The sequence below is a fragment of the Actinomadura chokoriensis genome (genome assembly GCF_039529475.1).
Lineage (GTDB): Bacteria > Actinomycetota > Actinomycetes > Streptosporangiales > Streptosporangiaceae > Spirillospora > Spirillospora bangladeshensis.
The window spans coordinates 111,525-160,439 of record NZ_BAAAMW010000019.1 but is presented as its reverse complement, the minus strand read 5'-3'; the positions used below and the strand labels follow the sequence as shown (position 1 = coordinate 160,439).

Annotated in this window: 45 protein-coding genes and 1 riboswitch (1 of these 46 cut by a window edge); of the genes, 14 read left to right on the top strand and 31 right to left on the bottom strand. The window is 74.4% G+C overall.

The window, feature by feature from the left end; translation table 11 throughout:
* The 7 genes from ABFX46_RS32060 to ABFX46_RS32030 all read right to left on the bottom strand — a co-directional run.
* Positions 1-178: maltotransferase domain-containing protein (locus ABFX46_RS32060; protein ID WP_346047662.1), on the bottom strand; the 178-nt coding region annotated here is incomplete at its 3' end.
* A gap of 203 nt (positions 179-381) precedes the next feature.
* Complete coding sequence (locus ABFX46_RS32055) at positions 382-1,125, bottom strand: copper homeostasis protein CutC (protein ID WP_346047655.1); 744 nt, start codon at positions 1,123-1,125, stop codon at positions 382-384.
* On the bottom strand, positions 1,122-2,063 hold the full coding sequence (locus ABFX46_RS32050) for an asparaginase (protein ID WP_346047654.1): 942 nt from the start codon (positions 2,061-2,063) through the stop codon (positions 1,122-1,124). The genes ABFX46_RS32055 and ABFX46_RS32050 overlap by 4 nt, the downstream gene beginning before the upstream one ends.
* A 9-nt stretch (positions 2,064-2,072) precedes the next feature.
* Positions 2,073-2,927 carry an amino acid ABC transporter permease gene (locus ABFX46_RS32045; protein WP_346047653.1) on the bottom strand — a complete coding sequence of 285 codons (855 nt, stop codon included), beginning with the start codon at positions 2,925-2,927 and terminating at the stop codon, positions 2,073-2,075.
* Positions 2,924-3,568 (bottom strand): amino acid ABC transporter permease, encoded by a 645-nt coding sequence (locus ABFX46_RS32040; protein ID WP_346047652.1) that lies wholly within the window; start codon positions 3,566-3,568, stop codon positions 2,924-2,926. The genes ABFX46_RS32045 and ABFX46_RS32040 overlap by 4 nt, the downstream gene beginning before the upstream one ends.
* An 11-nt stretch (positions 3,569-3,579) precedes the next feature.
* Positions 3,580-4,515, bottom strand: a complete 936-nt coding sequence (locus tag ABFX46_RS32035; protein WP_346047651.1) for a glutamate ABC transporter substrate-binding protein — start codon at positions 4,513-4,515, stop codon at positions 3,580-3,582.
* 53 nt (positions 4,516-4,568) lie between these two features.
* Entirely contained in the window at positions 4,569-5,297 is a 729-nt protein-coding gene (locus ABFX46_RS32030) for an amino acid ABC transporter ATP-binding protein (RefSeq protein WP_346047650.1), read from the bottom strand.
* 116 nt (positions 5,298-5,413) lie between these two features.
* Between ABFX46_RS32030 and ABFX46_RS32025 the strand changes: the two genes are divergently transcribed.
* Positions 5,414-6,571, top strand: coding sequence for an ROK family protein (locus ABFX46_RS32025; protein WP_346047649.1), 1,158 nt, complete (start codon positions 5,414-5,416; stop codon positions 6,569-6,571).
* A 31-nt stretch (positions 6,572-6,602) separates the two neighbouring features.
* On the opposite strand, the gene ABFX46_RS32020 is transcribed toward ABFX46_RS32025, so the two are convergent.
* Positions 6,603-6,971 (bottom strand): STAS domain-containing protein, encoded by a 369-nt coding sequence (locus tag ABFX46_RS32020; protein WP_346047648.1) that lies wholly within the window; start codon positions 6,969-6,971, stop codon positions 6,603-6,605.
* A 312-nt stretch (positions 6,972-7,283) separates the two neighbouring features.
* Between ABFX46_RS32020 and ABFX46_RS32015 the strand changes: the two genes are divergently transcribed.
* The 3 genes from ABFX46_RS32015 (at position 7,284) to ABFX46_RS32005 (ending at position 10,168) form a co-directional block, all read left to right on the top strand.
* Positions 7,284-7,580: a sulfurtransferase TusA family protein gene (locus ABFX46_RS32015; protein WP_346047647.1), complete on the top strand. Its 297-nt coding sequence runs from the start codon at positions 7,284-7,286 to the stop codon at positions 7,578-7,580.
* A 112-nt stretch (positions 7,581-7,692) separates the two neighbouring features.
* Entirely contained in the window at positions 7,693-9,162 is a 1,470-nt protein-coding gene (locus ABFX46_RS32010; protein WP_346047646.1) for a flavin-containing monooxygenase, read from the top strand.
* 1 nt (position 9,163) lies between these two features.
* Positions 9,164-10,168, top strand: a complete 1,005-nt coding sequence (locus tag ABFX46_RS32005) for a transglutaminase-like domain-containing protein (RefSeq protein ID WP_346047645.1) — start codon at positions 9,164-9,166, stop codon at positions 10,166-10,168.
* 26 nt (positions 10,169-10,194) lie between these two features.
* On the opposite strand, the gene ABFX46_RS32000 is transcribed toward ABFX46_RS32005, so the two are convergent.
* The gene (locus ABFX46_RS32000; protein WP_346047644.1) at positions 10,195-10,809 is read right to left on the bottom strand and encodes an FMN-binding negative transcriptional regulator; all 615 of its coding nucleotides are present in this window, start codon (positions 10,807-10,809) and stop codon (positions 10,195-10,197) included.
* Between the two features lie 51 nt (positions 10,810-10,860).
* On the opposite strand from ABFX46_RS32000, the gene ABFX46_RS31995 reads away from it, so the two are divergent.
* Entirely contained in the window at positions 10,861-11,817 is a 957-nt protein-coding gene (locus ABFX46_RS31995) for a DNA polymerase domain-containing protein (RefSeq protein WP_346047643.1), read from the top strand.
* Between the two features lie 37 nt (positions 11,818-11,854).
* On the opposite strand, the gene ABFX46_RS31990 is transcribed toward ABFX46_RS31995, so the two are convergent.
* The 3 genes from ABFX46_RS31990 to ABFX46_RS31980 form a co-directional block, all read right to left on the bottom strand.
* Complete coding sequence (locus tag ABFX46_RS31990) at positions 11,855-13,069, bottom strand: cytochrome P450 family protein (RefSeq protein WP_346047642.1); 1,215 nt, start codon at positions 13,067-13,069, stop codon at positions 11,855-11,857.
* Between the two features lie 184 nt (positions 13,070-13,253).
* Positions 13,254-14,546 carry a pyridoxal phosphate-dependent aminotransferase gene (locus ABFX46_RS31985; RefSeq protein ID WP_346047641.1) on the bottom strand — a complete coding sequence of 431 codons (1,293 nt, stop codon included), beginning with the start codon at positions 14,544-14,546 and terminating at the stop codon, positions 13,254-13,256.
* Between the two features lie 32 nt (positions 14,547-14,578).
* Positions 14,579-15,466, bottom strand: coding sequence for a PaaX family transcriptional regulator (locus ABFX46_RS31980; protein WP_346047640.1), 888 nt, complete (start codon positions 15,464-15,466; stop codon positions 14,579-14,581).
* A gap of 114 nt (positions 15,467-15,580) precedes the next feature.
* Between ABFX46_RS31980 and ABFX46_RS31975 the strand changes: the two genes are divergently transcribed.
* The 4 genes from ABFX46_RS31975 to ABFX46_RS31960 all read left to right on the top strand — a co-directional run bounded on the left by ABFX46_RS31975 (position 15,581) and on the right by ABFX46_RS31960 (position 18,778).
* Positions 15,581-16,489 (top strand): SDR family NAD(P)-dependent oxidoreductase, encoded by a 909-nt coding sequence (locus ABFX46_RS31975; RefSeq protein WP_346047639.1) that lies wholly within the window; start codon positions 15,581-15,583, stop codon positions 16,487-16,489.
* On the top strand, positions 16,486-17,382 hold the full coding sequence (locus ABFX46_RS31970) for an amidohydrolase family protein (protein WP_346047638.1): 897 nt from the start codon (positions 16,486-16,488) through the stop codon (positions 17,380-17,382). Before ABFX46_RS31975 ends, ABFX46_RS31970 begins: the two co-directional genes overlap by 4 nt.
* Complete coding sequence (locus ABFX46_RS31965; protein WP_346047637.1) at positions 17,379-17,831, top strand: MaoC family dehydratase; 453 nt, start codon at positions 17,379-17,381, stop codon at positions 17,829-17,831. The genes ABFX46_RS31970 and ABFX46_RS31965 overlap by 4 nt, the downstream gene beginning before the upstream one ends.
* A 146-nt stretch (positions 17,832-17,977) precedes the next feature.
* The gene (locus ABFX46_RS31960; RefSeq protein ID WP_346047636.1) at positions 17,978-18,778 is read left to right on the top strand and encodes an IclR family transcriptional regulator domain-containing protein; all 801 of its coding nucleotides are present in this window, start codon (positions 17,978-17,980) and stop codon (positions 18,776-18,778) included.
* Here ABFX46_RS31960 and ABFX46_RS31955 read toward each other — a convergent pair.
* From ABFX46_RS31955 to ABFX46_RS31935, 5 genes are read right to left on the bottom strand one after another with little or no spacing between them, the layout of a single operon-like run.
* Complete coding sequence (locus ABFX46_RS31955; RefSeq protein ID WP_346047635.1) at positions 18,765-19,721, bottom strand: quinone oxidoreductase family protein; 957 nt, start codon at positions 19,719-19,721, stop codon at positions 18,765-18,767. The genes ABFX46_RS31960 and ABFX46_RS31955 overlap by 14 nt on opposite strands.
* A gap of 4 nt (positions 19,722-19,725) precedes the next feature.
* Complete coding sequence (locus ABFX46_RS31950; RefSeq protein WP_346047634.1) at positions 19,726-20,088, bottom strand: hypothetical protein; 363 nt, start codon at positions 20,086-20,088, stop codon at positions 19,726-19,728.
* Positions 20,085-20,948 (bottom strand): DODA-type extradiol aromatic ring-opening family dioxygenase, encoded by an 864-nt coding sequence (locus ABFX46_RS31945; RefSeq protein WP_346047633.1) that lies wholly within the window; start codon positions 20,946-20,948, stop codon positions 20,085-20,087. The genes ABFX46_RS31950 and ABFX46_RS31945 overlap by 4 nt, the downstream gene beginning before the upstream one ends.
* Positions 20,941-21,759, bottom strand: a complete 819-nt coding sequence (locus tag ABFX46_RS31940) for a citryl-CoA lyase (RefSeq protein WP_346047632.1) — start codon at positions 21,757-21,759, stop codon at positions 20,941-20,943. Before ABFX46_RS31940 ends, ABFX46_RS31945 begins: the two co-directional genes overlap by 8 nt.
* Entirely contained in the window at positions 21,752-22,927 is a 1,176-nt protein-coding gene (locus ABFX46_RS31935) for a CaiB/BaiF CoA transferase family protein (RefSeq protein WP_346047631.1), read from the bottom strand. Before ABFX46_RS31935 ends, ABFX46_RS31940 begins: the two co-directional genes overlap by 8 nt.
* A gap of 213 nt (positions 22,928-23,140) precedes the next feature.
* Here ABFX46_RS31935 and ABFX46_RS31930 point away from each other — a divergent pair, with 213 nt between their 5' ends.
* Complete coding sequence (locus ABFX46_RS31930; RefSeq protein WP_346047661.1) at positions 23,141-24,574, top strand: amidohydrolase family protein; 1,434 nt, start codon at positions 23,141-23,143, stop codon at positions 24,572-24,574.
* 66 nt (positions 24,575-24,640) lie between these two features.
* Here ABFX46_RS31930 and ABFX46_RS31925 read toward each other — a convergent pair whose 3' ends face one another.
* The 8 genes from ABFX46_RS31925 to cobF form a co-directional block, all read right to left on the bottom strand.
* Complete coding sequence (locus ABFX46_RS31925; RefSeq protein ID WP_346047630.1) at positions 24,641-24,919, bottom strand: DUF6295 family protein; 279 nt, start codon at positions 24,917-24,919, stop codon at positions 24,641-24,643.
* A 12-nt stretch (positions 24,920-24,931) separates the two neighbouring features.
* The gene (locus ABFX46_RS31920; RefSeq protein WP_346047629.1) at positions 24,932-25,675 is read right to left on the bottom strand and encodes a dienelactone hydrolase family protein; all 744 of its coding nucleotides are present in this window, start codon (positions 25,673-25,675) and stop codon (positions 24,932-24,934) included.
* 69 nt (positions 25,676-25,744) lie between these two features.
* Positions 25,745-26,581: an undecaprenyl-diphosphate phosphatase gene (locus ABFX46_RS31915; protein ID WP_346047628.1), complete on the bottom strand. Its 837-nt coding sequence runs from the start codon at positions 26,579-26,581 to the stop codon at positions 25,745-25,747.
* Between the two features lie 162 nt (positions 26,582-26,743).
* Positions 26,744-30,073 (bottom strand): serine hydrolase, encoded by a 3,330-nt coding sequence (locus ABFX46_RS31910; protein WP_346047627.1) that lies wholly within the window; start codon positions 30,071-30,073, stop codon positions 26,744-26,746.
* Positions 30,070-31,191, bottom strand: a complete 1,122-nt coding sequence (locus ABFX46_RS31905) for a 5-methyltetrahydropteroyltriglutamate--homocysteine S-methyltransferase (protein WP_346047626.1) — start codon at positions 31,189-31,191, stop codon at positions 30,070-30,072. The genes ABFX46_RS31910 and ABFX46_RS31905 overlap by 4 nt, the downstream gene beginning before the upstream one ends.
* Before the next feature lie 61 nt (positions 31,192-31,252).
* Positions 31,253-33,442, bottom strand: coding sequence for a hypothetical protein (locus ABFX46_RS31900; RefSeq protein ID WP_346047625.1), 2,190 nt, complete (start codon positions 33,440-33,442; stop codon positions 31,253-31,255).
* Positions 33,439-35,667, bottom strand: a complete 2,229-nt coding sequence (locus tag ABFX46_RS31895; RefSeq protein ID WP_346047624.1) for a hypothetical protein — start codon at positions 35,665-35,667, stop codon at positions 33,439-33,441. The genes ABFX46_RS31900 and ABFX46_RS31895 overlap by 4 nt, the downstream gene beginning before the upstream one ends.
* A 107-nt stretch (positions 35,668-35,774) precedes the next feature.
* The gene (cobF, locus tag ABFX46_RS31890) at positions 35,775-36,524 is read right to left on the bottom strand and encodes a precorrin-6A synthase (deacetylating) (protein WP_346047623.1); all 750 of its coding nucleotides are present in this window, start codon (positions 36,522-36,524) and stop codon (positions 35,775-35,777) included.
* A gap of 53 nt (positions 36,525-36,577) precedes the next feature.
* On the opposite strand from cobF, the gene cbiE reads away from it, so the two are divergent.
* From cbiE to ABFX46_RS31875, 3 genes are read left to right on the top strand one after another with little or no spacing between them, the layout of a single operon-like run.
* On the top strand, positions 36,578-37,795 hold the full coding sequence (gene cbiE, locus ABFX46_RS31885) for a precorrin-6y C5,15-methyltransferase (decarboxylating) subunit CbiE (RefSeq protein ID WP_346047622.1): 1,218 nt from the start codon (positions 36,578-36,580) through the stop codon (positions 37,793-37,795).
* Positions 37,792-38,547, top strand: a complete 756-nt coding sequence (cobM, locus tag ABFX46_RS31880) for a precorrin-4 C(11)-methyltransferase (protein ID WP_346047621.1) — start codon at positions 37,792-37,794, stop codon at positions 38,545-38,547. Before cbiE ends, cobM begins: the two co-directional genes overlap by 4 nt.
* Positions 38,532-39,266 carry a cobalt-precorrin-6A reductase gene (locus tag ABFX46_RS31875; RefSeq protein ID WP_346047620.1) on the top strand — a complete coding sequence of 245 codons (735 nt, stop codon included), beginning with the start codon at positions 38,532-38,534 and terminating at the stop codon, positions 39,264-39,266. Before cobM ends, ABFX46_RS31875 begins: the two co-directional genes overlap by 16 nt.
* Here ABFX46_RS31875 and ABFX46_RS31870 read toward each other — a convergent pair.
* The 3 genes from ABFX46_RS31870 to ABFX46_RS31860 are packed head-to-tail and all read right to left on the bottom strand — an operon-like array spanning position 39,257 to position 42,452.
* Positions 39,257-40,744 carry a precorrin-2 C(20)-methyltransferase gene (locus tag ABFX46_RS31870; RefSeq protein ID WP_346047660.1) on the bottom strand — a complete coding sequence of 496 codons (1,488 nt, stop codon included), beginning with the start codon at positions 40,742-40,744 and terminating at the stop codon, positions 39,257-39,259. The two genes, ABFX46_RS31875 and ABFX46_RS31870, sit on opposite strands and share 10 nt — an antisense overlap.
* Positions 40,744-41,364 (bottom strand): precorrin-8X methylmutase, encoded by a 621-nt coding sequence (locus ABFX46_RS31865; protein WP_346047619.1) that lies wholly within the window; start codon positions 41,362-41,364, stop codon positions 40,744-40,746. Before ABFX46_RS31865 ends, ABFX46_RS31870 begins: the two co-directional genes overlap by 1 nt.
* On the bottom strand, positions 41,361-42,452 hold the full coding sequence (locus ABFX46_RS31860; RefSeq protein WP_346047618.1) for a precorrin-3B synthase: 1,092 nt from the start codon (positions 42,450-42,452) through the stop codon (positions 41,361-41,363). Before ABFX46_RS31860 ends, ABFX46_RS31865 begins: the two co-directional genes overlap by 4 nt.
* A 71-nt stretch (positions 42,453-42,523) precedes the next feature.
* Positions 42,524-42,647: riboswitch (cobalamin riboswitch) on the top strand.
* Between the two features lie 52 nt (positions 42,648-42,699).
* Here ABFX46_RS31860 and cobN point away from each other — a divergent pair.
* Positions 42,700-46,293 (top strand): cobaltochelatase subunit CobN, encoded by a 3,594-nt coding sequence (gene cobN / locus ABFX46_RS31855; protein ID WP_346047617.1) that lies wholly within the window; start codon positions 42,700-42,702, stop codon positions 46,291-46,293.
* Here cobN and ABFX46_RS31850 read toward each other — a convergent pair.
* The 3 genes in view from ABFX46_RS31850 to ABFX46_RS31840 are tightly spaced (at most 1 nt apart) and all read right to left on the bottom strand, a layout consistent with a single transcriptional unit that may run on beyond the window.
* Positions 46,248-47,579, bottom strand: coding sequence for a cobyrinic acid a,c-diamide synthase CobB (locus ABFX46_RS31850; RefSeq protein ID WP_346047659.1), 1,332 nt, complete (start codon positions 47,577-47,579; stop codon positions 46,248-46,250). The genes cobN and ABFX46_RS31850 overlap by 46 nt on opposite strands.
* Positions 47,576-48,178: a cob(I)yrinic acid a,c-diamide adenosyltransferase gene (gene cobO / locus ABFX46_RS31845; protein WP_346047616.1), complete on the bottom strand. Its 603-nt coding sequence runs from the start codon at positions 48,176-48,178 to the stop codon at positions 47,576-47,578. The genes ABFX46_RS31850 and cobO overlap by 4 nt, the downstream gene beginning before the upstream one ends.
* Before the next feature lies 1 nt (position 48,179).
* Positions 48,180-48,915, bottom strand: partial view of a VWA domain-containing protein gene (locus ABFX46_RS31840; protein ID WP_346047615.1) — the 3' end only. Its footprint extends 1,478 nt past the window's final position; 736 of the gene's 2,214 nt are visible here — the last part of the coding sequence; its start codon lies beyond the right edge, outside the window; its stop codon occupies positions 48,180-48,182.

Genomic DNA, 48,915 nt, shown 5'->3' with positions numbered 1-48,915 from the left:
CGGGCGTGCGCAGCACCACCGCCGCACCCAGCATCTCGTGCCCCTCACGGAACACCGTCGCCGACACCTCGACCGTCTCACCCACCACGGCCTTCGCCGGCCACCGGCCGCACCCCACCACCGGCGCCACGTCCATGATGGGAATGCGACCGAGCTCGCCCTCCAGCTTCACCTGCATGTGCCCGCTCCCGCTCGTCGGCGCCGTCCCCCGTCTCCGGTCCCAGACATCCATGCCCCGTCCGCAACCCGCGGCCATCCCCGCCACCACAAGATCATGTAAAGAACTGCCGTGCCAGGGGGACGATGCCCCGAATGCGCGAGATCCCGGCAGGTCGCACCTGCCGGGATCTCGTCCCCCCCCCGGGGCCCGCTCGGCCGGGGCTAGCCGGCCGCGCGGATGACCGAGCCGACGCCGGCGGCGGTCGTGACGAGCCGCCGGTACTCCGGCTGCCGCAGCTCGCCGCCCATGAACGGGTGCGGGTTGCGGTGCACGGCCGGGCTCGGCTGCTCGCTCAGCGCGGCGAAGTGGATCTCGCGGGCGCCGGTCGCCGCGACGACCCGGGCCACGTTCCGGTCGGTGACGCCCCCGCCGGGCATGACGATGATGCGGTCGCCCGCGCGCCGCACCAGCTCGGCGATCAGCGGCGCGCCCTCCAGCACGCTCACGTCCTGCCCGGAGGTGAGGACGCGGTCGACGCCCAGCCCGATGAGCTCCTCCAGCGCGGCGAACGGGTCGGCGGCCATGTCGAAGGCGCGGTGGAAGGTGACGGGCAGGCCGCCGGCCGCCGCGAGGAGCCGCTCGACGACGGGCCGGTCGATCGCCCCCGCCGGGGTCAGCGCGCCGATCACCACGCCGTGCGCGCCGGCCTCGCGGATGAGCGCGACGTCGTGCTCCATCGCCGCGACCTCGTGCTCGTCGAAGATGAAGTCGCCGCCGCGCGGGCGGACGATGACGTTCACCTTGATGGACGACACGGCGGCGAGCGCCGCGCGGACCGTGCCCAGGGTCGGGGTGAGCCCTCCCTCGAACAGCGCCGCGCACAGCTCGACGCGGTGCGCGCCCGCCTTCTCGGCGGCGATGGCGCCCGCGACGCTGTCGATGCAGATCTCGTAGGTGAGGCTCACTGACGTCCTTCCTCGGTGGTGCGGATCTCGCCGACCGGGCGTCCGCCGCCGAGGACGGGGACGGCGCCCAGCGCGTCGGCGGGTCCGGTGTCGGCGCCGAGCGCGGCGAGCGCGCGCAGCGCGATGGCGGTGGTGGCGCGGGGGCTGCCGTCGATGACCTTCACCGCGACGGCGCGGCCGTCGGCGGTCGCGGCGATGAACACGCCCTCCGCGCCGCCCTTGGCGACGGTGCCGGGCAGCGCCCGCATGAACTCGGTGTTGGCGTGGCCGGTCCCGCCGACGTACTCGGGGTGGGCGCGCATGGCGTCCGCGACCGGGCGCGACCCCTCGGACAGGACGAGGGAGCGGGCCGCCCGCGCGAGACCGGTCAGCGTGAGGCCGAACAGCGGCGCGCCGCAGCCGTCCACCGCGACGGGCGCCGGCTCCTCGCCGGCCGCGTCCGCCATGACCTGCCGCACCGCCCGCTGGAGCGGGTGCGACGGGTCGAGGTAGGTGTCGACCGGCCAGCCGTTCGCGACGCAGGCGGCGAGCATGGCGGCGTGCTTGCCGGAGCAGTTCATCCGGACCCGCGACTCGCCCTCGCCCGCCCGGATGAGCGCGGCCTTCGCCGCCTCGTCCTCCGGCCAGGACGGCGGGCACCGCAGGGCGTCCGCGCCCAGGCCGGCGTCCGCGAGGATCGCCTCGACGGCCTTGACGTGGAAGTCCTCGCCGGTGTGGCTGCCCGCCGCGATCGCGAGCCGCTCGCCCTCCAGCGGCGCGCCCGCCCGCAGGCACGCCAGGGCCTGGAACGGCTTGGTGGTGGAGCGCGGCAGGACCGTCTCCGCCGGGTTGCCGCGCGCGTGGGCGAGGGTGCCGTCCGGGGCGAGCCCGGCGACACTGCCGTAGTGGCGGCTCTCGGCGAAGCCGTTCCGGACGACCTCGGCCAGCACTTCGTACATCACTTTCCCTCAGGGTTTCGCGGTGGGGACGGCCCCGCGGACGGCCCGCGCGGGACGGGTGCGCTGCCGCGCCTCCAGCGTCCGCGCGAGCTTGGCCAGCGACGCGTTGATGACCAGGTAGATCAGCGCGATCACCAGGTAGGTCTGGATGAGCAGGTGGTTGTAGTTGGCGAGGACCTTGCCGCTGTAGAGCAGTTCGGCGTAGCTGACGACGTACCCGAGCGAGGTGTCCTTGAGCAGCCCGGCGGACTGGCTGACCAGCGACGGCAGCACCCGCCGCGCCGCCTGCGGCAGCACGATCAGCCGCATCGCCCGGCCGCGCGTCAGGCCGAGCGCGAGGCCCGCCTCCAGCTGCCCGCGCTCCACCGACCGGATCCCGGCCCGGAAGATCTCCGCGAACGCGGCGGCGTTGGACACCGACAGCGGCACGACGAGCTTCCAGAACAGCGGCAGGTCGAGCCCGTACTTCGGCAGCGCGAACAGCACGACGTAGACCAGCAGCAGCGCCGGGATCGTCCGGACGATCTCGACATAGGCGGCGGCCGGGACGCGCAGCCAGCGCGACGGCGACACCCGGCCGAGGGCGAGCAGGATGCCCGCCGCCATCGACAGCGCGATCGACACGCCCGCGGCGTACAGCGTGGAGCGCAGGCCCTCCAGCAGGTACCGCCACATGACCCAGGTGCCGTACGGGCGCCAGCGGTCGGCGGCGAGCTGGCCGTTGTCGGCGAACTGCCGCAGCGCGAGCGCGACGAGGACGGCCCCGCCGAGCACGGTCAGCGCGGTCGTGATCCGGATGCGCCGCCGGGCGCGCGGGCCCGGCTCGTCGAACAGCAGCCGCGCGGAACTCCCCTTGCCGCTCATCGCAGGATCGCCAGCTTCCGTTCCAGACCGCCGGTGACGAGGCCGAACACCCCCGACAGCGCCATGTACATCAGGCCCGCCGTCACGAAGATCCAGATCGGCTGCGCCTCGGCGAGGTTGACCCGGTTCGCGGCGGCGGTCAGCTCCACCACGCCGACCGCCGCGGCGAGCGCGGTGTTCATCAGCGTCATGATCGCGATGTTGCCGAGCGGCTGGACGACCGTCCGCAGCGCCTGCGGGAGGACGACCAGCCGCAGCGACTGGACGAACGTCAGCCCGAGCGCCCGGGCGGCCTCGCCCTGGCCGGCCGGCACCGCGTTGATCCCGGACCGGATCGCCTCGGCCGTGTACGCCCCCTGGTAGAGGGCGATGACGACGGCCGAGGTGGTGAACAGCCCGGCGATCACCCCGATCTCGGGGAGCCCGAACACGGCGATGACCAGCCAGACCAGCAGCGGGATGTTCTGCAGGACCTCGACGTAGGCCATCCCGGCGGCGCGCAGCACGCGCACCGGGCTGACCCGCATCGCGGCGACGAGGACCCCGGCGGCGAGCGCGCCGGCGAGCGACAGCAGCGTCAGCTCGACGGTGAGCAGCAGCCCGTCGCCGAACTCCCCGAGGTGGTCGGTGATGACGTCCATCGGCGGGGGACTTACTCCGAGCCGGGCGCGGAGCCGATCGCGGGCGGCTGCGGGGCCTCACCCTGGACGACCGTGCCGATCGAGTTCTTCCAGACCTTCGCCCACAGCCCCGACTGCTGGATCTTGGTGAGCCAGTCGTTGACGAACTGCTTCATCTGCGTGTCGCCGTGCTTGAGGCCGATCCCGTACGGGTCGCTGGTGAACGGCTTGCCCTGGATCTGGATGGACGGGTCCTGCTTGGCGGTCGCGAGCAGCACCGCCTCGTCCTGGACGTAGGCGTCGCCGCGGCCCTGCTTGAGCGCCTGGACGCACTCGGGGTCGCTGCCGAACGTGACGATCTTCGCGTCCGGGGCGACCTTCTTGATCGCCGGGATCGCCGGGGTGTTGGCGCCCGCGATGATCGTCTTGCCCTTGAGGTCGTCCGGGCTCGTGATGCCCGTCGTGTCCTTCTTGGTGGCGATGACCAGGCCGGAGCTGTAGTACGGCCCCGCGAACGCGACCTGCTCGGCACGTTCCGGCGTGATGCTGTAGGTCTGGAAGACCACGTCCACCGTGCCGTTCGACAGCAGCGCCTCGCGCGTCTCGGACGCCGAGTTGACGATCTTCACGTTCGGCTTGCCGATGATGTACTTGGCGAGCAGCCGGCCGAAGTCGGCGTCCAGGCCCTCGACCTTCTTGGTCGCCGGGTTCTGCTGCGACAGCAGCGGCGCGTCCAGCGAGCCGCCCACGATCAGCTCGCCGCGCTGCTTGATCTTCTCCATGGTGGAGCCGGCCGGGATGTCCGCCGCGACCGGCGCCGAGGCGAGCAGGTCGTCGGCCGCGCCGCCGCCGGCGCCGGGCACGGCCGAGTCGGAGTCGCCGCCGGAGCAGGCCGCGAGGCCCGTCAGCGACAGCGCGGCGACCGCGGCCACCGCCGCCCGCCGCAGCCCCGCAGGGGTACGCACCATGATCATCAACCTTTCTCGGGTGGCGCGCCATGGGCGGCGCGCCGGGGGTGCCACTAGTGGCTGAGGACCTTGGCCAGGAAGTCCCGGGCCCGGTCGGTGGCGGGGGAGTCGAAGAAGGCGGCCGGGGTGCCGGTCTCGACGACCTCGCCGTCCGCCATGAACACGACGCGGTCGGCGACCTTGCGGGCGAACCCCATCTCGTGGGTGACGACGACCATCGTCATGCCGTCGCGGGCGAGGCCGGTCATCACGTCGAGGACCTCGCCGACCATCTCGGGGTCGAGCGCGGACGTCGGCTCGTCGAACAGCATCGCCTTCGGCCGCATCGCGAGCGCGCGGGCGATCGCGGCGCGCTGCTGCTGCCCGCCCGACAGCTGCGCGGGCAGCTTGTCCGCCTGCTCGCCGATGCCGACCCGGTCGAGCAGCTCGCGCCCGCGCTTGTCCGCCTCGGTGCGCGACAGCCCGCGCACCCGCGTGGGCGCGAGCGTCATGTTCTGCAGGACGGTCTTGTGCTGGAACAGGTTGAACGACTGGAAGACCATGCCGACGTCGGCGCGCAGCCGGGCGAGGGCGCGCCCCTCGGCGGGCAGCTCCTCGCCGTCGATGCGGATCACGCCCTCGTCCGGCGTCTCCAGCCGGTTGAGGCACCGGCAGAGCGTCGACTTGCCCGACCCGGACGGGCCGATCACCACGACGACCTCGCCGTGCGCGACGTCCAGGTCGACGTCGTGCAGGGCGGTGTGGCCGCCGAAGCGCTTGCTGAGGCCGCGCACCTCGATCATTCGGTCACCTACGATCCAACTTCCTTCGAAATCGAAGCCAAGTCGGACGATAGTTCGTCAAATCGATGTAAGTCAACGCGTTGCTGTACCAAGTTCGCGCATGCTATCTATCTGGGGTGCGCAACAAGGGAGACGACGGACCGGCGGCGCTCGTGCGGCTGGTGGCGACCGGCCGGGCGGAGTCGCGGGCCGAGCTCGCCCGGCTGTCCGGGCTCGCCGCCTCCAGCGTCTCGCTGCGGGTCGAGCAGCTCATCGCGGCCGGCCTGTTCGCCGAGGAGGGCGCCGGGGCCTCGCGCGGGGGCCGGCGGCCCCGCCGCCTCCGGCTCGCCCGGGAGGCGGGCGTCTTCCTCGTCGCCGACCTCGGCGCGCACCACGCCCGGCTCGCCGCCGCCGACCTCGCCGGGACGCCGCTCGCGGTGTCCGACCTCGCCTGCGACATCGCCGTCGGGCCCGAGGAGACGCTGACCGCGGTCACCCGGAGCCTGCGCGGCCTCGCCCGCGAGCACGGGCTGGCGGACGTCCCCGTCCGCGGCATCGGCATCGGCCTGCCCGGGCCGGTCGACCCCGCGACCGGCCAGGTCGTCTCGCCGTCCCGGATGCCGGGCTGGAACGACTTCCCCGTCCGCGACTTCGTGACCCGGCACGCCGGCGTCCCCGTCCTGGTCGAGAACGACGCCAACCTCATGGCCGTCGGGGAGCACCGCGCGTCCTGGCCGTCCCTGGACAACCTGATGGTCATCAAGCTCGGCAGCGGCATCGGCTGCGGGGTCATCGTGGACGGCCGGCTGCACCGGGGCCGCGGCGCCGCCGGCGACATCAGCCACGTGCGGATCCTGTCCGAGGCGACCGTCGACTGCTCCTGCGGCCACCCCGACTGCCTGGAGGCCCACGCCAGCGGCGCCGCGCTCGCCGCGTCCCTCGCCGGGCACGGCATCGCGGTGGAGCATCCGTCCGAGATCGTCGGGCTCGTCGCCGACGGCGTCCCGCAGGCGACCAGCGCCGTGCGCACCGCGGGCCGGCTCATCGGCGACGTGCTGACCGGCCTCGTGAACTTCTTCAACCCGGACGCGCTCGTCATCGGCGGCAGCCTGTCCAACGCCGAACCGCTCGTCGCCACCATCCGGGGCGTCATCTACGAGCGCTGCCTGCCCCTCGCCACCCGCAACCTGGAGATCGCCACGTCCCGTGCGGGCCGCGACGCCAGCGTGCTCGGCGCCGGGCAGCTGATGCTGGAGAACTCCGACGAATGGATCGACCGCGTCCTCGACCGCTGACCGGAGCGCGAGCCGGAGCGGGGCCGGGCGTCTAGAGCGAGGGCCAGCCGTGCGCGGCGATCGCCTCGCGCGCCGTCGTCACGTCCGGCGCGATCGCGACGCGGCGCTGCAGCCCGGCGACGTCGGACACCCGGCGGACGAGGCCGCGCGGCGGGAGCACCACCCACATGGGGACGCCGAGCTCGCTCGCCCGCATCTGCGACCGGGTGATGACGTTGAGCCCGTTGGAGTCGCAGAACGCGCAGTCGGTGAGGTCGAGGATCAGGGCCGGTGTCCCGGAGTCGAGGAGCCGCATGGCCTGCGCGAGGATCTCCTCGCCGTTGCTCAGGTCGACCTCGTCGGGGAACGTCAGCGTCCCGCAGGTCTGCGTGATCTCCACCCGCGCTGCTCCGAGATCCATGGTTCGCCCCAAAGTCGGATTCCTCACCTGAGTGACAACGGGGGGTACTTCACTGCGACTGTAAGCGTTGATCCTGGACGAAACCTCAAAGGAAGGGTCAAGTCTAGGACGTCCCTCCCTCATATCGGGGACGGACGCGTTCCCTGGCGTTTCATCCTGTTCTGTCGCTTTTGAATGCCCGAATATCACGCTCCCTCCCGGCGTGCCCGCGCGCCGTCCCGAGGGGAGGGGAGAGCCGGTCGTGGTGCCCTGGCTGCTGATATGTCGTGGCAAAGCTCTATATTTCACCCTGTGGGCTGCTAGAACCGGGGTGTGAGTGAGCGGGGTGCGGGAGTGAGCGCGGAGCCGGTGGTGATCGACGGCGGCGACCGCTCGTGCGTGCGCCTCCTGCTGGAGCTGCGGGCGCACCTCGCGCGGCTCGCGCCCGGCACGGTCGTCCACCTGATGGCCACCGATCCGGCGGCTCCCATCGACCTTCCCGCGTGGTGCCATCTGACCGGGCACGTCTACCTCGGCCCCGTCGCCCAGGCGCCGACCCCCACCTACGCCCTCCGGGTGAGCGCCGATCCGCGCCCCACGTCCCCGGAATCGCCCTGGCGGCCGCGCTGACCCGGCCGCGCCGACCCGGTCGCCGGCGAGGTCGCCGCGGTCTCGCCCGGCCCTCTATTGGCGGGTCGCCAATTAGAGGTTAGGGTGGCATGGGCGTTGAAGGGACGTTGCCATGGGCGGACCGTCGGTCGCGATCGTGGGGAGCGGGTTCAGCGGGCTCGGACTCGCCATCGGCCTGAAGCGCGCGGGCCTCACCGGTTTCACCGTGTTCGAGCGGGCCGGGGACGTCGGCGGGGTCTGGCGCGAGAACACCTACCCGGGCGCCGCCTGCGACGCGCCCTCGCACCTGTACTCCTATTCCTTCGCACCGAAGCACGACTGGTCGCGCAGGTTCGCGCCGCAGCCGGAGATCCTCGACTACCTGCGGGCGTGCGCCCGCGAGTACGGCGTCATGGAGCACATGGCGTTCGGCACGGAGATCACCGCCGCCGAGTTCGACGCCGGGTCCGGCCGGTGGACCCTGCGGGCCGCCGGCGGGGAGACCCACGAGGCGGACGTGCTCGTCTCCGCGTGCGGGCAGCTCAGCCGGCCGTCCGTCCCCGACATCCCGGGCCTGGAGTCGTTCGGCGGCACCGTCTTCCACTCCGCGGAGTGGGACCACGGCCACGACCTCGCCGGACGCGAGATCGCCGTCGTCGGCAACGGGGCGAGCGCCGTCCAGTTCGTCCCGCGGATCGCGCCGGAGGCGGCCGGGCTGACCGTGTTCCAGCGCGAGCCGCAGTGGGTGGGCTGGAAGTGGGACCGCCGCTACCCCCGCGCCCGGACCTGGCTCAACCGCCGCCTCCCCGTCCTGCAGCGGCTGTCCCGGCTGGGGGTCTTCATCTGGTTCGAGGTGCTGCTCAACCCGATGCTGATCTCGCCGCGCGGACGCCGGGTGCTGTCGGCGCACATCCGCGCGCTCTGCCGCACCACGCGGTGGTCGGTGCGCGACAAGGAGATGCGCCGGAACCTGACGCCCGGGTACGAGCTGGGCTGCAAGCGCGTCCTGGTCTCCAGCGACTACTACCGCTCCCTCAACCTGCCGCACGTGGACGTCGTCACCAGCGCGATCGTCAAGGTCACGCCGGACGCGGTCGTCACCGCCGACGGGAGGTCCCATCCGGCCGACACCATCATCATGGGCACCGGCTTCCGGTCGCACGGCTTCGTCGCGCCGATGCGCGTCACGGGACTGGACGGCCGCGCGCTGGAGGACGCCTGGCGGGACGGGCCGCGCGCCTACCTCGGCCTGGCCGTCGCCGGTTTCCCGAATTTCTTCCTGATGTACGGGCCCAACACCAACGTCGGTTCCGGGTCGGTGGTACACATGCTGGAGAGCCAGATCGCCTACATCGTGCAGGCCGTTCGTGCGCTGCGCGACCCGGAGGTGCTGTACATGGACGTCCGCGAGGGCGTGCTCTCCGCGTTCGACGAGCGCCTCCAGCGCCGCCTCGGCGGGACGGTCTGGAACGCCGGCGGCTGCGGCAGCTGGTACCGGCGGGGCGACGGCCGCAACGCCAGCAACTGGCCGGGCTCGATGCTCGGCTACCGCCGCCGCACCCGGCGCCTCGATCCGTCCGACTACCGCTTCGTGAAGCGCTGACATGCGCCGTGCCGCCGCCCACCCCCTGCTGCGCACGCTCGACGGCATCCTCGTCATCCCCCCGGAGCACCACCGTCCCGACACCGGCCGGGCCGAGGCCGCCGCGACGCTCGCCTGCGACGACCGCACGCTGTCCGACCTGATCCGGCACGGGCTCCCGGCCACCGGCGAGCGCGGCCGGGAGCGGCTCGACTCCCGGGACGTCTTCAACCTGGCCCTGTACTCCGGCTCCGGGCGCACCGGGGTCGAGCGGGGCGTCGCCGCCGCCCTGGGCTGGACCCGCTCGTCCTGCGAGGACCTCATCACGCCCCGCATGTCCCGGTTCGAGCTGCGCGTCGCCTGCGGCGCCCCCGACGGCTGCGCCCCCGGCGCCCGCAACACCCTCGCCCGGCCGCGGACCGGCGCCTACGGCGGGAAGGTCCGCCAGGTCCGCGCGCATCCGGCGGGCGCGGCGCGCAACGTCCCGGCCGGGACGTCGGCGACCGCCCGCGCGTCGGGCCCCGCGCTCACCCTGTCCGCCGTCCTGCGGACGGTCGGCGACTGCCCGGTGCTGCGCTCGCCCGCGCTCCGCGCCATCCTGCGCGAGTTCATGGGCGCCGAGCTGCGCTGGCTGCGGCTCCCCGAGGCGATGCGGAACGACGAGTCCCTCATCCCGCGCGGGTTCGCGAGCTGCGGTTCCGCCAGCCGCTACATCGCCCGCCTCTGCCGCGAGGAGGGCATCCCCGCGACGACCCGGATCGGCTGGCTGGTCGGCCTGCCCGACCTCGTGCACGCCTGGGTGGAGGTCGAGGACGAGGACGGCGTCACCAAGGTCATCGACCCGACGTTCGTGCTGCTCTCGGAGGTCGTCCCGGGCGCCAACCCGATGCTCCGCGACCCCGGCATCGCGTTCCGCACGAACCGCCTCATCCCGACCGCGCTGGGCGTGGGCGCCGACGTCGCGTCCCACACCTGCGCCGCCGGCCACGTCCCCCACATCACCACGACTCTCGACCTGCTGGGCTGACGGGAGCCCGCGCCGGCGAGCAGGGGCTAGGCGTGGCGGACGGCCTCGGCCATCGTGGTGTTGCCCTCGGCCAGGTAGCCGTCGACGACCCCGGCGCGGTCGGCCTCCGGCCGGTTCTGGCTCATCTTCGCCTTGGCCTCGATCCGGGTGATGACCAGTTCCAGGCCGACGATCGCGCGCAGCTGGCCCGCGATGTAGTTCGGCGGGGCGTCGTCCACCGACCACGAAGGTTCGCGGCCGCTCTCGTGGCGCTCGGTCAGGCGGCGCACCATGGACTCCACCCACGCGGGGTCGTCGTGGACGACGAGGCGGCCGTAGACGTGCGCGGTCAGGTAGTTCCAGGTCGGCACCGCGCGCCCGTGCTCGCGCTTGGACGGGTACCAGGACGGCGACACGTACGCGTCCGGGCCGTGCACGATGAACAGCGACTCCCCGGCGGCGGGCTCGCGCCACTGGTCGTTGTTGCGGGCGACGTGCGCGAGGATCGCGCCGTGCTCGCCCGCCGACGGGTCGTAGAGGACGGGCAGGAACGTGGCGATGAGCCCCCGCGGCGTGCTCGTCACCAGGTCCGCCGCGTCGCACCCGGCCAGCAGGTCACGGACCTCGGCGTCGCCTGCGGAGAAATGCGCCGGAACGTACATGGACGCGACGCTACACCCGGCGTTGTCGGACGCCCGTGCGAAGGTGGTGGGGTGAGCGCCGAAGAGGAGCGTGCCGGGGTCCGGCTGACCAACCTGGACCAGCCCCTGTTCGAAGGGGCGGACGCGACGAAACGCGACCTGGTCGACTATCTGGACGCCGTCGCCGGGCGCGTCGTCCCGCAGCTCGCCGGGCGCCCGCTCTCGGTGATCCGCGTGCTGCGCGGCCAGAAGCCGTTCATGCAGAAGAACTTGCCGAAGTACACGCCGGAGTGGGTCCGGTCGGTGACGATGTGGGCGGAGTCGTCCCGGCGCGAGGTGTCGTACGCGCTGTGCGACGACCGCCGCACGCTGCTGTGGTTCGCCAACCAGCGCGCCGTCGAGTACCACCCGCCGCTGTTCCGCGCGGCCTCGCCCGACCGCCCCACCCACCTGGTCATCGACATCGACCCGCCGGAGGCGGACGCGTTCGGCGCCGCCGTCCGCGCCGCGCACCTCGTCCGGCGGGCGCTGGACGACTCGGGCCTGCGGGGCGCGGTGAAGACCAGCGGCGCCAAGGGCGTGCACGTGTTCGTGCCGCTGGACGGCCGGACGCCCGCCGAGGACGTCGCCGCCGCCACCCGCGCGCTGGGCGTCCGCGCCGAGCGCCTCGACCCCGGCCTCGCGACGACGGCGTTCATCCGCGAGGACCGGGGCGGCAAGGTGTTCCTCGACTCGACCCGCGCGGGCGGCGCGACCGTGGCCGCCGCCTACAGCCCGCGCATCCGCCCCGGCACGCCGGTCTCGTTCCCCGTCGCGTGGGACGACCTCGACGGCGTCGCCCCGGCCGACTTCACGATCGAGACCGCGCTCGGCGTCCTCGGCGACCGCGACCCGTGGTCGGAGCTCATGCCGGAACCGCAGGCCCTGCCCGCCGACCTGATCGAGCACGGGCACACGATTCCGATCGCGCGGGTCCAGGCCATGCACGAGGGGAAACGCCGGGCGAGGGCGCGCCGCGCCCCCGGCTGACCGATCCCGGTGAGCCGGGGAAAACGCGGCGGAAACCCTAGGAATTCAACATGACCGGCAGCGAGCGGTGGCCGTTGGAGATGAACGACTCGACCGGACGCAGTTCCGACGGATCGACCGCGAGCTCCATATCCGGGAAGCGCTCGAAAAGCGCGGGCAGCGAGATCTCGGCCTCCATTCGCGCGAGATGCGAACCGACGCAGAAGTGCACGCCGTGGCCGAAGGAGATGTGCTCCTTGTTCGCGCGCTGGACGTCGAACAGGTCGGCGTCGTCGCCGTGCAGGGAAAGGTCGCGCCCGGCGGCCGCGTAGGCGGCGAGGATCGCCTCGCCCTTCCCGATCGTGACGCCGTCGACGTCGATGTCCTCGACGGCGTAGCGGAGCGGCAGGTTCGCGACGGGCGCCTGCCAGCGCAGCGCCTCCTCGATCACCTCGGTCCACGGCACCCCGCCGGACCGCACGAGCGCGCGCTGCTCCGGGTGCGTCAGCAGCGCGGTGATCACCTGGTCGAGCAGGTTCACCGTCGTCTCGTGCCCGGCCGAGATCATCAGGATCAGCGTGTCGACCAGTTCGGTCTCGCTCAGCTGCGAGCCGTCCTCGTCGCGGGAGGAGATGAGGACGCCGGCCAGGTCGTCGGCGGGCTCGCGGCGCCGGAACGCGACGAAGTCCTGCAGGATGCCGTACATCTCCATCTGGTTGGCGACCGCCTCCTCCTGCGTCAGCGCCGTGTTGAAGATGCCGTCCACGCAGCGCCGCAGCGCCGGCCGGCTCGCGTCGGGGACGCCGAACAGCCGGCAGATCACCTCGATCGGCAGCGGGTAGGCGAACGCCTCGCGCAGGTCGGCGCGCCCGCCGGGGGAGGCGGCGAGCCCGTCGAGCAGGCCGGCGGTGATCCGCTCGACGTCCGGCCGGAGCACCTCGGTGCGGCGCGGGGTGAACGCGCGGGAGATGATCGCGCGGAGCCGGCGGTGCTCCTCGCCGTAGGCGGTGAACATGTTCTTCACCGACACCCACAGGCTGAGCGGCCATTCCTCGCCGACCTCGCCGCTGATCCATTTCGCCCAGTGCCGGTTCGGGTCCTTGGAGACGCGGGGGTCGGCCAGCAGCCGCTTGAGCTGCTCCTGCCCGGTGACCGCCCACGCGACGACGCCGCCCGGCAGTTCCACGGGCGTCACCGGGCCCCGGGCCCGCAGTTTCGCGGCCTCCCCCTGGACATCGCTGCCGGTCGGGTCGATGACGAGCGGATTCTCCATTGCGGCCCTTTCCACGGACGCGTGGGAGCGCGCCCGTGAACGGGCGGCTCCCCGGTGAGCACGGCGCCGGTGACGAACTCGTACTGCTGACGAGCGCGGCGATGCAGCCAAAGTACGGTGCGCCGCGCCCGTCCGCTAGATCGCCCCGGCGACTCGGCCCGCGATTCCGCTTTTCGGCCATTCCTTAAATGGCGGCGCGGAAATCCTCTGCGCGGGTATCGGCGTTCCCGGGGTCGGCGTGCGGGGGTTCGCGCAGGTGATCGGTGAAGCGGCCCGCCGCGTCCGCGTCACCGCCAGGGGCGGCCGGTTCGCCCCACCCGTGGCCGGGCGTGACGACGTTGTCCGGCGGGGCGTCCGCCGCCGGCCCGTACAGGTAGGAGCCGAGCCCGATGAGCAGCCGCTGCACGTCGGCCTGCGGCCGGACGACCAGCCGCAGGAACTGGCTCGTCGATCCGAGCTTGTTGCCGCACTCCCGGACGAACACCCCGTGGTGGGCGACCAGATGGTCGCGCAGTGCGGCGCCGTCCCTGCCGTCCGGCAGCTTGACCAGGATGAAGTTGCCCTGCGACGGGAACACCTTCAGGCCCGGCAGCGAGGCGAGCTGCCGCGCCATCATCATCCGGTCGCGGGCGAGCAGCCGCAGGCTCTCCCGGTACTCGGCGCCGTGCTCGCGCAGCAGGAACACCACGACCTCGGCGAAGGAGTTGAGGTTCCACTTCGGCAGCGCCGCCCGGACGGTCCGCGCCAGCGCGGGGTTCGCGACCATGTACCCGAACCGGACGCCGTGCAGCCCGAAGTTCTTCCCGAGGCTCTTCAGCACCACCGTGTTGGGACGGATCCGGGCCTCGTCGGCGACGCTGGTGTGCGGCTCGGCGTCCACGAAATCGAGGAACGACTCGTCCACGACCACGAGGTCCAGGTCGATGAGGAGGTCCAGCAGCCGGACGACCTCCCGGCGCGGGACGTAGCCCCCGTCGGGGTTGTTGGGGTTGCAGACGACCGCCGCCCGCGACCCCCGCGCCCGGACGAAGCGGACGAACTCGTCCACGTTGAACTCGAAGCCGCGCAGCTCGTGGAGCTGGAACATGTCGACCCGCTTGCCGGTCTCCAGCGGCTGGTCGGTCCAGCGGCCGAACGTCGGGATCGGGGTGGCGAGGCTCTCGCGCACCAGCAGGTGGTCGATCCAGGTGATCAGCTCGGTCGACCCGTTGCCCATCACGACCGTCTGCGGGTTGTGCCCGAGCGCCGCGCACAGCTCCGCGGTGATCGTGTCGGCGTCGCTCGGGTAGTACTTGAGGATCTGCTCCAGCGACCCCGCGAGCCGGGAGAACATGCCCGGCGTCGGGAAGTAGGGGTTGCACGGGATGCAGAAGTCCACGAGGTCCCGGCGCCCCGACGAGGCCCGCTGGAGGGCGAGGAACGACGGGCTGTGCGCGGTCGCGCGCAGCAGGCTCGGATCTATCGGGTCCGATGACACGAAAGACGGTACGCGCCGCCGCCGGGACGGGTTCAGCGGCGCCCGGCGTCGTCGGCGAGGAGCCTGCCGAGCTGCGCGGTCGCGTCCGGTTCGAGGACGGCGAACCGCTCCCGGTACAGGGCGGTGGACGCGGCGGCGGGCCAGCCGTCCGGGAGGTGCTCGGCGGGCAGGCCGGGGTCGGTGCGCAGCAGCTGCAGCCAGTCGGCGCCGAGCAGGGTCAGCCGGGTCAGCGGGCGCCCGTTGCGCTCGCGGTCCGGCGTCCAGGTCGCGATGAACGCCTCGTGCTCGGCGCGGATCGCGTCGACGTCCCACGCCCGGCGCAGCAGCCGCGGCACGTCGGTGCCCTCGACCGGGACGGAGTAGAACGCGTCGGCCAGCTCGCCCAGCTCGGCGAACTCGGGCCCGTCGAAGACCGCCGCGATGTCGACCCGGCCGGGCGCGATCCACAGCCCGTCCCGCAGCCCGCCGAACCCGGCCCAGATCAGCCGGGCGCGGATCTGGTGCCGCAGGTCGCGGCGGCTCTCCGGCATGGAGTAGCTGAGCAGCGTCCACTCGCCGCCCGGATGGGTGAACGGCCGCGCGGAGCGGACCCGCGGCGTCGCCTCGCGCAGCAGCTCCTCCGCCCACGGGGTGAGCGAGAACCGGGCGGTGCGCCCCTCCCGGACGCGGGCGAGCAGCCCCTTGCGGGTCATCCGGGCGAGGGTGGCGCGGCCCGCCGCCTCCGCGACCCCGAGGTCGTCGAGCAGGTGCAGGAAGACCCGCGAGCTGATCGGCGGGTGGCCGCGGTCGAGGACGAGCGATCCGAGGAAGCTGAACAGCAGCTGCTGCGGAGCGCGCCGGCGCGGCCGTGCGCTCGTGGACGCGTCCAGGTCGGCGGTCATGCCCGTCCCTCCGTCGCCGTCGTCGCCATCGGGGGACATCACACCATGCCGTGCCGCCCTCCCGCTGTCACCGAGCTTATTCGATGAAATCTTGACGCACGACAGAGGCGAATCTAACTTCTAGGGAACGGAAGCGGATTCGGGAAGGTGGCAATGGAGCTGAACGGGAAGGTGGCGGTGGTCACCGGCGCCGGGCGCGGCCTCGGCCTCGCCTACGCCGCGGAGCTGGCCCGCGCGGGCGCGGCCGTCGTGGTGAACGACGCGGACGCGGCCACCGCCGAGGCCGCGGCGAAGCAGATCGGCGACGCGGGCGGGCGGGCCGTCGCGCACCCCGCCGCGGTCGGCTCCGCCGAGACCGCCGACGCGCTCGTCGGGCGGGCGGTGGCGGAGTTCGGCCGGCTCGACGTGATGGTGACCAACGCCGGCGTCCTGCGCGACCGGGTGCTGTGGAAGATGACCGACGACGACTTCGACACCGTCGTCCAGGTCCACCTCCGGGGCACGTTCACCTGCGCCCGCGCGGCGGCGCGCCGGTTCCGCGAGCAGGGGGACGGCGGCCGGCTCATCCTCGTCGGGTCCCCGGCCGGGCAGCGCGGCAACTTCGGGCAGACCAACTACGCGGCGGCCAAGGCGGGGATCGTCGGGTTCGTCCGCACGTGGTCGATGGAACTGGCCCGCGCGAACGTCACCGTGAACGCGGTCGTCCCGGTCGCCGCGACCGCGATGACCGAGACGATCCCGGCGCTCGCCCCCTACGTCGAGGCGATGCGGCGGGGCGAGGAGATGCCGCCGTTCGCCCGCCGCGCGCTGGCGTTCGGCACGCCCGAGGACGCCGCCGGGCTGGTGGCCTTCCTCGCCTCGGACGCCGCGTCCGGCATCACCGGGCAGGCGATCGGGGTCGGCGGCGACCGGCTGTCGCTGTGGACGCACCCGACCCAGGCCGTCGCCGCCTACCGGGACGGCGGCTGGGCCGCCGCCGACATCGCCGCCGCCTGGCCGGCGGTGTTCGCCGAGCACCAGCAGAGCGTGGGGGAGAACCTGCCCGAGGAGCAGCCCCGATGAGCGGGCTCGACCTGGACGCCCTGGAGGCGATCGACGTCCACGTGCACGTGGAGTCCGACCTGCACGGGCACCTGTCGCTGCCGGACGACTTCATGGAGGCGTCCGCGAAGTACTTCGGCGCGGACCAGGACCGCACGCCCACGATCGACGACATCGCGTCCCACTACCGCGAGCGGCGCCTGGCCGCGGTCGTGTTCACCGTCGACATCGAGAACGCCACCGGGCACCCGGCGCTCTCCAACGAGGAGATCGCCGAGCGGGCCGCCGCGCACTCCGACGTGCTGATCCCGTTCGCGAGCATCGACCCGGCCAAGGGGCGCGCCGGCGCCCGGACGTTCCGCCGGCTGATCGAGGACCACGGGGTGCGCGGCATCAAGTTCCACCCGTCCCTGCAGGGGTTCGCGCCCAACGACCGCAGCGCGTACCCGCTGCTGGAGGTCGCCGCCGAGCACGGCGTCCCGGCCCTGTTCCACACCGGGCAGACCGGGATCGGCGCGGGCATGCCGGGCGGCGGCGGGATCCGGCTCGGCCTGTCGAACCCGATGCTGCTCGACGACGTCGCCGTCGACCTCCCGGATCTGACGATCATCATGGCGCACCCGTCCTTCCCCTGGCAGGACGAGGCGCTCGCCGTCGCCACCCACAAGCCGAACGTCTACATCGACCTGTCCGGCTGGTCGCCGAAGTACTTCCCGCCGCAGCTCGTCCGGTACGCCAACGGCCTCCTGCAGGACAAGGTGCTGTTCGGCTCCGACTACCCGGTCATCACCCCGGACCGGTGGCGGCGCGACTTCGACGCGCTGGAGATCAAACCGCACGTCCGGCCCAAGATCCTCAAGGACAACGCCGTCCGAGCCCTCGGCCTCGGCGGCGGCAAGGAGAAGAAGGCATGAGCACGACCGTCGCGTTCGCGGACCTGAAGAGCCTGGCGGGCGGTTCGCTCGGCACGAGCCGCTGGCTGGAGGTGGACCAGGCCCGGATCAACACGTTCGCCGACGCCACCGGCGACCACCAGTGGATCCACGTCGACCCCGAGCGCGCGAAGGACGGCCCGTTCGGCGGCCCGATCGCGCACGGCTACCTGACGCTGTCGCTGGTCATCCCGCTGTGGACGGAGCTGCTCGACGTCACCGGCGTCACCACGAAGATCAACTACGGGCTGAACAAGGTGCGCTTCCCGGCCCCCGTCCCGGCCGGCTCCCGCATCCGCCTCTCCGGAACCCTCGTAGACGTGACGGACATAACCGGCGGCGTCCAGGTCACCGCCGACCTCACCGTGGAGATCGAGAACCACGAGAAGCCGGCCTGCGCCCTCCAGGCCATCTTCCGCTTCCTCCGTTGACCTGCGGCGTGTTGTTGTTATGGGGGCGCTCATAACAACAACACGCCGCAAGTCAACGATGCGCGGGGGCGGTTCGGGGGGCGGCGGTCACTTGTCCGTATGATGGACGATCGACGGACGAAGCACGGCCGGCGAGGGGATGATCGATGCCACGCGAAGGCACCGGACCGGATTTCATCGAGGCGCTGGCCCGGGGCCTGGAGGTCGTCACCGCCTTCGAGGCGCGGCGGCCGGTCATGTCGCTCGCCCAGGTCGCGGAGGCGACCGGGCTGGCCCGGCCGACCGCCCGCCGCATCCTGCTGACGCTGCGGGAACTCGGCTACGTGCGGGCCGCCGACGGCGGCTACTCCCTGACCCCGCGCGTCCTCGACCTCGGCGTCGCCTACGTCCGGTCCATGGGCCTGTGGGACGTGGCCCGCCCGCACATGGAGCGGCTCGTCGCCCGGACGAACGAGTCGTGCTCGATCGCGCAGCTCGACGGGTCCGACATCGTCTACGTCGCGCGCGTCGCCGTCCCGAAGATCGTCGCGCTGGCGGTGCAGATCGGCACCCGGTTCCCGGCGCTGCAGACCTCGCTCGGCAAGGTGCAGCTCGCCGCGCTCGACCCCGCCGAGGTCGACCGGATCCTCGCCGAGCCGACCCGCTCCGGGCTGGAGCCCCGCGTCCACCTCACCAAGGCGGAGCGGGACGCGGAGCTGCGCGAGGTGCGGGCGCGCGGCTGGGCGCTGACCGACGAGCAGCTCGCGCGCGGCATCCGCTCGGTCGCGGCGCCGCTGCGGGACGGCTCGGGCACGGTCATCGCGGGCATCAACGTCAACACGCATGCCGCCGAGACGCCCGTCGAGCAGCTCCTGGAGGAGTACCTCCCGCTGCTGCTGCAGACGGCGGGGGAGATCAGCGCCGACTTCGCCCGCCTGGAGACCGTCCCCCAGGTCACCGCGGGGTGAGGACGATCCGCCCCGCCGCCGTCCCCTCGCCCTGGCGCCGCCACGCCTGCGCCGCGTCCTCCAGGGGCACGGTCTCGTGGGCGACGGCCAGCCTCCCGGACGCGGCCTGCCCGGCGACGAACGCGATCGACGCCGCCCGCTGCCCGGCCGACAGCTCGTTGTTGGTGTAGCCGAGCAGCCGCAGCGACTTCCCGCGGAGGGTGGCGGAGTCGATCGGGCACGTCTCGTCCGCCGAACTCCCGAGGTTGACGAGCCGCCCGCCCGGGCGCAGCGTCCGCGCCGCTGCCGCCGCCGGGGCGCCGAACAGCGGATCGAGCACGAGGTCCACCGGCCCGTCGGCGGCGCCGGCGAACCGCCGGGCCAGCTCGCCGACGTCGCCGGTGTCGAGCGCGACCACGGCGTCCGCCCCGGCCCGCGCCGCCCGCGCCCGCGCCTCCGGCGACCGGGCGCCGGCGATGACCCGCCGGGCACCCGCCGTCCGCGCGAGCTGCACCGCGGCCTGGCCGACGACCCCGCCCGCGCCGAGCACGACCACCTGCTCACCGGCGGCCAGCCCGCCGCGCCAGGTCAGCGCCATGTGCGCGGCGACGGCCGACAGCCCGAGCGCCGCGAGCTGCACCGGGTCGGCACCGTCCGGCAGCTCGACGAGCGCCGCCTCCGGGACGGCCGCGGCCTCGGCCATGCTCCCGTCGCCCGGCGCCATCCCGGCCGGGCTCGGGAACCAGACCGTCCGGCCCCCGGACGTCCCGACGCCCTGGACGCCCGGCACGTACGGCGTCGCGGGCGTCCCGAAGTAGGACGTGCCGCTCGCGCACAGCAGGTCGAGCGGCGTGATCGGCGCGGCGAGGACGTCCACCAGGACCTCCCCGTCGCCCGGCACGGGGGGCTCGCGCTCCGCCACCACGGGCGGACGTCCGCATTCCCTGATCTCTACGGCGCGCATCGGCTCAGGTCGCGATGTCGGGGTAGGGCAGCGTGACGTGCGAGACCCGCCGCGCGTACTCCAGCTGGAACCCGAGCGGCTCGTCGTAGTCGCGCTCGAACATCGCGATGAACAGCGTCAGCGTGAGGAACGGGTGCGCGCCCAGCTCGAACAGCTTCGGGTAGTCATGCCCGGCGAGCGCGGCCCGCTCCACTTCGTCGAACGTCAGCCAGGTGGACGACTCGCCCCCGTGGCAGTTGATGATCCGGTTGGCCTGTTCTGCCTCCCACCAGGCCACGGTCGCCTCCGGCTCCTCCCGGTAGCGCTCGACCAGTTCGGGATCGCGGTCCACGGTGTAGAGGAACTTGTTCAGCAGATACTTGCTCACTCGCCCGCTCCGTTCGGGTACCAGGTGAAGTAGGCCTCCATCGTGTGGAACAGGTCGTAGGTGTCGACGTAGTCGGCCTTTCGGCCTTCGCCTGCGACGCCCATCATCAGCATGAAGTCCATGAAGCCGTGGGTGGCGTTGCCGGGGGCGTGCAGGCTGTCGAGGGTGACCTCGGACAGGCAGCCCTCGATGTCGCCGGAGGAGATCCACTCGACGGCCTTCGCGTCGAACTCGGGGTCGGGGCCGTGCGGGCCGAACTGGCGCGGGCCGCCCAGTTCGAGGGACAGGTGCCCGGTGCCGATGACCGCGACGCGCTGGTCCCCCGGCCACGACTCGACCAGCTCCCGGATCGTCCGCCCGAGCTGTACGAACCGCTTCGGCCGCGGCAGCGGCGGCGCGAAGATGTTGGTGTAGACGGGGACGATCGGCAGGTCGTTCTGCGGGCGCAGGGTGATGATCGGGCACGTGATCGAGTGGTCGATGCGCAGCTCGTTGGAGAACGCCAGGTCGAAGCCCGCGTCCAGGCCCTCGCGCAGCATGTACTCGGACAGGTCCTCCTGCCCGGTGAACAGCATGCGGGGCAGCCCGAACTCGCGTTCCTCGTTGTACCAGTTGGCGTCGTAGAACGGGGCCTTGCCGATGAGGAACTGCGGCATGTTGTCCAGCCACAGCTGGTGGAAGTGGTCGGAGCCGACCATCACCAGGACGTCCGGGCGGGCCTTCGTCAGCGTCTCGCGGAACGCCTCGATCTTGCGGACCCACTCGTCGGCGAAGTCGGGGCGGTCCTCGCCGGTCGCGGTGCTCGCGCGGTAGTAGAAGGGGTGGTGGGTCGAAGCGATCACAGCGACCAGTTCAGCCATGACGGTCCTCGGGGGTGTAGGGGTCGGGGGCGACGGACCGGTTGTTGAGGTCCACCGACAGGAAGATCTCGTTGCCGACGGGGGTGCGCAGCTCCTCGGCGAGCTGCCCGATGAGTCCGGCGGTGCGGGCGAGGAGCGCGAACCCGCGCAGCAGCTCCAGCGGCAGGCCGAGGTCGGCGAGCGCGGCGCCGCACACGCCGGCGCCGTTCAGCGGCAGCGTCCTGCCGAGCACCTCGGGGTGGACGCGGCCGATCGCGGCGAACAGCGACAGGTGCGGGCCGTACAGGTCCTCTTCGGTGGCGATCTCCATCAGCCGCGGGGTGCGGGGGTCGCCGTCCTTGTGGACGTGGTGGCCGAGGCCGGGGATGAACCGCTTCGCCTCCCGCTCCCGCTGGACGGTCCGCAGCGCCAGCGCGTCCCAGCCCGCGTCGTCGGACGGCAGGTCGCCGTCCACCGAGGCCAGGACGTCGTGCAGGAAGCGGCCCGTGTCCTCGGTGACGCCGAGGAACCGTGACCCGCCGCCCAGCAGCCCGGCGGCGAGCGCGCCCTGCACCGAGTCGGGCGCCGACAGGTAGGTCAGCCTGGTGACGATCGCGGTCGGGGTGAAGCCGTGGTCGGCGAGCGCGGCGAGGACCGCCTCGAACACCCGCGTCTCGCCGGGCGTGGGCCGCCGCTGCGTCGCGAGCCAGAACGCGAGCTCGCCGAACCCGACCTCGCCCATCACGTCCCGCGCGAGGTCGCGGCCGAGCAGCGTGATCGCCTCGCGGCTGGACGCGCCCAGCGCGGTCGGGTACTCCGGTGTGTCAGCCACGGTCGTCCTCCTGCGGCTCCGACAGCCATTTACGCAGCTCGGCCCCGTGTTCGTCCAGGTCCGGCGGCGGCAGCCGGTAGCTCGCGGGCGTCTCGGAGAAGCGGATCGGGTGCCGGGTCGTCGGCACCGCGTGCTCGCCCTCGCCGACGACCACGACCGGGTCCAGCTCGAAGCGCTCGGCCATCGCGAAGCCGCCGTCGATCGTGTTGATCGGGCCGCTCGGCACGCCCGCGTCCACCAGCAGCTCGAACCACTCGACCGCGCCGCGCCGCTTCAGCCGCTCCACCAGGAGCGGGCGCAGCTCGGCCCGGTTGGCGGTGCGGTCGGCGTTGGTCGCGAACCGCGGGTCGTCCGGGACGTCCGGGATGCCGAGCACCTCGCACAGCCTGCGGAACTGGCCGTCGTTCGCCGCCGTGACGATCAGGTCGTTGTCGGCGGTCGGCAGCGGCTCGTAGGGGAACACGCTCGGGTGCGCGTTGCCCATCCGATAGGGGACGGTGCCGCCGGCGACGTAGGCGGAGCTGTGGTTCACGAGCCCGGTCAGCGCGGACGACAGCAGGTTCACCTCGACGAGCTGGCCCCGGCCGGTCGCGTCCCGGTGCCGCAGCGCCGCGAGGATGCCGATCGCGGCGTGGTTGCCCGCCATCACGTCGAACACCGAGATGCCCGCCCGGTACGGCGGGCCGTCCGGGTCCCCGGTCAGGCTCATCAGCCCGGAGATCGCCTGCACCATCAGGTCGTAGCCGGGGACCTTCCGCCCGGCGCCCGACCCGAACCCGGTGATCGAGCTGTAGACGATGCCGGGGTTGGCGGCGCGGACCGCGTCGTAGTCGAGGCCGAAGCGGGCGAGGCCGCCCGGCTTGAAGTTCTCGATCAGGACGTCGGCGCGGCGCGCCAGCTCGCGGGCGGCCCCGGCGTCCTTCTCGTCCCGCAGGTCCAGCGCGATCGAGCGCTTCCCGCGGTTGACACCGAGGTAGTAGGTCGCGGCGTCGCCGCGCGCGGGCGGCGTCCAGGTGCGGGTGTCGTCGCCCTTCGGGCCCTCCACCTTGATCACGTCCGCGCCCAGGTCGGCCAGCAGCATCGTCGCGTAGGGGCCGGCGAGGATCCGGGAGAAGTCCGCCACCAGCACCCCCGAGAGCGGCCCGCCGCGCGTGGTGTCGTCAGTCATCCGGCTCCCTTGCTCAGCGCTTGCGCGCATGGTCGTCCGTTCAACGGACATTCGTCCGTCACTCCGATTCTGGCACGTTCATATCCGTGGCGGTCAAGTGGTTGACACTGTGACGACCGGTGACGAGAGTGGCTGCATGCAGGTTTGACCGTATAGCGGACATCGGTCCGTGGCTGCTCCCGGCGGTCGGGTCCCAAGACGAGGAGAACGATGATGAGCGAGTTCGAGCCGGGGCGTCCCCTGGTGCTGCGCGGCGGCATGGTGCTGCCCATGACCGACGGGCGCGAGGTCCTGGACCGCGCCGACGTCCTCATCGAGGGCGACCGGATCAGCGCGGTCGGCCCGGACCTCCCGGTCCCGGACGGCACCGCCGAGATCGACGCGTCCGGCGGCATCGTCATGCCCGGCATGATCGACACCCACCGGCACATGTGGCAGACCGCGATGCGCGGCTACGGCGCCGACTGGACGCTCACGCAGTACTTCGTCTGGTACTACCTGGAGCACGGCAAGCGGTTCCGGCCCGAGGACGTCCACGCCGGGAACCTGCTCGCCGCGATCGAGGCGATCGACGCCGGCGTGACCACGGTCGTCGACTGGTCGCACGGCCTGCAGACCCCCGACCACGCCGCCGCCGCGGTGGACGCGCTGCGGTCGGTGCCCGGCCGGTTCGTCCTCGCCTACGGCAACATCCAGGCCCCGCCCGCCGAGTGGACCGCGACGCCCGAGTTCCGCGCCCTCGCCGGGGAGCTCGGCGGCGGCGACATGCTCGGCTTCCAGGTCGCGTTCGACGTGGTCGGCGACCCGTCCTTCCCGGAGAGGCCCGCCTTCGAGGTCGCCCGCGACCTCGGCGTGCCCGTCACCACGCACGCCGGCGTCTGGGGCGCGACCAGCGACGAGGGCATCCGGCAGATGCACGACGGCGGGTTCATGACGCCCGAGACCGTGTACGTGCACGCCGCGTCCCTGTCGGCGGACTCCTACCACCGCATCGCCGCGACCGGCGGGTCGATCTCGGTGTCGACCGAGAGCGAGCAGAGCGCCGGGCAGGGCTACCCGCCCACCTGGGTGCTCCGCAACCACGACATCCCGGTGTCGCTGTCGATGGACACGAGCGTCTGGTGGAGCGGCGACCTGTTCTCCGCCATGCGGACCACGCTCGGCGCCGACCGCTGCCGCATGCACCTGGAGGCGCACGGCAAGGGCGACACCGTCACCCACTGCACCCTGCGCGCCGACCAGGTCGTCGACTGGGCCACCCGCGGCGGCGCCCGCACGCTCGGCCGCGACGACCTCGGCAGCCTCGCGCCCGGCAAGAAGGCCGACGTGGTCCTGATCAAGAACGAGTACTCGCCGGTGTCGTTCCCCGTCCTCAACCCCTACGGGCACGTCGCGTTCCAGGCGCAGCGCGGGGACGTCCACACCGTCGTGGTGAACGGACGCGTGGTCAAGCACGACCACCGCCTCGTCGACACCGACCTGGCCGCCGCCCGCCGCGAGGTCGAGGCGACCGTCGAGTACCTGCGCTCGTCGATGGGGGAGGAGGCGTGGGCGGCGGGGATGAACCCCGACATCCCCGAGACGAAGATCCTCGACAACCCCTACACCTACACCGAGTTCCGCAGCGACGCCACGCGCACCCGGTGAGACGGAGGTTCGTATAGCTTCACGGGAAGACGGCGGACACCTATGCGTCCGCGCTGGAAGCGGACGTCAGGCCGCGCCCTGCCCCGACGCGAGGCCGGGCGGGGCGGCGGCCAGGGCCTGCTGGATGGCAGCGACCAGCGCCAGCGCCGCCTCCTCGGTCAGCTCGACCGCGACCCGCGCGGACGGGCCGTCGCCCGGGTTGGTGAAGTCGATGTTCACCGTGTGCTCGTGGCACGCGTGGTACGGGTGGTCGACGTAGACGGCGCCGTCGGTCACCGTGAACCAGCCGGCCGCGCCCTTCGCCGCGCCGTCCAGCTCCACCGTGACGGTCTGGTAGGTGCACATGGCGGTCTCCTCTCAGGCGCTCAGGTGGCGGCCGTAGAACGCGAAGATCTTCGCCCAGCCGTCCTTGGCGGCGGCGGGCCGGAACGAGGGCCGTTCGACCGCGAAGAACGCGTGCCCGGCGCCGGGGTAGCTGTGGAACTCGTGCTCCTTGCCGAGCTTGGTCAGCTCCGCGTCGAGCGCGGCGACCTCGTCCGGCGAGGGGAACTTGTCGTCCTCGCCGAACAGGCCGAGCAGCGGGCACGACAGGTCCGGCGCCTTCGACAGCAGCGACGTCATCCTCAGCGGCGAGCCGGCCGGCGGGTCGTTCACGACGAACGCGCCGTAGCAGTCGACGGCGGCGTCGAGGTCGAGGGAGCAGGCGGCGAGGAACGCGTGCCGCCCGCCCGAGCAGTGGCCGATCACGCCGACCCTCCCGTTGGCGTGCTCCAGCGCGTTCAGGTGCGCGGCGGCTCCGGCGACGTCGCCGACGAGCTGCTCGTCCGGCAGGCCGCCCTTGGCGCGGACGGCGGCGGCCTGGTCGTCGGGGGCGGCGTCCGCGCCCTCCCGCGAGTACAGGTTGGGCACGATCGCGGCGTACCCGTGCGCGGCGAACGTGCGGGCGAACTCCCGCGTGCCGGAGTCGTATCCCGGCAGGTGGTGGATCACCACCACGCCGCCGCGCGGCGCGTCGCTCAGCGGCCGCGCGAGATAGGCCTCGAGTTCGGCGTCACCGTGCCCGGTGATGGCGACGGTCCCGGCCCACATCGCGTCGTTCATTGATCGTCAGGGCTCCGTTCCTCGTCGGAGGTGTGGACCGTGACAGTCTTTCCCATCCCCGGTGATCTTTCAGGCGTTCAGCGTCCCGGCGCCGAGCAGCCCGAACAGCAGCAGGCCGATGATGATCCGGTAGACCACGAACGAGGTGAAGGTGTGCCGCGCCACGAACCGCAGCAGCCAGGCGATGGAGGCGTAGGCGACGGCGAACGACACGGCGGTGCCGACGGCCAGCGGCAGCGCGTCCACCCCGGAGCCGAGCGCGGTGGGCAGCTCGTAGAGGCCGGCGCCGGTCAGCGCGGGGATGCCGAGGAAGAACGACAGCCGGGTCGCGGCGACCCGGTCGAGGCCCAGCATCAGCCCGACCGACATCGTCGCGCCGGACCGGGAGAAGCCGGGGAACAGCATCGCGAGGATCTGCGACGACCCGATCAGCATCGCGTCGGTGAGGGACGTGTCGTCCTCGCCGCGCTTGTGCCGGCCGAGCCGGTCGGCGAGCCACATCACGACGCTGCCGGCGAGCAGCGACCCGGCGACCACCCACAGGGAGGCGAGCGGGCCCTCGATGAGGTCCTTGGCGGCGACGCCGACGACGACCACCGGGATCGTCGCGAAGACGACCCACCACGCGAACTTGTAGTCGTGGTGGTACCGCTCGGACGGGTCGACGATCCCGCGCCCCCACGCGCTGGCGATCCGGAGGATGTCGCGGAAGAAGTACACGAGGACGGCGGCGATCGCGCCGACCTGGATGACGGCGGTGAACCCGACGACGGCCTTGTCGTCCACCGGGATGCCCATCAGGCCCTCGGTGATCTTCAGGTGCCCGGTCGAGGACACCGGGAGGAACTCGGTCAGCCCCTCCACGATGCCGAGGACGATGGCCTGCCCCACATTGATCACGCTCACCGGCCCGGTTCCCCTCCCGCCCCGTCCCCGCCGCCGCCCTGCGCGGGGTCCGCCGCGAGCCTACTGCCGGCCGCGGAGCGCGATCCCCGCTCGGGAAGATAACTTCACCCATCATTAACCGAATGGTCAGGCTCCGGTCGCGGGACGCGCCGGAGCGCCCGGTCAGCCGGTCTTCGGGGTGGCGCGCAGGCCGTAGTGCAGGTAGCGCTCGCCGGTCGGGAGGGCGTAGAAGGTCACGGGCATCCAGGTGTCCGTGCCGGGGTCCCGGACGGCGAACACGTCCTCCTGGATCGCCGCCATCGGGTGCTCGCTCACCGTGTCGGGCAGCATCGAGGCCAGCGGCCCGGTCCGCGTCACCCGCAGGACGGGCCCGTCCTCGCCGCGGAGCACCTCCAGCCGCGAGCCGGCCCGCTCGTAGGTGCCGAGGTGCGGCCCGATGTCGGCGGCGACCGGGACGGCGGGCGGGCGCAGCGGCGGGCGCATGGCGACGCCGGCGAGGTCGGCGAAGATCTCCCGGTACAGGTCCTCGTACAGGCCGTCGGTGTCGCCGCCGTTGGTGAGCAGGACGACGGCGAGGCCCGCGTCCGGGAGCAGCTGCAGGTAGGCGTTCTGCCCGATCGTCGAGCCGCCGTGCCCGATGAGGCGCCGCCCGTCCCAGGCGTCCCGGATCCAGCCGAGCCCCCACGAGTCGCCGAGCGTGCGGGTGTCGGGCAGCTCGGCGTGCCGGGCGGCCATCGCGGCGGTGCCCTCCTCGCTCAGCAGCCGCGCCCCGCCGGGTGCGAGCCCGCCGGTCAGGTGCAGGCGCGCGAAGGCGAGCACGTCGGCCGCGGACGCGCCGATCAGGCCGGCGGGTCCGATGGACCTCGGCAGCTGCCACACCGGGGCGCGCCGCGGCTCGGCCCCGCCGGGGCTCACGTGGCCGACGGCGGTACGGTGCAGCAGCGCCTCCTCGGGCAGCGTGATCGTGCGGCGGAGGCCGAGCGGCTCGAACAGCCGCGCCCGCACGGCCTCGTCCCAGGTCGTGCCGGTCAGCCGCTCGATCACCCGTCCGGCCAGCGAGAACCCGGCGTTGCAGTACGACCAGGTGGCGCCCAGCGGATGGTTCTGCGCCACGTCCGCGAGGACGGCCGTGTACTTCTCCAGGCAGTCGTCGCCGCGCCCGGTGTCGGTGAACACGTCGCCGTCGATGCCGCTGGTGTGGGTCAGCAGGTGCCGCATCGTCACGTTCTTGGCGGCGTCGCGGTCGGCCAGCCGCAGCTCGGGCAGCACCTCGACGACCGGCGCGTCGAGGTCGAGGAGGCCCTCCTCGACGAGCTGCATCACGACGGTCGCGGTCCACACCTTGGTGATCGACCCGATCTGGAACACCGAGTCGGTGGTGGCCTCCACGCCGGTGTCCTTGTTCAGGACGCCGTACGCGGCCTCGGCGATCTCGTCGTCGCGGCCGTCCCCCAGCCGCAGGATGCCGAGGGACGCGCCGGGCACGCGGTGCCGCTCGGCGAGCGCGGCGAGCCGGCGCCGCCAGTGCCCGGCGTCGACGGGCGCGCGGTGCGGCCCCGCGTCCTCGCGGCCCGCGTACCGCTCGGCCCACTCCGCGACGCGGCGGTTGTAGTCGAGCCGGTGCGACGGCCGGCCGTCCAGGATGAACAGGTGCGAAGCGCCCGGGTAGAGCACCAGCCGGGACGGGACGTTCCGCTCGCGCAGCGCGGTGTGCCACTGCTGGGCCTGGCCGGCGGGGCAGGCCAGGTCGTCCGCGCCGTGCAGGATCAGGGTCGGCGCGGTCACCCGGTCTACGTGCGTCAGCGGCGACATCGCGGCGTGCCGGTCCGGGCTCCTCCAGAACGGGCCGCCCAGCTCGAACTCGCCGAGGTCGTGGCCCCCGTGCGCGGCGCCGCCGAAGCTCGTGAGGTCGGCGACGGCGCCGCCCGCGACCGCCGCCTTGAACCGGCCGTCCCGGCCGGTGAGGTAGCAGGTCATGAACCCGCCGTAGCTGTAGCCGGTGACGGCGAGCCGGTCCGGGTCGGCGATGCCGGCGGCGACCAGGGCGTCGATCGGCTCCAGCAGGTCCGCGGCGTCGGCCGTGCCCCACGCGCCCTCGACCGCCCGCCAGAACCGCTCGCCGTAGCCGTCGCTGCCGCGCGGGTTGACCAGCAGCACCGTCCAGCCGGCCGCGGCCAGCTCCTGGTGGTAGAGGTGCACGTCGTCGGCGGCGCCGTTCCACGCGTTGTGCGGGCCGCCGTGCACGTCGAGCAGGAGGGGCTGCGGTCCGGCCGCGTCCGGGTCGCGGACGAGCCAGCCGTGCACGACCGTCCCGTCGGAGATCGTGAACTCGCGCTCCTGCCGGACGAACGGGACGATGCCGGACAGCGCGGCGCCGTGCTCGGTGAGCACGGTCTCAACCCCGGTGGCGAGGTCGACGGCCACGATCTCACCGAACGACGTGGGCGTGGCGAGGGCGATCACGGCCGTGCCCCCGGCGACCGACATGCCGGACACGACACGTCCCGCGCCGGTGACCACCGGGCGCGGCTCGCCGCCGTCCGCGGGCACCGAGTAGACGTGCGTGCAGCCCCGGTCGCGGACGCAGAAGAACACGCCGCGGCCGTCGCCGCCGAACTGCGGCACCGCGCCCGGATAGCCCGTGTGGCCGGTCATGACGTTGCGGTCCAGCGGTGCGGACAGGTTCGCGGCCGTCCCGCCGCCGAGCGGGACCCGCAGCAGCCCGGCATGGCCCACCGGCGGCCCGGTCCTGCCCGCGACCAGCAGCGACCGCCCGTCCGGTGCCCACGCGACCGTGCCGCCGACCCCTTCACGAAGACCCGCGACCTCGGGGGACGAGCCGTCCCGGGCAACATCGACGACGTGCACGGGTGCGCGGAGCGTCAGGTCGGCGTCAGGGTCCGTCGCGGCGGTGAACGCCAGCCGCGTCCCGTCCGGGGACCAGCAGGGGTCGCCGGCGTGCCAGTCTCCATGAGTGACCTGCCGGCACCGGCCGGTCGCGACGTCGGCCACGTGCAGGTGCCGCCGCAGGGAGCCGACGAGCCCGTGCCCGTCGGCCTGGTAGTCGAGCCGGTCGGCCACGACCGGGCCGCCGGCCTCGCCGGCCGGGCGCGTGGGGGCGGTGAACGCGATCGCCGAGCCGTCCGGGCTCCACACCGGCGCGCCCGCGCCGAGCGGCAGCCCGGTGAGCGGCTCGGGCTCCCCGCCGTCGGCCGGGAGCAGCCACACCTGGGGCGGGCCGTCCTGGGCGCGCAGGAACGCGACCCGCGTCCCGTCCGGCGACCAGGCGGGCGCCGTGTCGTCCGGGCCGCGGGTCAGCCGCCGGGGCCGCCCGCCCGGGACGTCCACCCGCCAGAGCGCCCGCGCGTTCCGGTCGGCGCCGGTGTCGCAGGTGCGCAGCACGTAGACGGCCCGCGCCCCGCCGGGGGACAGCGCGGGCTGCTCGGGGACGGCGATGGCGGCCAGGTCGTCGATGCGCGGGTGCCGCGTCAACCCCAGATCTCCCGCGCGGTCTCGGCGATGAGGCGCAGCTTGGCCGCCTGCTGCTCGGCGGTCAGCACGTTGCCCTCGACCGTCGAGGAGAACCCGCACTGCGGCGACAGGCAGATCTGCTCCAGCGGCACGAACCGCGACGCCTCGTCGACGCGCCGCTTCAGGTCGTCCTTGGACTCCAGCTCGCCGCGCTTGGTGGTGACGAGCCCGAGCACGACCATCTTGCCCGGCGGGACGAACCGCAGCGGCTCGAAGCCCCCGGACCGGGCGTCGTCGTACTCCAGGAAGAACCCGTCCACGTCCAGCTCGCCGAACAGCGCCTCGGCGACGAAGTCGTAGCCGCCCTCGGCCGTCCAGGACGAGCGGAAGTTGCCCCGGCACATGTGCGTGGTGACGTTCATACCCGCCGGCCGCCCGGCCACCGCGGCGTTGATCTGCTTGATGTAGCGCAGGTGCAGGTGCTCGGCGTCGTCGCCGCGCTCGGTGATCATGGCGCGCTGCGCCGGGTCGTTGAGGTAGGCGAGGCTGGTGTCGTCCAGCTGCAGGTACCGGCAGCCCATCTCGCCGAGCCGCCGCACCTGCTCGGCGTAGGCGGCGGCGAGGTCGGACCAGAACTCCTCGATGTCCGGGTAGACCTTCGGGTCGATCGAGGCCGGGCCGCCCCGGTAGTGCACCATGTTCGGCGACGGGATCGTCAGCTTCGGCGTCACCCCGTCCCCGGCCGCGCCCTGCAGGAACGCGAAGTCGTCGGCGAAGATCGTCTCGTCCAGCCGGACCCGGTCGTGCACCCGCAGCGCCGCCGTGCTGAACTCGATGTCGCCCGACGGGTTGTGGAACCGCACCTTGATCTTCTCGTCGGCCGGGCTGATCCCGCCGAGCCGGTAGATGAAGTCCATGTGCCAGGACGTGCGGCGGAACTCCCCGTCGGTCGCCGACCGCAGCCCCGCCTCGCGCTGCATGGCGACCGCGTCGCGGATGGCGGCGTCCTCGGCGGCGGCCAGCGCGGCGCCGTCGATGCGGCCCTTCGCATGGTCCTCGCGTGCGGCCAGCAGCCCCGGCGGACGCAGCAGGCTGCCGACATGATCGGCGCGGAACGGCGGCTCGGTGCGCAGAGACAAGACTTGCTCCTTCCGCGGAAGCGACACGCTCCTGCCAATCTAGGCACGTCCGTGACGACGATCAACGATTTGTCCGGAATGCCGCACCACCTGGCGCGCAGCGCGCCCGGCGGCACGTGGTGAGATGCGGCTCGTTGCCCGCCCGGCCCGCCGACCGGCCGATCCAGAGGATCCGGGGCCGCCCGTCGCGCCCGACGGCGAGATCCATCGGACCGGGAATGTCGGTGTAGGTGCCGATACGTACCCTGTCGCGGCGGATGCATCCCGCGTCCCGGCAGGCGATGAGCACGACGGAGGAGTCGGTCAGGTCGTGGACGGCGACGAGCGGCAGCCCGTCCGGGCCGAGGGCCAGGGCGGGCGCCTGCTGGGCCCGGCCGGGCGGGCTGAGGACGGTGGCGTCGGCGGCGGCGCAGGCCGGGGTGCGGCAGCGCAGCAGCGTGGCCGCCCCGGTGAGGATGTCGCGGTAGGCGATGACCGGCCGGTCGTCGGCGGGGACGGCGACCTCGACGCCGTCGGGGTAGGCGTTGCCCGCCCAGAATCCGGCCTTCCGTCCCGCGTGGGCGTCGTCCTTCTGCTCGGAGGTGAGGCCGCGGCGGGGGACGAGCGATGCCGCGCGGTGGCGGCGGCAGGACGCCTCGCGGCAGCCGACGACGATCAGCTCTCCGGTGTCGAGGTCCTCGTACGCGGCGACCGGGCGGCCGGACCGGCCGAGGGCGAGCGCGAGCGGCTTGTCCGCGACCCCGGTCGCCTGCGGAACCGGGAGTGACACGAGGACGGCCGGGTCCCCGCAGGGCAGGTGCGCGCAGCGCATGATGCGCAGGGTGCTCGCGCCTCCGTTGGCGTCCTCGTCCGTGAGGGGCACCGCGACCGCCACGACGGTCCGGGCGCCGGACGCGGCGACGGCGACGGAGGCCGCGAGGCCGTGCCGGCTCGCGCGGAGGGTGGTCGGAGCGGCGCGCATGTCCGGACAGCCGCGTGCCGTGCAGGCGATCAGCCTGAGCAGGAGCGGCCGCTCCCGCGACGGGCCGACGCGCCGGTCGCCGTACTGCCATCCGGCGACGACCAGCGACCCGCCGGGCAGCGCCGCCGCGTCCACCCGGTCCTCCACGTACGGGACGTGTTCGGCCAGGCGGCTGCGCCGGCAGGCGGGGTCGTCGCACGCGCGCAGGTCGAAGCCCGAGCCCCGGCGCGGGACGAGCACCGCCGGGTCGCCGCGGCCGGGCAGCAGCAGCACGTCCCGCCCGACCGCGTGCTCGACGACATGGTCGGAGACCATGACCCAGTCGTAGGGGTCGGCGCGCAGCACGGCCCAGTGGAAGAGGGCGGGCGCCGCCGTGGCGAGCGCCAGGAGCACCGCCGTGCGGCCCGGCCCGGCGGCGCCGCGGCCTCCGGTGCGAAGCCTCTCGGCGGCCGCGCCCAGGTCGAGGGGGCGGCGGCGCTCCCGCCGGACCGGCACGTCCGCGTACCACTGGCTCAGCGTCAGGACCGCCAGAGCCGCGCCCTGCAACAGGACGGCCGGTGAGGCCGCCGCCGCGACGGTCACCCGGACCGCGACCGCGTGGGCTTCGCCGGTGAGCGGCCAGACGGCCCACCAGCCGCCGGCGGCGATGGCACCCGGCACCACGAGCACGGAGATGAGCGCCGTCCACGACCAGCGCGTCCGGCGGTGGCGGGTCAGCGTCCAGGCCCGCGCCAGCGCCCGTACCGGCCCGGCACCGTCCAGGACGACCAGCGGCAGCGCGAGCACCGCCCAGCAACTCAGCATCCCGCCGGCGACGCAGCCGAAGACCCCCGGCCACACCCGGAGCGTGAGCAGGAACCCGCCGGCTCCCAGGAGCGGAACCGCCAGGAGGACGAGCCCGACCAGGGGGACGGCCCCGGCCAGGGCGGGCGTGCGCCGCGCCGCCGTCCGGGCGGCGGAACCCGCGGTGACGGGCCGTTCCAGCAGCAGGCCCGCCGCGATCAGGACCACGATGACGACCGCCGCGACATGCGCGGCGATCAGCGCGGACAGCGTCACGCCGACATAGAGGAGGATCCCGTGCGACAGCCCGTACGTGCGGATCTCGCCGTTGACCACATGGCCGTCGCCGCCGAGGACCACGACGCCGACCGCGACGCAGAGGAACTGGAACACGAAGTAGCCGGCGATGACCGGTGCCGCCGCTCCCGCCAGCCCGGACCGCAGCAGCCACCGGATCCGCGTCGCCGGCGTGCTCTCCTGCGGCGGGCGGTCCGGCGGCGAGGTCACCGGCCGGCACCTCCGGCGCAGCGGGCGCGCCCGCAGGTGGTCAGGTGCAGTTCCCTGGGAGAGTCGCCGTCGGAACCGTCGGCCCACAGCACCCGTGGGCGGCCGTCGCGTCCGACGGCGAGGTCCAGGGGGCCGGGCACGCCGGTGTAGCGGGCGATGCGGGTCTCGTCGCGGTGCGTGCAGGCGGAGTCGCGGCAGGCGAGGACGGTCACGGACGTGTTGGCGACGTCGTGGACGGCGATGAGCGGCCGTCCGTCCGGGGCGAGCGCCAGGGCGGGCGCCTGCTGGGCGAGTCCGGGCGGGCCGAGGACGGTGGTGTCGGCGGCGGCGCAGTCCGGGGTGCGGCAGCGCAGCAGCGTGGCCGCGCCGGTGAGCACGTTCCGGTAGGTCACGATCGGCCGGTCGTCGGCGGGGACGGCGACCTCGACGGCGTCGGGGTCGAGGGCGTGCAGGCGCCTCGTCAGCCGGTCGGCCGCCTCGAAGCGCTGCTCCTCCCGGATGCTCGGGCGGTCGCGCGGGCCGAAACGCGTGGTCCGCGGCCGGTCGCAGCCGGCGTTGCCGCAGCTCACCACGGTCAGTGCTCCGTCGAGGCCGTCCTGCACCGCGATCACCGGGCGCCCGGACCGCCCGGCCGCGATCGCGACCGGCTTGCCGAAACCACTGGAGATGTACGGCGGGCGGAGGGTGGCGAAGACTTCCGGGCGGCCGCAGGGGAGGCGGGAGCAGCGCACGATGCGCAGAATCCGGTCGTCCACTCCGTCCCCCAGGGGCGTGACGGCGGCCGCGACGATCTGCGAGCCGGCGGTGGTGATGCCGAGAGCGGCGCCGTTGATCTGGAACGAGCCGGCCTCGGCGACCCGCACGGTGCCGGGGGCGGACGACAGCGGCGGGCATCCGCCCGGCGTGCAGCGGACCAGCCGGAGCAGGAGGGGCAGGGTGTCGGGCACCTTCTCGGGCGCCTTGCCCAGAGAGCCGGTGTCGTACTGCCACGCCCCCACGACGACCGCGCCGCCGGGCAGCGCCGCCGCCTCCACCCGGTTTCCGGAGACCGGGACGCCGCCGACCTCGCGGCTGGTGCGGCACGTCCGGTCGCCGCAGGCCAGTAGGGAGAATCCGCCGGCGAGGTGCGGGGTGAGCACCATCGGGGCGGAGCCGTCCGGGAGCAGGAGGACGTTGCGGCCGTCCTGGTTCCCGACGACGCGATCGGAGACGGCCGTCAGGTCGTACGGGTCGGTGCGCAGCAGCGTCCAGTGGAGGAGGGCGGGTGACGCGATCGCCAGCACCGCGAGCACGGCCGCGGCACCGGGCCGGGTACGGCGGTCCGCCGTGGGGAGCCTCCGCATGGCGGCGTCCAGGTCGAGCGGACGGCGGCGTTCCCGCCAGACGTTCACGGCCGGGTACCACTGGTCGAGGGTCACGACCGCGAGGCCCGTCCCCTGGAGCAGGACGACCAGTGCGCCCACGGTCACGACGGCCGCCCGGCCGACGATCGCGAGGGCCTCGTCCTCCAGCGGCAGTGCGAGCGCCGAGACCCCGGCGGCGACGGCGCCCGGCAGGAGCAGCACCCCCGCGAGCACGAACCAGGACCAGCGGGCCCGGCGGTGGCGGGTCAGCGTCCAGGCCCGCGCCAGCGCCCGCACCGGCCCGGCGTGCTCCAGGACGACCAGCGGCACCGTCAGCACCGACCAGCAGCTGACGGCACCGGCCACCGCGGACGCGAACACGGCGACCCACGGCACGCCCGTGAGCAGCAGCGTCCCGGCGCCGGCCGCCGGGACGGCCAGCAGCACCCCGCCGATCAGCGGGACGCACGCCGCCAGCGCGGGAGCCCGCCGCGCCACGGCCCCGGCCGCGGACCGGGCGGTGACGGGCCGGTCCAGCAGCCGGCCCGCCGCGATGAGGAGGACGGCGGCGACCGCCGCGACGTGGGCCGCCGACAGCGCGAACACGGCCGCGCACGCGTAGCCGACGCCGTACGGCGTCAGCTCGTGCGTGCGGATCTCGCCGTTGACGATGATGCCGCCGTCCCCGATGACCAGGACGCCGGCCGCCACGACCGCGAACTGGAGGGCGGCGGTGCAGGCGATGACCGGCAGCGCGGCGCCCGCCACCCCGCCGCAGAGGAGGCGCACGGTGCGCCACAGCACGGACGGCAGCCCGCGCGCGACGACGGGCGGCGCCTGCGCGGCGGCGACCCCGGCGTGTTCTTCCGCCTGCTCCGTCACAGTCCCTCCGGGCGCGCCGCGTGGAGTTGACATCATCGCCTACCGGCGGACAGAAGGCGCGTAAACCGGAAGAATCCGGGCCGCCGGCGTCCGCTTCCGGACGCGGGTCAGCCGCGCGGTTCGCGGCGCAGGAGGTAGGTGTCCATGATCCAGCCCTTGCGGGCGCGGGCCTCGGCGCGGGCGGTGCGGATCTCGTCGGCGACCTCCGCGACCGGGCCCGACACGAGGATCTCGTCGGGTGTGCCCAGGTAGGCGCCCCAGTAGATGTGGAAGCCGTCGCCGGCGCCGGCGAACGAGCAGTGCGCGTCCAGCATGACGAGGACGTCGTCGGCGGTCGGGCCCTCGGCGGCGAGGCGGCGGCCCGTCGTGAGGTGGACGGGGCGCCCCACCCGGGTCAGCCCGATCCGGTGCCGGGCCGTCAGCGCGGACACGCTGCTGATGCCGGGGATGACCTCGAACTCGAAGTCGGCGTCCACCTCGTCCAAGGCGGAGAGGGTGCTGTCGTAGATCCCGGGGTCGCCCCAGACGAGGAGCGCGCCGGTCTGGCCGTCCTCCAGTTCATCGGTGACGAACGACTCGTAGATCCGGGCGCGGCGGGAGCGCCAGTCCTCGACGGCGGCGGTGTAGGCGGGGCCGTCGGCGGTGCGGTCGCGTTCGGGGTCGCGGGCCTCGACGACCCGGTACGGCTCGCGGGCGTGCGCCGCGATGAGGTCGTGCCGCAGCCCGGCGAGGTCGTGCTTGGCCTCGCCCTTGCCGACCAGCAGGAACACGTCGGCCGCGGCGATCGCCTTGGCCGCCTGGAACGTCAGGTGGTCGGGGTCGCCCGCGCCGATGCCGATGATCAAAAGCCGCTTCACCTGGCCAAGTGTGCCAGCTGTAGACTTTCCGCCGCAGGTCGGGAAGGAGGCCGGTGGACGCGGGTTCGATCACCGTCGTGGGCATCGGCGCCGACGGCTGGGACGGGCTTCCCGAGGCGTCCCGCGCGGCGCTCCGGGAGGCCGATGTGCTGCTCGGCGGCGCGCGGCAGCTCGGCCTCGTCCCGGAGGGTGCGGCCGAGCGGGTCGCCTGGCCGTCGCCGCTCCTCCCGGCGCTTCCCGGGCTGATCGAGCGGTACGCGGGACGCGCCGTCACCGTCCTGGCGAGCGGCGACCCCATGTTCTACGGGATCGGCTCCACGCTCGCGGAGCTGGCCGGCGCGCGGCGGCTGCGGGTGCTGCCGCATCCGTCGTCGGCGTCGCTGGCGTGCGCCCGGCTCGGCTGGCCGCTCGACCGGGTCGACGTGGTCAGCATGGTCGGCCGTCCGGCGGAGACGCTGAACGCGGTCGTCGCGCCGGGCCGCCGCGTCCTGGTCCTCGGCGCGGGACGCGAGGCACCCGCGGTCGTCGCGGCGCTGCTCACCGGGCGCGGGTTCGGCCCCAGCCGCATGACCGTGCTCTGCGACCTGGGCGCGGAGAGCGAGACGGCGGCGCACGGCGTCGCGTCCCACTGGACGGCCCCCGCCGCGTCGGCGCTCGCCGTCGTCGCCGTCGACTGCGTGCCCGGCCCGGACGCGGCGCTCCTGCCCCGCGTCGCCGGGCTCCCCGACGGGTCCTACGAGCACGACGGGCAGATCACCAAGAGCGAGGTCCGGGCGGTGACGCTGTCCCGGCTCGGCCCGCTGCCCGGCGAGCTGCTGTGGGACGTCGGCGCCGGGTCGGGCAGCATCGCGATCGAGTGGGCGCGGGCGCACCCGTCCTGCGCGGCGGTCGCGGTGGAGAGCCGCCCCGACCGGGCCGAGCGGATCGGCCGCAACGCCAAGGCGCTCGGCGTGCCCGGCGTCCGCGTCGTGACGGGCCGCGCACCCGGCGCGCTGGACGGCCTCCCGCGGCCCGACGCGGTGTTCGTCGGCGGCGGCCTCACCGTCCCCGGCCTGCTGGAACGCTGCTGGGACGCCCTCCGGCCCGGCGGCCGCCTCGCCGCCAACGCCGTCACCCTGGAATCGGAGGCGGCGGTGGCCGGGCTCCGCCGCACCCACGGCGGCGACCTGGTCCGCCTCCACGTCGAGCGCGCCGCGCCGCTGGGCGGATTCACCGGCTGGCGCCCCGCGATGCCCGTCACCATCTGGACGGCACGGAAGGACACCCTGTGACCGTGTACTTCGTCGGCGCGGGCCCGGGCGCCGCCGACCTCATCACCGTGCGCGGCCTGCGCGTGCTGGAGTCGGCGCCGGTGTGCCTGTACGCGGGGTCGCTGGTGCCGCGCGACCTGCTGGACGCGTGCCCGCCCGGCGCCCGCCTCGTCGACACCGCGGACATGACCCTGGACGCGATCGTCGCCGACCTGACCGCCGCGCACCGCGACGGCCTGGACGTCGCGCGCCTGCACTCGGGCGACCCGTCGGTGTTCAGCGCGGTCGCCGAGCAGATGCGGCGGCTCGACGCGGCCGGCGTCCCGTACGAGGTCGTCCCCGGCGTCCCGGCGTTCGCGGCGGCGGCGGCCTCGCTCGGGCGGGAGCTGACCGTCCCCGGCGTCGGCCAGACCGTCATCCTGACCCGCACCGCCGTGCGCGCCACCCCGATGCCGCACGGCGAGGACCTCGCCACCCTCGGCGCGAGCGGCGCCACGATGGTGCTGCACCTCGCCGTCCAGCGCATCGACGAGGTCGCGGCCGAGCTGGTGCCGCACTACGGCGCGGACTGCCCGGTCGCGGTCGTCGCCCGCGCCAGCCGCCCCGACGAGGTGATCCTGCGCGGCACCCTGTCCGACATCGCGGGCCTCGTTCGCGAGGCCGGGGTCAGGCGCACGGCCGTGATCGTCGTCGGCCGCGTCCTGACGGCGTCGGCGTTCCCCGACAGCCACCTCTACAGCGCCGGCCGGGACCGGGCGTGCGGCGCGTCCTGATCCTCGGCGGGACGGCGGAGGCCCGCGCGCTCGCCGCCCGCCTCGCGGTCCGCCGCACGGGCGTGCACGTCGTCTCGTCCCTCGCCGGACGCGTCAGCGACCCGCGCCTGCCGGCGGGGGAGGTCCACATCGGCGGCTTCGGCGGGGCCGGCGGGCTCGCGGCCTGGCTCCGCGGCAACCGGATCGACCGCCTCGTGGACGCCACGCACCCGTTCGCCGAGCGGATGAGCGCGTCGGCCGCGCACGCCTCGCGCGCGACCGGCGTCCCGCTGCTCGCGCTGCGCCGCCCCGGCTGGGAGGCGGAGGACGGCGACGACTGGCACCGCGTCCCGTCCCTGCCCGAAGCCGCCGGGGCGCTACCGGTCGGGGCCCGCGTGTTCCTCACCACCGGCCGCCGCAGCATCCCGGTGTTCGCCGCCCGCGCGGACGCGTGGTTCCTCGCCCGGTCGGTCGACCCGCCGGAGCCGCCCGTCCCGCCCAACGCCGAGGTGCTGCTCGCCCGCGGCCCCTACACCGTGGAGGGGGAGCGCGCGCTGATCCGCGACCACCGCCTGGACGTGCTCGTCACCAAGGACAGCGGCGGCTCCATGACCCGCGCGAAGCTCACCGCCGCCCGCGACGCCGGCATACCGGTCGTCATGGTGGACCGCCCGCCCCATCCGGACGGCGTCCAGGCGACGGACGACGTGGCGACCGCCGCCGCCTGGGCTCAGGGGTAGCGGCGCGGCGTGTAGACCATGCCCTTGTCGGTCACCCGCGTCGTGGACGACCCCACGATCACGAGGCAGCGCATGTCGACCCGGTCCGGGTCGAGCTTGCCGAGCGTCGTCACCGCCACGTCCTCCTCCGGACCGCCCACGTCCCGCCCGACCACCACCGGCGTCTCGGGGGAGCGGTGCTCCAGCAGCAGGTCGCGCGCCGCCGGGAGCTGGTGCCTCCGCCGGCTCGACGACGGGTTGTAGAGGGCCAGCACCAGGTCGGCCTCGGCGGCGGCCGCGAGCCGCCGCGCGATCACGTCCCACGGCTTGAGGATGTCCGACAGCGACAGCACGCAGAAGTCGTGCCCGAGCGGGGCCCCCGCCCGCGACGCGACGGCCTGCGCCGCCGTCAGCCCCGGCACGACCCGCACCGGGACGTCCGCGAACTCGTCCCCGGCGGCGGTCTCCAGCACCGCCGCCGCCATCGCGAACACGCCCGGGTCGCCGGACGACACGACCGCGACGCGCGCCCCGTCCCGCGCGAGCTCCAGCGCGTGCCGGGCCCGGTCGGCCTCCACCCGGTTCCCGGACGCGTGGCGCCGCTGCCTCGGGTTCGGCGGCACCCGGTCGAGGTAGGGGCCGTAGCCGACGAGGTCGGTCGCCGACGCCAGGACGTCCTGCGCCTCGGGCGTGAGCCACGGCCGCCCGGCGGGCCCGAGCCCGACCACCCACACCCCGCCGGAACCGGCCGGCCGCGCCGGGGGAGGCGCCGCGAACGACCGCTCGGCCGGGCTCGTCAGCAGGGCGAGCGACATGTACGGGACGTCGGCCGGATCGACGTCGGCGAGCGGGGCGACCCGCTGCCGGTCGGTGGCGGCGCGCTCCACATACCAGGCGTCGCCGAGCCGTCCCGCGTCCTGGAAGGCCTGCCTGACCTTGGTGAACGTCCGGCCGAGCTTCAGCACGGCCGCCGCGTCGGCGCCGCGCAGCCGCGCGGCCAGCTCCCCGGCGGGCAGCGTGCCGGGCAGCACGGTCAGCGTCTCCTCCCGCTCCACCAGCGGGCGCCCCGCCGCCGCCGACGCCGCGCTCAGCGACGTCACACCGGGCACCACCTCGGTCGGGTAGTGCGGCGCGAGCCGCTTGTGCAGGTGCATGTAGGACCCGTAGAACAGCGGGTCGCCCTCGCTCAGCACCACGACCGTCCGGCCGGCGTCGAGGTGCGCGGCGAGCCGGGCGGCGCAGTCGGCGTAGAAGTCGTCCAGCGCGCCCTGGTAGCCGCCCGGATGCCCGGTCGTCTCGGTCGTCACCGGGTAGACGAGCTGCTCCTCGACCTGGCCGTCCCGCAGGTACGGCTCGGCGACCGACCGGGCGATGCTGCGCCCGTGCCGCGCGGAGTGGTAGGCGACCACGTCGGCGCCGCCGATCAGCCGCGCCGCCTTCACCGTGACCAGCTCCGGATCGCCGGGCCCGACGCCCACGCCGAACAGCCGTCCCGCCATCATTCCGCCTCACTGGCGATGGCGTTGACCGCCGCCGCCGTCATCGCGCTGCCGCCGCGCCGCCCGCGCACCACCAGATGGTCGAGGCCGCTCGCGGCGAGGGCCTCCTTGGACTCGGCGGCGCCGATGAACCCGACCGGGACGCCGAGGACCGCCGCCGGGCGCCCCGCACCCTCCGCGACCAGCTCCAGCAGCCGGAACAGCGCGGTCGGCGCGTTGCCGATCGCGACGACCGCGCCGCCGAGGCGGCCGCGCCACAGCTCCAGCGCCGCCGCGCTCCGCGTGGTGCCGAGCCGCGCCGCCAGCCCCGGCACCTCGGGGTCGCCGAGCGTGCACACGACCTCGTTGCCGGCGGGCAGCCGCGCCCGCGTGATGCCGGACGCGACCATCCGCGCGTCGCACAGGACCGGCGCGCCGTCCAGCAGCGCCGCCCGCGCCCGCTCCACGACCCCCGGCGACCACGCCAGGTCGCGGACGAGGTCGGTCATCCCGCACGCGTGGATCATCCGGACGGCGACCCGCGCCACGTCGTCCGGCAGGCCCGACAGGTCGGCCTCCGCGCGGATCGTCGCGAACGACCGCCGGTAGATCTCGGCGCCGTCCCGGACATAGTCGATCACCGCTGCTCCTCCGCCATCCTCAGTTCGACCGGGCCGCGGGGCATCCCGCAGCGCCGCTCGCACCCCGCCCAGTGGACGGGCGTCTCCGGGGCGCGCTCCAGCCCGCCGGCCCACCGCCGCGCCTCGCCCTGCACGTCGCCGCGCGACTTCGCGCACCCGGGACTGCCCGTGCACGCCGACACCCCGACCCACGGCGACGCCGGATCGACGGCGAAACCGGCCGCGCCGAGCCGCGCCGCGATGCGGCTTGCCGCGCCCTGGCCCAGGTCGCGCAGCACGACGCTCCGCCACGGCGTCACCCGCACCTCGTCCGCGAGACCGGCGAGCGCATCGGCCTGTGCCCCGGACAACCGTCCGAGAGGCGGCACGGCCTCCAGCGCGACGAGCCCGCCCCGCTGCGCGATGACCCCGGCATGCGGGCGGCGGGGCTCGGGACGCGCACCGGCCTCTTGGGGTTCGGCCCCGAGCCGCTCCGCGATGAGCCGCGCCCCGTCCGGCACCTCCGCGAGGCGCCACGCGTCCCCGCGGACGTCGAGGAACGCCTCCGCCGCCGCGACCGTCAGCGCCACCGCGCCATCGCGATGGGGCAGCCGCGTCCCGGCGAGGTGGAGGCCGTCCGGGGCGAAGGTCAGGTCGGCGCCCAGCGCGAGCATGTCGCCCGTGCCGTCGTCGAAGGCGAACAGGAAGCGGCCCGGCAGCCCCGCCAGCCGCGGATGCCCGCACAGCGCCCGGTCGAGGGCCGTGACCAGCGGATCCGTCGCCAGGACGCCGTGCTCGCCGCGTCCGCCGAGCGGGGACGCGACGATGTTGCGGACCCGCTCGTGGGACGGCGACGGCAGCAGCCCGGCCGCCCCCAGCCGCTCCGCGAGCGCCGCCGGATCGCGGACGCCGCGCAGCTGCAGATTGCCCCGGGACGTGAGTTCGATCACGTCCCGCCCCAGTTCCCGGGCGGCGGCGCCGAGCACCCCGAGCCGCGCGGACGACACCGCGCCGCCCGGCACCCGGACGCGCGCCAGCGGCCCGTCGGCGGCGTCGTGGGTGCGCAGCGCGCCGGGGCAGGCGTCGGCACGGAGTCTGGCATTCGGCACGGGGAGGATGTTAACCACACTTTGCGGGCGGCCCGCGCTGCCGTACTGTTCTCCTCAGGCGATGGCAATGGGAGGAAGCCGGTGCGAATCCGGCGCGGTCCCGCCACTGTGACCGGGGAGCGAATCCCGCTTGAGGCCACTGTCCGCACGGACGGGAAGGCCGGGGCGAGCGTCGATCCGGGAGCCAGGAGACTCCTGCCGTCGTGACACCCGCGACCGGGGCGAGGACCCCAGGGGAGGAACGGCCGTGTCCGCTGGCACCGTGCTGCTGCTGTCGACGTCCGACACCGATCTGCTGAGCGCCCGCGCGTCCGGCGCCGCCTACCGGCTCGGCAACCCGGCGCGGCTCACCGCGGACGACCTGCCCGGCCTCGCCGAGGGGACCGGCCTCGTCGTCGTCCGGCTGCTCGGCGGGCGCCGGGCCTGGGAGGACGGGCTCGACGCGCTGCTCGCCGGGCCCCGTCCGGTGGTCGTCCTCGGCGGCGAGCAGGCCCCCGACGCCGAGCTGATGGAGCTGTCCACCGTCCCCGGCGGCGTGTGCGCCGAAGCCCACGCCTACCTCGCGCACGGCGGCCCCGGCAACCTGGCCGAGCTGCACGCGTTCCTGTCCGACACCGTGCTGCTGACCGGGCGCGGGTTCGCGCCGCCCGCCGCGGCGCCGACGTGGGGACGGCTCGAACGCGAACCCCGCACCGCCGGCGGCCCGGTCATCGGCGTGCTGTACTACCGCGCCCACCACATGGCGGGGAACACCGCGTTCGTGGAGGCGCTGTGCACGGCCGTCGAGGACGCCGGCGGGCAGGCCATGCCGGTCTTCTGCTCGTCCCTGCGCACCGCCGAGCCCGAACTGCTCGACACCCTCGGCCGGGCGGACGCGCTCGTCGTGACCGTCCTCGCGGCGGGCGGGACGCGGCCCGCGACCGCCGGGGCGGGCGGTGACGACGAGGCGTGGGACGTGGGCGCCCTCGCCGAGCTGGACATCCCGATCCTGCAGGGCCTCTGCCTCACCACCAGCCGCGACGCCTGGGCGGCGAGCGACGACGGCCTGTCCCCGCTGGACGCGGCGTCGCAGGTCGCGATCCCCGAGTTCGACGGCCGCATCATCACCGTCCCGTTCTCGTTCAAGGAGATCGACGAGGACGGCCTCACCGTCTACCGGGCCGACCCCGAACGCGCCGCGCGGGTCGCCGGGATCGCCGTCCGGCACGGCCGCCTCCGCCGCACCCCGGCCGCCGACCGCCGCATCGTCGTCATGCTGTCGGCGTACCCGACGAAGCACTCCCGCGTCGGGAACGCCGTCGGCCTCGACACCCCGGCGAGCACCGTCCGGCTGCTGGCCCGCCTCGCGGAGGAGGGCTACGACCTCGGCGAGGGCTTCCCCGGCGTCCGCGAGCAGGACGGCGACGCGCTCGTCCACGCGCTCATCGCGGCCGGCGGCCAGGACGAGGACTGGCTCACCGAGGAGCAGCTCGCCGGCAACCCGATCCGCATCTCCGCCGCGTCCTACGAACGCTGGTACCGCACCCTCCCCGAGGTGCTGCGCGGGGAGATGGAGCTGCACTGGGGGCCGCCGCCCGGGCACCTGTTCGTCCAGGACGGCGCCATCGTCCTCGCCGCCCTCCGCGCCGGGAACGTCGTCGTGATGGTGCAGCCGCCGCGCGGCTTCGGCCAGAACCCCATCGCGATCTACCACGACCCCGACCTGCCGCCGAGCCACCACTACCTGGCCGCGTACCGGTGGCTGTCGGACGAGTTCGGCGCGCACGCGATCGTGCACGTCGGCAAGCACGGCAACCTGGAGTGGCTGCCCGGCAAGGCGGCCGGCATGTCCGCGTCGTGCGGCACCGACGCCGCGCTCGGCGACGTCCCGCTGATCTACCTGTTCCTCGTCAACGACCCGGGGGAGGGGACGCAGGCCAAGCGCCGCGCGCACGCCGTCCTCGTCGACCACATGGTCCCGCCGATGGCGCGCGCCGAGACCTACGGCGACATCGCACGCCTCGAACAGCTCCTGGACGAGCACGCGACGATCGCCGCGATGGACCCGGCGAAGCTCCCGGCGATCCGCGCGCAGATCTGGACGCTGATCCAGGCCGCGAAGCTCGACCACGACCTCGGCCTGGACGACCGTCCCCACGACACCGAGTTCGACGACTTCCTCCTGCACGTGGACGGCTGGCTGTGCGAGGTGAAGGACGCGCAGATCCGCGACGGCCTGCACGTCCTCGGCCTTGCGCCGGAGGGCGGGACCCGTGTCGACCTGGTGCTGGCCATGCTCCGCGCCCGGCAGATGTGGTCGGGGCGGGAGACGCTGCCGGGCCTGCGCGAGGCGCTCGGCCTGGCCGAGGACGGCTCCGAGGCCCTCGCCGACGTGGACGCCGCCGAGGCCGCCGCCCGGTCGCTCGTCCAGGGCATGGAGGACGCGGGCTGGGACGCGGAAGCGGTCCCCGAGATCGCCCGGCGGGTCCCCGGGGAGCGCCGCGAACTCGTGGGGCGGGTCCTGGAGTTCGCCGCCGCCGAGATCGTCCCGCGCCTGGCGCGCACGTCCGACGAACTCGGCCACGTGCTGCACGCCCTGGACGGCGGCTACGTCCCGGCCGGGCCGAGCGGGTCGCCGCTGCGCGGCCTCGTCAACGTCCTGCCGACCGGCCGGAACTTCTACTCGGTGGACCCGCGCGCCGTCCCGAGCCGCCTCGCGTGGGAGACCGGGCAGGCCATGGCCGCCTCGCTCCTCGACCGCTACCGCGCCGACCACGACGGGGAGTGGCCGCGCTCGGTGGGCCTGTCGGTGTGGGGGACGAGCGCGATGCGGACGGCCGGGGACGACATCGCCGAAGTCCTCGCCCTGCTCGGCGTCCGGCCGGCGTGGGACGAGGCGTCCCGCCGCGTCACGGATCTGGAGCCGGTCCCGCTCGCCGAGCTGGGCCGGCCGCGCATCGACGTGACCGTCCGCATCAGCGGCTTCTTCCGGGACGCGTTCCCGCACGTCGTCGCCATGCTGGACGACGCCGTCCGCCTCGTCGCGGCCCTGGACGAGCCCGACGGCGACAACTACGTCCGCGCCCACGTCCGGGCCGACCGGGAGGCGCACGGCGACGAGGGGCGCGCCGCCCGCCGCATCTTCGGGTCGGCGCCCGGAGCCTACGGGGCCGGGCTGCTGCCGCTCATCGACAGCCGCACCTGGCGCGACGACGCCGACCTCGCCGAGGTGTACGCGGTGTGGGGCGGCCACGCCTACGGCCGCGACCTCGACGGCGTCCCCGCCCGCGACGACATGGAGAGCGCCTACCGCCGCATCGCGGTCGCCGCGAAGAACGTCGACACCCGCGAGCACGACATCGCCGACTCCGACGACTACTTCCAGTACCACGGCGGCATGATCGCCACCGTCCGGGCGCTGACCGGCAGGGCGCCGGAGGCGTACGTCGGCGACAGCACCCGCCCGGACGCCGTCCGCACCCGCACGCTCTCGGAGGAGACCGCGCGGATCTTCCGGGCCCGCGTCGTCAACCCGCAGTGGCTCGCCGCGATGCGCCGGCACGGCTACAAGGGCGCGTTCGAGCTGGCCGCGACCGTCGACTACCTGTTCGGCTACGACGCCGCCACCGGCGTCATGGCCGACTGGATGTACGACCGGCTCACCGCCGCCTACGTCCTGGACGACGAGAACCGCGCGTTCATGGCCGAGTCGAACCCGTGGGCGCTGCACGGCATCGCCGAGCGGCTGCTGGAGGCCGCCGAGCGCGGCATGTGGGAGCACCCCGACCCGGAGGTCCTCAAGGGCCTGCAGGAGGTCTACCTCAAGGCGGAAGGCGACCTGGAGGACGACACCAGCCGTTGAGCCAGCTCCGGATACCCGGCCCAGTGCAGGTGCAGGTAGGACGCGGTGATGCGGTCGCTCCCGAACCCGTCGCCGCCGTCCCGCCAGCGGAACAGCGGCTCCGCGGCCCCGGTCAGGGCCGTGCGGTGGAACTCGTGGCCCCGGAACCGCTCGCCCGCGCGCGTCAGCGGCGATTCGGCCACGGCGACGGCCTCCCGGTAGCCGAGCGCCAGCCGGGACGTCATGCGCGCCCGGCCCGGGACGAGCCCGCACATCCTCCGGCCGTCGAGTTCCTCGCATAGATAGAGGAGTCCCGCGCATTCGGCGGCGATCGGCCCGCCGAACGCGGCGACGGCCGCGCGCATGGGCTCGTTGGCGGCCAGCTCGGCGGCGTGCACCTCCGGGAACCCGCCGCCGATGACGATCGCGGCCGTCCCGTCGGGCAGGGCCTCGTCCCGCAGCGGGTCGAACACCGCCACCTCGGCGCCCGCCGCGCGCAGCAGCTCGACGTGCTCCCTATAAGAGAAGGTGAAGGCCGGCCCGCCCGCGACCGCGACGACGGGCCGCCCGCCGACCGGCTCGGCATGCTCGGACGGGTCCCACGCCGGGCCGGGCAGCGGGGGAGCGGTGCCGGCGAGACGCAGCAGCCCCTCCACGTCGCACGACCCGGCGATCAGCCCGCCGAGCCGCCGCACCGCCCGCACGGCGTCCGCCCCGCGCTCCGCCGCCGGAATCAGCCCGAGGTGCCGGGACGGGTTCACGACGGCGTCGTCCCGCCGGATCGCGCCCAGCACCGGTATCCCGGTCGACTCCAGCGCGCCCCGGCACAGCTCCTCGTGCCGGTCCGAGGCGACGCGGTTCAGGATGACGCAGCCGATCCGCACCCCCGGCTCGAACGTCGCGAACCCGTGCACGAGCGCCGCGACCGACCTGCTCTGCCGCGCCGCGTCCACGACCAGCACGACCGGGGCGGCGAGGAGTCGCGCGACGTGCGCGGTGGAGGCGAACCCCGTGTCGCCCCGCCCGTCGAAGAGCCCCATCACCCCTTCGACCACGGCCGCGTCGCAGCCGGCCGCGCCGTGCAGGAACAGCGGCGCGACCCGCTCCTCGCCGACGAGCCACGGGTCGAGGTTGCGGCCGGGGCGTCCCGACGCGAGCGCGTGGTAGCCGGGGTCGATGTAGTCGGGGCCGACCTTGTGCGGCGACACCGCGAGCCCCCGGGCGCGCAGGGCGGCGATGAGCCCGGTCGCGACCGTGGTCTTCCCGCTTCCCGACGCGGGGGCGGCGATGACGAGCCGCGGGATCACCACTCGATGCCCCGCTGCCCCTTCTGTCCGGCGTCCATCGGATGCCGGACCTTCCCCATCTCCGTCACCAGGTCGGCGGCGCCGATGAGCCGCTCCGGCGCGTCCCGCCCGGTGACGACGACGTGCTGCGCGCCCGGACGGGACGTCAGCGTCTCCACCACGTCGTCCAGGTCCAGCCAGCCCCACTTGATCGGATACGTGAACTCGTCCAGCACATAGAAACGGTACGTCTCGGCGGCGAGGTCACGCTTGATCTGCGCCCAGCCCTCCCGCGCGTCCGCCGCGTGGTCCGCATCCGAGCCCGGCCGCTGGATCCACGACCAGCCCTCGCCCATCTTGTGCCAGGCGACCGGGCCGCCCTCGCCGCTGTCGCCCAGCACCCGCAGCGCCCGCTCCTCGCCGATCCGCCACTTCGCCGACTTCACGAACTGGAACACCCCGACCGGCCAGCCCTGGTTCCACGCGCGCAGCGCCATCCCGAACGCGGCCGTCGACTTCCCCTTCCCCGGCCCGGTGTGGACGATCAGCAGCGGCCGGTTGCGGCGCTGCCGGGTGGTGAGTCCGTCGTCGGGGACGGACACGGGCTTCCCCTGGGGCATGTCAGGCCGCCTTCCTGTGCTCGCGCACGATTCCATCGAGATCTCCGAGCGGGACGAGCCGCGCGCCCAGCCGGGCGGCGAGCCGTCCCGCGAGGCCGAGCCGGACCGGGCCGTCCTCGCAGTCCACGACGATCCCCGCCGTGCCGGCGAGCAGTCCGGCGGCCCGGTCCACGTCGCCGCCGGCGGTGGTGCGGCCGTCGGTGACGACCACGACCAGCGGGCGCCGCGCCGGGTCCTTCAGCCGCTCGGCCCGCAGGACCTCGGCGGCCCGGACGAGCCCGGCGGCCAGCGGCGTCCGCCCGCCGGTCGGCAGCGCCCGCAGCCGCGCCGCACCCGCCTCCACCGACGACGTCGGCGGCAGGACCAGGTCGGCGGTCCGCCCCCGGAAGGTGATCAGGCCGATCTTGTCGCGGCGCTGGTAGGCGTCCAGCAGCAGGCTCAGCACGGCCGTCTTCACCGTCGTCATCCGGCGGCGCGCCGCCATCGAGCCGCTGGCGTCCACGACGAACAGCACCAGGTTGCCCTCGCGCCCCTCCCGGACCGCCTCGCGCAGATCCCCCGCCCGCAGCACCACCCCCGCCCCGGACCGCCCGCGCGCCCGCTGATGCGGAGCCGCGGCCAGCAGCGTCGCCACCACGTGCAGGTCGCGCACCCGCTCGGCCGGGCGGCGCGCCCCGGTCACCCGGCCCCGCGCCGTCCGCGCCCGCGACCGGCGCCCCGCCGCACCGTCCCCGACG

Coding starts and splice junctions, on each gene's coding strand:
- ABFX46_RS31970 (WP_346047638.1), top strand. CDS start 16,486: ATGAGCGGGCTCGACCTGGACGCCCTGGAGGCGATCGACGTCCACGTG.
- ABFX46_RS31925 (WP_346047630.1), bottom strand. CDS start 24,919: ATGTGCACCTACCAGACCGTCACGGTGGAGCTGGACGGCGCGGCGAAG.
- ABFX46_RS32030 (WP_346047650.1), bottom strand. CDS start 5,297: ATGATCGAGGTGCGCGGCCTCAGCAAGCGCTTCGGCGGCCACACCGCC.
- ABFX46_RS31960 (WP_346047636.1), top strand. CDS start 17,978: ATGCCACGCGAAGGCACCGGACCGGATTTCATCGAGGCGCTGGCCCGG.
- cobO (WP_346047616.1), bottom strand. CDS start 48,178: ATGCCCCAGGGGAAGCCCGTGTCCGTCCCCGACGACGGACTCACCACC.
- ABFX46_RS32050 (WP_346047654.1), bottom strand. CDS start 2,063: ATGTACGAAGTGCTGGCCGAGGTCGTCCGGAACGGCTTCGCCGAGAGC.
- ABFX46_RS32005 (WP_346047645.1), top strand. CDS start 9,164: ATGCGCCGTGCCGCCGCCCACCCCCTGCTGCGCACGCTCGACGGCATC.
- ABFX46_RS32010 (WP_346047646.1), top strand. CDS start 7,693: ATGGGCGGACCGTCGGTCGCGATCGTGGGGAGCGGGTTCAGCGGGCTC.
- ABFX46_RS31990 (WP_346047642.1), bottom strand. CDS start 13,069: ATGGAGAATCCGCTCGTCATCGACCCGACCGGCAGCGATGTCCAGGGG.
- ABFX46_RS31965 (WP_346047637.1), top strand. CDS start 17,379: ATGAGCACGACCGTCGCGTTCGCGGACCTGAAGAGCCTGGCGGGCGGT.
- ABFX46_RS31920 (WP_346047629.1), bottom strand. CDS start 25,675: ATGAACGACGCGATGTGGGCCGGGACCGTCGCCATCACCGGGCACGGT.
- ABFX46_RS31935 (WP_346047631.1), bottom strand. CDS start 22,927: ATGACTGACGACACCACGCGCGGCGGGCCGCTCTCGGGGGTGCTGGTG.
- ABFX46_RS32020 (WP_346047648.1), bottom strand. CDS start 6,971: ATGGATCTCGGAGCAGCGCGGGTGGAGATCACGCAGACCTGCGGGACG.
- ABFX46_RS31980 (WP_346047640.1), bottom strand. CDS start 15,466: ATGTCCCCCGATGGCGACGACGGCGACGGAGGGACGGGCATGACCGCC.
- ABFX46_RS31975 (WP_346047639.1), top strand. CDS start 15,581: ATGGAGCTGAACGGGAAGGTGGCGGTGGTCACCGGCGCCGGGCGCGGC.
- ABFX46_RS31870 (WP_346047660.1), bottom strand. CDS start 40,744: ATGGCGGGACGGCTGTTCGGCGTGGGCGTCGGGCCCGGCGATCCGGAG.
- ABFX46_RS32040 (WP_346047652.1), bottom strand. CDS start 3,568: ATGGACGTCATCACCGACCACCTCGGGGAGTTCGGCGACGGGCTGCTG.
- ABFX46_RS31955 (WP_346047635.1), bottom strand. CDS start 19,721: ATGCGCGCCGTAGAGATCAGGGAATGCGGACGTCCGCCCGTGGTGGCG.
- ABFX46_RS31930 (WP_346047661.1), top strand. CDS start 23,141: ATGAGCGAGTTCGAGCCGGGGCGTCCCCTGGTGCTGCGCGGCGGCATG.
- ABFX46_RS32045 (WP_346047653.1), bottom strand. CDS start 2,927: ATGAGCGGCAAGGGGAGTTCCGCGCGGCTGCTGTTCGACGAGCCGGGC.
- ABFX46_RS32035 (WP_346047651.1), bottom strand. CDS start 4,515: ATGGTGCGTACCCCTGCGGGGCTGCGGCGGGCGGCGGTGGCCGCGGTC.
- ABFX46_RS32000 (WP_346047644.1), bottom strand. CDS start 10,809: ATGTACGTTCCGGCGCATTTCTCCGCAGGCGACGCCGAGGTCCGTGAC.
- ABFX46_RS31945 (WP_346047633.1), bottom strand. CDS start 20,948: ATGGCTGAACTGGTCGCTGTGATCGCTTCGACCCACCACCCCTTCTAC.